Origin of the sequence: Streptomyces sp. NPDC056347 (assembly GCF_042262625.1) — a bacterium.
Lineage (GTDB): Bacteria > Actinomycetota > Actinomycetes > Streptomycetales > Streptomycetaceae > Streptomyces.
On sequence record NZ_JBHJQP010000006.1, the window covers coordinates 1 to 57,671 of the forward strand.

General features: G+C 69.6%; 41 protein-coding genes and 1 pseudogene (1 of these 42 running past the window's edge). 31 read left to right on the top strand and 11 right to left on the bottom strand.

Annotation, left to right across the window (positions count from 1 at the left end; genetic code table 11):
- Nucleotides 1–1,079 precede the first annotated feature (1,079 nt).
- From ACFCV8_RS02805 to ACFCV8_RS02880, 16 genes are all read left to right on the top strand, one after another.
- Entirely contained in the window at nt 1,080–2,774 is a 1,695-nt protein-coding gene (locus ACFCV8_RS02805) for an ABC transporter ATP-binding protein (RefSeq protein ID WP_376683447.1), read from the top strand.
- Nucleotides 2,771–4,564 carry an ABC transporter ATP-binding protein gene (locus ACFCV8_RS02810; RefSeq protein ID WP_376683448.1) on the top strand — a complete coding sequence of 598 codons (1,794 nt, stop codon included), beginning with the start codon at nt 2,771–2,773 and terminating at the stop codon, nt 4,562–4,564. Before ACFCV8_RS02805 ends, ACFCV8_RS02810 begins: the two co-directional genes overlap by 4 nt.
- A gap of 56 nt (nt 4,565–4,620) precedes the next feature.
- Nucleotides 4,621–5,655, top strand: coding sequence for a glycosyltransferase (locus ACFCV8_RS02815; protein WP_376683449.1), 1,035 nt, complete (start codon nt 4,621–4,623; stop codon nt 5,653–5,655).
- On the top strand, nt 5,652–6,923 hold the full coding sequence (locus ACFCV8_RS02820) for a glycosyltransferase (RefSeq protein WP_376683450.1): 1,272 nt from the start codon (nt 5,652–5,654) through the stop codon (nt 6,921–6,923). The genes ACFCV8_RS02815 and ACFCV8_RS02820 overlap by 4 nt, the downstream gene beginning before the upstream one ends.
- Entirely contained in the window at nt 6,916–7,647 is a 732-nt protein-coding gene (locus ACFCV8_RS02825; RefSeq protein WP_376683451.1) for an SDR family NAD(P)-dependent oxidoreductase, read from the top strand. Before ACFCV8_RS02820 ends, ACFCV8_RS02825 begins: the two co-directional genes overlap by 8 nt.
- 21 nt (nt 7,648–7,668) lie before the next feature.
- Nucleotides 7,669–8,877 carry a sedoheptulose 7-phosphate cyclase gene (locus ACFCV8_RS02830; RefSeq protein WP_376683452.1) on the top strand — a complete coding sequence of 403 codons (1,209 nt, stop codon included), beginning with the start codon at nt 7,669–7,671 and terminating at the stop codon, nt 8,875–8,877.
- Nucleotides 8,877–9,596 carry a cupin domain-containing protein gene (locus ACFCV8_RS02835; RefSeq protein ID WP_376683453.1) on the top strand — a complete coding sequence of 240 codons (720 nt, stop codon included), beginning with the start codon at nt 8,877–8,879 and terminating at the stop codon, nt 9,594–9,596. Before ACFCV8_RS02830 ends, ACFCV8_RS02835 begins: the two co-directional genes overlap by 1 nt.
- A 409-nt stretch (nt 9,597–10,005) precedes the next feature.
- A complete protein-coding gene (locus ACFCV8_RS02840) occupies nt 10,006–10,605 on the top strand; it encodes a VOC family protein (RefSeq protein ID WP_376683454.1) in 600 nt (199 codons plus the stop codon).
- Nucleotides 10,602–11,510, top strand: coding sequence for a TIGR03619 family F420-dependent LLM class oxidoreductase (locus tag ACFCV8_RS02845; RefSeq protein WP_376683455.1), 909 nt, complete (start codon nt 10,602–10,604; stop codon nt 11,508–11,510). The genes ACFCV8_RS02840 and ACFCV8_RS02845 overlap by 4 nt, the downstream gene beginning before the upstream one ends.
- Nucleotides 11,507–12,280, top strand: coding sequence for an SDR family NAD(P)-dependent oxidoreductase (locus ACFCV8_RS02850; RefSeq protein WP_376683456.1), 774 nt, complete (start codon nt 11,507–11,509; stop codon nt 12,278–12,280). Before ACFCV8_RS02845 ends, ACFCV8_RS02850 begins: the two co-directional genes overlap by 4 nt.
- Nucleotides 12,277–12,843, top strand: coding sequence for an NUDIX domain-containing protein (locus ACFCV8_RS02855; RefSeq protein WP_376683457.1), 567 nt, complete (start codon nt 12,277–12,279; stop codon nt 12,841–12,843). The genes ACFCV8_RS02850 and ACFCV8_RS02855 overlap by 4 nt, the downstream gene beginning before the upstream one ends.
- Nucleotides 12,836–13,819 (top strand): NAD-dependent epimerase/dehydratase family protein, encoded by a 984-nt coding sequence (locus tag ACFCV8_RS02860; RefSeq protein ID WP_376683458.1) that lies wholly within the window; start codon nt 12,836–12,838, stop codon nt 13,817–13,819. The genes ACFCV8_RS02855 and ACFCV8_RS02860 overlap by 8 nt, the downstream gene beginning before the upstream one ends.
- 1 nt (nt 13,820) lies before the next feature.
- Entirely contained in the window at nt 13,821–15,434 is a 1,614-nt protein-coding gene (locus ACFCV8_RS02865; protein WP_376683459.1) for an alpha-amylase family glycosyl hydrolase, read from the top strand.
- Nucleotides 15,431–16,315, top strand: a complete 885-nt coding sequence (locus ACFCV8_RS02870) for a UTP--glucose-1-phosphate uridylyltransferase (RefSeq protein WP_376683460.1) — start codon at nt 15,431–15,433, stop codon at nt 16,313–16,315. Before ACFCV8_RS02865 ends, ACFCV8_RS02870 begins: the two co-directional genes overlap by 4 nt.
- 10 nt (nt 16,316–16,325) lie before the next feature.
- Nucleotides 16,326–17,672: a UDP-glucose dehydrogenase family protein gene (locus tag ACFCV8_RS02875; protein ID WP_376683461.1), complete on the top strand. Its 1,347-nt coding sequence runs from the start codon at nt 16,326–16,328 to the stop codon at nt 17,670–17,672.
- A gap of 527 nt (nt 17,673–18,199) precedes the next feature.
- Nucleotides 18,200–20,011: a CocE/NonD family hydrolase gene (locus tag ACFCV8_RS02880; protein ID WP_376683462.1), complete on the top strand. Its 1,812-nt coding sequence runs from the start codon at nt 18,200–18,202 to the stop codon at nt 20,009–20,011.
- Between the two features lie 268 nt (nt 20,012–20,279).
- Here ACFCV8_RS02880 and ACFCV8_RS02885 read toward each other — a convergent pair whose 3' ends face one another.
- Together ACFCV8_RS02885 and ACFCV8_RS02890 are read right to left on the bottom strand one after the other, a co-directional pair.
- A complete protein-coding gene (locus ACFCV8_RS02885; protein ID WP_376683463.1) occupies nt 20,280–21,071 on the bottom strand; it encodes a hypothetical protein in 792 nt (263 codons plus the stop codon).
- Nucleotides 21,068–21,880 (bottom strand): hypothetical protein, encoded by an 813-nt coding sequence (locus ACFCV8_RS02890; protein ID WP_376683464.1) that lies wholly within the window; start codon nt 21,878–21,880, stop codon nt 21,068–21,070. The genes ACFCV8_RS02885 and ACFCV8_RS02890 overlap by 4 nt, the downstream gene beginning before the upstream one ends.
- Before the next feature lie 236 nt (nt 21,881–22,116).
- On the opposite strand from ACFCV8_RS02890, the gene ACFCV8_RS02895 reads away from it, so the two are divergent.
- Complete coding sequence (locus tag ACFCV8_RS02895; RefSeq protein WP_376683465.1) at nt 22,117–24,423, top strand: LuxR C-terminal-related transcriptional regulator; 2,307 nt, start codon at nt 22,117–22,119, stop codon at nt 24,421–24,423.
- A 399-nt stretch (nt 24,424–24,822) separates the two neighbouring features.
- Here ACFCV8_RS02895 and ACFCV8_RS02900 read toward each other — a convergent pair whose 3' ends face one another.
- Nucleotides 24,823–25,683, bottom strand: coding sequence for a universal stress protein (locus ACFCV8_RS02900; protein WP_376683466.1), 861 nt, complete (start codon nt 25,681–25,683; stop codon nt 24,823–24,825).
- Between the two features lie 265 nt (nt 25,684–25,948).
- Between ACFCV8_RS02900 and ACFCV8_RS02905 the strand changes: the two genes are divergently transcribed.
- From ACFCV8_RS02905 to ACFCV8_RS02915, 3 genes are all read left to right on the top strand, one after another.
- On the top strand, nt 25,949–26,566 hold the full coding sequence (locus ACFCV8_RS02905; protein WP_376683467.1) for a CBS domain-containing protein: 618 nt from the start codon (nt 25,949–25,951) through the stop codon (nt 26,564–26,566).
- Nucleotides 26,567–26,980: 414 nt separating this feature from the next.
- A complete protein-coding gene (locus ACFCV8_RS02910; RefSeq protein ID WP_376683468.1) occupies nt 26,981–27,631 on the top strand; it encodes a CBS domain-containing protein in 651 nt (216 codons plus the stop codon).
- 340 nt (nt 27,632–27,971) lie between these two features.
- Entirely contained in the window at nt 27,972–28,607 is a 636-nt protein-coding gene (locus ACFCV8_RS02915; RefSeq protein ID WP_376683469.1) for a CBS domain-containing protein, read from the top strand.
- 81 nt (nt 28,608–28,688) lie between these two features.
- On the opposite strand, the gene ACFCV8_RS02920 is transcribed toward ACFCV8_RS02915, so the two are convergent.
- The gene (locus tag ACFCV8_RS02920) at nt 28,689–29,717 is read right to left on the bottom strand and encodes a zinc-binding alcohol dehydrogenase family protein (protein WP_376683470.1); all 1,029 of its coding nucleotides are present in this window, start codon (nt 29,715–29,717) and stop codon (nt 28,689–28,691) included.
- 399 nt (nt 29,718–30,116) lie between these two features.
- Nucleotides 30,117–32,441 carry a heavy metal translocating P-type ATPase gene (locus tag ACFCV8_RS02925; protein ID WP_376683471.1) on the bottom strand — a complete coding sequence of 775 codons (2,325 nt, stop codon included), beginning with the start codon at nt 32,439–32,441 and terminating at the stop codon, nt 30,117–30,119.
- 973 nt (nt 32,442–33,414) lie between these two features.
- Here ACFCV8_RS02925 and ACFCV8_RS02930 point away from each other — a divergent pair.
- From ACFCV8_RS02930 to ACFCV8_RS02955, 6 genes are all read left to right on the top strand, one after another.
- Entirely contained in the window at nt 33,415–34,842 is a 1,428-nt protein-coding gene (locus ACFCV8_RS02930) for an MBL fold metallo-hydrolase RNA specificity domain-containing protein (RefSeq protein WP_376683472.1), read from the top strand.
- Nucleotides 34,843–34,931: 89 nt separating this feature from the next.
- The gene (locus ACFCV8_RS02935) at nt 34,932–35,192 is read left to right on the top strand and encodes a hypothetical protein (protein WP_376683473.1); all 261 of its coding nucleotides are present in this window, start codon (nt 34,932–34,934) and stop codon (nt 35,190–35,192) included.
- A gap of 52 nt (nt 35,193–35,244) precedes the next feature.
- Nucleotides 35,245–35,583, top strand: coding sequence for a GNAT family N-acetyltransferase (locus tag ACFCV8_RS02940; RefSeq protein ID WP_376683510.1), 339 nt, complete (start codon nt 35,245–35,247; stop codon nt 35,581–35,583).
- A gap of 50 nt (nt 35,584–35,633) precedes the next feature.
- Nucleotides 35,634–36,401, top strand: coding sequence for an N-acetyltransferase (locus ACFCV8_RS02945; RefSeq protein WP_376683474.1), 768 nt, complete (start codon nt 35,634–35,636; stop codon nt 36,399–36,401).
- A gap of 254 nt (nt 36,402–36,655) precedes the next feature.
- Complete coding sequence (locus tag ACFCV8_RS02950; protein ID WP_376683475.1) at nt 36,656–38,101, top strand: glyceraldehyde-3-phosphate dehydrogenase; 1,446 nt, start codon at nt 36,656–36,658, stop codon at nt 38,099–38,101.
- A 121-nt stretch (nt 38,102–38,222) separates the two neighbouring features.
- The gene (locus tag ACFCV8_RS02955; RefSeq protein WP_376683476.1) at nt 38,223–38,822 is read left to right on the top strand and encodes a GNAT family N-acetyltransferase; all 600 of its coding nucleotides are present in this window, start codon (nt 38,223–38,225) and stop codon (nt 38,820–38,822) included.
- A 25-nt stretch (nt 38,823–38,847) separates the two neighbouring features.
- On the opposite strand, the gene ACFCV8_RS02960 is transcribed toward ACFCV8_RS02955, so the two are convergent.
- Entirely contained in the window at nt 38,848–39,306 is a 459-nt protein-coding gene (locus ACFCV8_RS02960; protein WP_376683477.1) for an amidohydrolase family protein, read from the bottom strand.
- Here ACFCV8_RS02960 and ACFCV8_RS02965 point away from each other — a divergent pair.
- The 5 genes and pseudogenes from ACFCV8_RS02965 (at nt 39,296) to ACFCV8_RS02985 (ending at nt 43,992) form a co-directional block, all read left to right on the top strand.
- Nucleotides 39,296–39,607, top strand: coding sequence for a TetR family transcriptional regulator C-terminal domain-containing protein (locus ACFCV8_RS02965; RefSeq protein ID WP_376683478.1), 312 nt, complete (start codon nt 39,296–39,298; stop codon nt 39,605–39,607). The two genes, ACFCV8_RS02960 and ACFCV8_RS02965, sit on opposite strands and share 11 nt — an antisense overlap.
- 29 nt (nt 39,608–39,636) lie before the next feature.
- Nucleotides 39,637–41,058, top strand: coding sequence for an NAD(P)/FAD-dependent oxidoreductase (locus ACFCV8_RS02970; RefSeq protein WP_376683479.1), 1,422 nt, complete (start codon nt 39,637–39,639; stop codon nt 41,056–41,058).
- A 329-nt stretch (nt 41,059–41,387) separates the two neighbouring features.
- Nucleotides 41,388–41,756: a hypothetical protein gene (locus ACFCV8_RS02975; RefSeq protein WP_376683480.1), complete on the top strand. Its 369-nt coding sequence runs from the start codon at nt 41,388–41,390 to the stop codon at nt 41,754–41,756.
- A gap of 67 nt (nt 41,757–41,823) precedes the next feature.
- Nucleotides 41,824–43,020, top strand: a pseudogene (locus ACFCV8_RS02980) (MFS transporter); the annotation flags it as partial.
- Nucleotides 43,021–43,137: 117 nt separating this feature from the next.
- Nucleotides 43,138–43,992, top strand: coding sequence for an NmrA family NAD(P)-binding protein (locus tag ACFCV8_RS02985; protein ID WP_376683511.1), 855 nt, complete (start codon nt 43,138–43,140; stop codon nt 43,990–43,992).
- Nucleotides 43,993–44,016: 24 nt separating this feature from the next.
- On the opposite strand, the gene ACFCV8_RS02990 is transcribed toward ACFCV8_RS02985, so the two are convergent.
- From ACFCV8_RS02990 to ACFCV8_RS03010, 5 genes are all read right to left on the bottom strand, one after another.
- A complete protein-coding gene (locus tag ACFCV8_RS02990; RefSeq protein ID WP_376683512.1) occupies nt 44,017–45,168 on the bottom strand; it encodes a cytochrome P450 in 1,152 nt (383 codons plus the stop codon).
- 127 nt (nt 45,169–45,295) lie between these two features.
- Entirely contained in the window at nt 45,296–46,351 is a 1,056-nt protein-coding gene (locus tag ACFCV8_RS02995) for an MDR family NADP-dependent oxidoreductase (protein ID WP_376683481.1), read from the bottom strand.
- Nucleotides 46,348–48,096: a phytoene desaturase family protein gene (locus ACFCV8_RS03000; protein ID WP_376683482.1), complete on the bottom strand. Its 1,749-nt coding sequence runs from the start codon at nt 48,094–48,096 to the stop codon at nt 46,348–46,350. Before ACFCV8_RS03000 ends, ACFCV8_RS02995 begins: the two co-directional genes overlap by 4 nt.
- Entirely contained in the window at nt 48,093–49,775 is a 1,683-nt protein-coding gene (locus ACFCV8_RS03005; RefSeq protein ID WP_376683483.1) for a phytoene desaturase family protein, read from the bottom strand. The genes ACFCV8_RS03000 and ACFCV8_RS03005 overlap by 4 nt, the downstream gene beginning before the upstream one ends.
- Nucleotides 49,765–57,671 carry the 3' portion of an amino acid adenylation domain-containing protein gene (locus tag ACFCV8_RS03010; RefSeq protein ID WP_376683484.1) on the bottom strand. 1,507 nt of this gene lie beyond the right edge of the window, so only the last 7,907 of its 9,414 coding nucleotides appear in the window; its start codon lies beyond the right edge, outside the window; the stop codon is at nt 49,765–49,767. Before ACFCV8_RS03010 ends, ACFCV8_RS03005 begins: the two co-directional genes overlap by 11 nt.

A 57,671-nucleotide genomic window follows, 5' to 3' on the forward strand; every position in this document is an offset into this window, starting at 1 on the left:
CGATCACGATGGCCCGCCGACCTGACGGTCGGCGGGCCATCAACATGCTGGTCACTACCGCTCTTCCTGCCTCCTTGAAGATCCAGTGAGGTGGAAGGAAGAGGGGGACAGTCGAAATCATTCGGACTCATCAGCCTGCCGCAGGATCCGGGGGACAGGTACGTGGCCATACGCGCTGCCGTGGGGGTGGTGCTGACCGCCGCCGAGCGCCTGGCCCGTTCGGTCCCGGACGGACGACGCTCACGCCCAGGTACACCACGCCCAGTCCGGGAAACGGCGACTTCAGTCGCCCGCGACGGCCGCGCCCGGCATCTCGCGTTCATCCAGGTTCGACGACCCGGCGGTGGCGGCCGAGCCGCTGCGAGGACTCGACGCCTCTCCGGGGCCCGCGGAGCGCGGATGCACCCGCCGCCCTCAGCCAGCTGGGCATTCCGCGGATGAGCGGCACCACCCGCCGGAACAGCACCCACAACTCATCCGGCATCAGACGCCCCACCGGATCCGTCATGGACATCTCAACGAGTGATTACGTCACGGCGAACAACGCCTGAACCGGTCGCCCCGGAGAAGACGACGCCAGGCATCGCCCACACAGCTGCCACTACCGAGAACACATCCCAGGGCGCGAATCACCATTGGCGCGATAAGCAATAAATCACCATGAACGCGACACACCAAGATCAGACATTTTCGCTAACTAGTCAACAAAATTGAACATCGATCCCATGTCCGCCGCATCACCAACAAGCCTCACCATTTCCAGTTAATGACTCGATCCTTTCGAGCGGAATCCCGCACCGCCCGGATCTGGGCACCTCTTGACGGAGCACATCCCTTCAGGTGATGATCATGGTCGCAGAAAGCGCTTACCTACTTTTGTCGAATCACCTGGAGTACGTCTTCGGTCATCCCGAGAAGTGTCGGAATGATGGAGTGTCAGCAGGGAAAGGAATAGCCCCTTGCAGCCCACCGGTAATCTCCTGCGCCGAGGGATATCGGTCCTTCTCACATCGGTCCGTTCCGAGCCTCGAGTCTTCACAGCCGCAGCTACTGCGAGTGGCATATACGCGCTCCTCACCGTGGCAACTGCGCGGGTATTGGGAAAAGTGACGGACGATGTAGTCGTGCCCGCGCTCCACAAGGGTTCCGTTCCGGGCGCTCAGCTGACCGAAGCGTGTCTTACGCTCGCAGCTATATCCGTTGTGTCAACGTTTGCTTTTCTCGTCAGACGACTCCTTGGCGGGCAACTACAGTTTCGCCTTCAGGCCACATACCGTCGGCGTGTGGCAAGCCGCTACATAACTGCTCCGTACCCGTGGCTCCAGCGACGTCCGGTAGGCGAAATGCTGGCTGTAGCCAATTCTGACATCGAGGCCGCTTGGCTGCCGATCGCCAGGCTTCCACTATTGTTCAGCGTGGTCGTTCTGCTGGCGGCGTCCACCATTGACATGGTCCTCACCGATCTCGCCTTGGCGGGAGTCGGAATTCTCCTCTTCCCCGCGATTCTTTGGCTGAACCGCACGTACCAAAATCTCTCCGCGCAACATGCGATCACATCACAAAAATACCGCGGGGAAGTAAGTTCCATTGCCCACGAGAGCTTTGATGGATCTCTCGCAGTTAAAGTTCTCAGAATGGAGGACCGAGAAACGGAAAGGTTTCGTGAATCGGTATTCCGGCTGCGCAGTTCCAATATTGCTTTCGGACGCGCTCGATCGTTCTTCGAGCCAGCGTTGGAATTGCTTCCCAACCTCGCTGTTCTTGGCGTCATCCTGGTCGGTGCAGTGCGGATCCGGAGCGGCCATATTGCCGCCGGTGACGTCGTACATATCGCTTACCTTGTCACAGTGATCACCTTCCCTTTGCGGATTATCGGGAACGTCTTCAAGGACCTTCCGCGATCCGTCGCCGGGTTCGATCGCGTTCAAGAAATTCTTGCTCAAGAATCTCCCTCCGAACCGGATGAACAAATTTCCCGGCACACAGAGGGCACAGGTTCCAGAATGCTCGAGCTGGACTCCGTCTCATTCGTCTACCCCGGAGGCAATTCCAGGGCGGTGGATGGAATCGGGCTGGCGGTCGCCCCCGGAGAGGTCGTCGCGCTCGTGGGACCAACGGGATCCGGAAAGAGCACGGTGGCCCATCTCATGGCCGGCCTCATAAATCCAACGGGCGGAGCTGTGCGGTTGCACGGCACTGATCTGCGCTCCGTGCCCAGAGACGAGGCTTGTGACCGTATCTCTCTGGCAGCGCAGCAGAGCTTCCTCTTCGACGACACGGTGCGAGCAAATATCGCACTGCGGGGAGAGGACGATGATGAGTTGGTATGGCAGGCACTGAGAACAGCCGACGCCGAGAGCTTTGTCCGGGCATTGCCTGATGGCTTGGATACTTCGGTAGGCGAAAGAGGGTCGAGATTTTCCGGAGGGCAGAGGCAGCGTCTCAGTCTCGCTCGTGCGCTGCTCAGGAAACCGGAACTTCTGATTCTTGACGATGCGACATCTGCAGTGGACGCGGAGGCAGAAGAAACGATTCTGCGCAAACTGCAGAATTCCAGCCTCACGTCGGCAGTTCTGGTAGTCAGTTCCCGTCGTTCGGCTATTGATATAGCTGATCGCGTCGCATACATGGCCCATGGGAAAATCTTGGACCAGGCTAGTCCGTCTGAACTGTATCAGCGGTGCTCCCCCTACCGCACTCTCATCGACTCCTACAGCGTTCTCAGAACCCCAGGTTCACAGCAGACGAAAACGCACACAGCAGGTGACCTATGAGTTCCGATATGAGTTCCGACTTTTCCATTGGAGAGGCCGAGGGAAGCGGTCGGTCAATCTTGGCCCGCGGCCTCATGGCGTCACACCATTTCACTGACGGGATCATCGTCACGCTGGCCCTGGGTGCGATCGGGGCGGCCGGAAGGGTCGTCATCCCCATGGCCATCCAGATGGCAACTGATGACGGCATAGAGAGCCCGGGTGGCGTGGATGTGCCTGTCGTCGCCATGTGCGTTGCACTGGCCGGAATAGCAGCCGTCATTGGCGCGCTTAGTTCTGCGGCCATGAATTGGCGTCTTTCCCGGAGAAGCGAGGCGGGTATTGCCGAACTGCGTGTCGAGGCATTCCAGAGAGTCCATCGTTTGTCTCAGCTACGCCTTCAGGGCGATCAGCGCGGGGCTCTTGTTTCACGCGTCACCGCAGACATTGATGCAGTGACAAATTTCCTCCAGGACATGGGTCTGGCGGTGATTATCAGCGTCATGCAGATGCTGTTCGCGATCATCCTCATATCCACCTACTCCTGGGAGCTCGCCGCTCTCGTGCTCGTGGGGTTCGTTCCGCTCTTCGTCCTGGTTCAATCTTTTCAAAAATTGACGAAACAGCGATTCGATGCCGTACGGAAGAGCTTCGGGAGGATGACCTCGGTAATCTCCGAGACTCTCGCCGGCGCAAGCGTGATCCGCGCATACGGCATACAGGGGCCTGCCAGTAATCGGATCGACCACGCGGTGGAGGATTTGAAGCACCGGCAGTGGAAAGGGCAGCTCATAACGACTCGTACGCTTATCGCTGGAGAGTTGATCCCCGGTCTCACGACAGCCGGAATTATCGCGGTGGGTGTGATTCTCGGAACGCACGGGCAAATAACCGTCGGCGCATTGATCTCGGTGCTCTTCCTTATCCCGCTGTTCGTGACGCCGGTGCAGTTGGGAGTGGAGATCATCAACCAGACTCAAGACGCCATCGCCGGCTGGCGGCGCGTGCTGGGCCTTCTCGATACCCCCATCGATGTCACAGGGCCTGAGGTGTCTGCCCGTGACACCCCCCGCAAGGCCGGAGCTCTCGAGTTCCAAGGCGTCAATTTCTGCTACCCGGACGGAACTCCGGCGCTGCGGGACGTCTCGGTGGCCATCGCGGGAGCGAGCAAGGTGGCCGTCGTCGGCCACACCGGATCCGGCAAGAGCACCTTCGGAAGCCTGATCGTTCGGCTCGCGGACCCCAGCTCGGGTGTCGTGACGCTCGACGGCGAGCCGCTGGGCGCCATTCCTCTCCAGGAGCTCCGGCACCGCGTGGCCCTGGTCCCCCAAGACCCGTTCCTGTTCGACAGGACAGTCGCCGAGAACGTGCGCTGCGGAAGCCCCGGGGCGGCGGACGACGACATCCGGGAAGCATTCGCAGAGTTGGGGCTCAGCGACTGGCTCGCGGCCTTGCCGGCCGGGCTGGATACTCCGGTCGGTGAGCAGGGGGCCGGACTCTCTGCGGGAGAGCGCCAGTTGGTGTCACTCGCCCGGGCCCACATCAGTGATCCGGATGTCCTGATCCTGGACGAGGCCACGTCTTCGGTGGACCCTGCGACCGAGGAGCGCATCCAGCACGCCATGACACGACTGGTCGATGGACGTACCGCCCTTCACATCGCCCACCGTCTGTCGAGCGCGGAGAACGCCGATCGCGTCCTCGTCTTCCACTCGGGGCGCATAGTCGAGCAGGGACCGCACGACTCACTGATTCAGCAGGGTGGCATCTACCGGGGTCTGTACGACTCATGGGTCAAGAACACCGCGTAAATGCGCTTTTGTTCTCAAAAATCCTCAATCCATCCGACCATGTGAAGGTCTTCAGCATGCCCTCTCCCACCGAGCGGCCGAGTGTCGCCGTGATCATCCCTGTACGCAACGGCGCGGAATTCATCGATGCGGCGCTCGCTTCCCTCGCCACGCAGACCACACCGCCGAACGAGGTGATCGTTGTCGACGACGCCTCCGAGGACGACACCAACGCCCGGATACTCCGGTGGCAAGGCCTGCTTCCGCTGCGTCTGATCACGTTCACCGAACGGTCCGGGACCTGGCGGGCGCGGGACACGGCCATATCCGAGGCAACTTCGGAGCTGATCATCCAGCTCGACGCGGACGACATCCTGTTGCCGCAGCACGTTGCCGTGATGACCGAGGCGTACCGGCGCACCCCGGGTCTCATCGCCCCGCATCGAATGCTCCTCTCGGGCGACTCGGGGAGCGTCCCGGAAGCCATCGCCGAGCGGCTGCCCGACGCCGGCGAACAGCTCGCCCAGATGCTGATCCTGAGCTTTCTCGGTGTGGGGACGCTTTTCAGCAAGGAGCTCTACGAGACGGTGGGCGGATACCGCCCCTGCAGCTGCGCCGAGGACTGGGACCTGTGGATCAGGATGTCCGCGGCAGGCGCCGTCATCTCCAGGCCTGAACAGGCCACCTACATCTATCGGATGCACCCGGCGAACATCTCGAGCACGGTGCGCCGCAGGGAGACGGATCCCGAGATAATCCAGCGCTTCCTGGACACCTGCGAGGACCCCGCCTACCGGCAGGTCGCCCAGCTCTCCCTGCTGGTGCGCGGTGGCACGAAGCGCCTGATGGATTTCGTACGGAAGGCAGGCCCGGCCGGCGACTCCTTCTGGCACCCCGATCTGGGCACTGTGCACATCAGCGAGGAGAGCGGGAGCACTCCTCAGCTCCTGCAGATCACTTCTCCCGGGGGGCAGGACCCCTTCTTCACCGCGGAGCTGGACAGCCACGGGTACCTGACGCACTGCCGCGTCAACGGTGCCTCGCCGCTGCTGACCAGCTGGCCCGAGTTCGGAGAGCACTTCCGACGCGGCCGCTCGGCGGATGCCCGATGAAGCTGTGGCACGTCAATACGACAGCTCGTGGCGGCGGCGTGGCCGAGATACTCGACGCCCTGTGCAGGTTCCCTCAGCCGGAATCGCAACTGACGCACTGTCGCTTCGTGACCAGTCGGAACACCGATGTGTTCACTGCGACAAAGCGCATCCATCACCGCCTGCACGGGGTGGATCGGGGAGGCCTGCCCGACGAGCGCGAGCACGCTGTCTTCCTCGAGTTCGCCGAACAGAATGCGTTGCGTCTGCTCCCGCACCTCGCCGCGCAGGACACCGTACTGCTGCATGATCCGCAGACACTCCCTCTGGCACCGATCCTTGCGGAGGCAGGGGTGCCCGTGGCGTGGCGCTGCCACATCGGCACGGCTGCCATCAACAACGTCGCCGACGAGACCTGGCAGTACCTCAGCCGCTTCTGGCCCCCGGGCATCACGCTGATCTTCAGCCACCAGTCGCTTGTGCCGGCTCAGGCGGCAGAGCATCGCGTCGAGATCGTCCCTCCTTCCATAGACCCGGCATCAGCGAAGAACGAGCTGATGAGCGCCACCGAGATCGGCGATGTTCTTGCGTCGGTGGGACTGACCGGACCTCGGTCGGCACCGGTGCGGCACGATCACGAACTGGTCTCCGAGGGCCGGTTGGGCTCGGACCCGGTGATTCTGCAGGTGTCGCGCTGGGATCCGCTGAAGGACATGGAAGGGGTGCTGCGGGCCTTCGCCGGCTCCGCGTTGCACCGTTCGGCCCAACTCGTCCTGTGCGGTCCCTCTCCGCAGAGTGTCGCCGATGATCCCGAGGCCAAGACGGTCCTCGAGAATGTCGTCCGGCAGTGGAGCGGTCTTCCCACTGCCATCAGGAGCCGCGCCCACCTGGTGTGCACCGCGCTCGATGACGAAGTGGGCAATGCGCGCGTGGTCAATGCCCTGCAACGACGGGCGGCCGTGGTCGCCCAGCGCTCTGTACAGGAAGGCTTCGGCCTCACGGTGACCGAGGCGATGCTCAAGGCCCGCCCCGTCGTGGCAACCCGTGTCGGGGGGATTCCGAGTCAGATCGCCCACAACGAGACGGGGCTTCTGCTCCGCGGGTCAGCAGGGGACGACGAGTTCTCCGAGGCGGTGGACTGCCTGCTCAACGACACGGCCAGGGCATCCGGGCTCGGCCGGGCAGCCGCAGCCCATGCGGCCCAGCACTTCACCACCAGCCGCGAAGCATCCGATCACCGGCGGATCTTCGCCCCTTCCTTCCACCGAAACGAGGAGCGCATTGACTGACGCCGGCACCCCCCGATCGGGCCGCAGCGGCCCCGTCCTGGTTCTCGGAGCAAGCTCCGGGTTCGGCTTCGCGCTTGCCCAGCGCCTGCACAGCAGCGATACGCCGGTCATCGGCGCCGCTCGTTCGTCGACCCCGCCCGGCACCGCCTTCGACTACCGGCAGGTCGACGTCACCGACGACGGCCAGATGACCCGGCTCGTGGACAGCGTCGTCCAGGAATACGGCATCCCCTACGGAATGGTGTACTGCCCATCGAGTACCGCAGCCGTGGGCCATTCCTGGCAACTCGACATCGAGGATCTGTCCGCGCTGTTCGATGTCACTCTTCTGGGATTCGTCCGCGCAGTGAACCGTTGCCTTCCGCTCATGGCCCAGAACGGTGAGGGCAGCATCGTGCTGGTCGGCTCGCGGGCCGCACGGGTGCCCGTGGAGACCCTCGCCGGCTATGCCTCGGCCAAGGCCGCCGCGGAGCAGTTCGCGCGGTGCCTGGCCCAGGAGGCCGAACCCTTGGGCGTACGTGCCAATGTCATCGGGATCTCGGCCGACACCCCGCTCGCTCGCAGGCATCTCGACCTGCGAGCGGACACGCTCGGTCGCACCGAGGCGTTCCCCGACCTCCCGGCGGTGGAGGACAACCTCGCACTCGCCGAATTCCTGCTCACTCCGCAGGCCCGGTTCGTCACGGGACAGACGATCGAAGCCCGCCAGCCGCTGTGGACCTGACCCCCTTCCAAGGAGCTTTCCATGACGCATCCTCCCGCCGTCCTCACTGCCCCTCGCCCATTCGAAGAACCCGCGCTGACAGGCTCGCCCACCGGTTCCAGTTGGCGTGTCTCCTCGGCTCTTCCGGTCTCCTACAGCGTCCGCACGTGCCAGGACCTGCTCGATCCCGGCAATGACGACCTCGAGCGCGAGGCATTCGGCGGATCTTCACGCCGCCGCCTGGTCATCGTGGAACAGAAGGTCTTCGACCTGTACGGAGCACGGCTGCTGGCCTACCTGGATCACCGGAACCTTGCCGGCCACGTGGTGTCCCTCGCAGCTGATGAGTCGGTGAAGAACCAGCATCTGGCCAACCGGGTCGTCGAGGCCATCGACGGCTTCGGAATCGACCGCAAGCGCGAGCCGATCGTGGTCATCGGCGGTGGTGTCCTGCTCGACGTCGTGGGCTGGGTGGCCGGCTCCTACCGCCGCGGAACCCCCTACATCCGTATTCCGACCACCCTGATCGGGCTGGTGGACGCAGGTGTGGGCATTAAGACCGCCATCAACCACAACGGCCACAAGAACATCATCGGCTCGTACCACCCGCCCGTCAGCGCTCTGCTCGACCCGCAGTTCCTCGCCACCCTGCCCTCCCGGCATGTCAGCAACGGCATGGCGGAGATCGCGAAAATGGGATTGATGTGCGACGTGGCTCTGTGGAAACTCATCGCCGCGCAGCCCGGCGAACTCATACGTACGGGCCTCGGGTCCACGGATCTCTCGATCAGAGCCGACGCTCAGGAGATTCTCAGCCGCGCCATCCACAGCATGCTGGCCGAACTCCAGCCGAACCTGTGGGAGAAGGACCTGCAGCGCCTCGTGGACTTCGGCCACACCTTCTCCCCCGTGCTGGAGATGGCAGTGCTGCCGGAGCTCCTGCACGGCGAGGCCGTCGCTCTCGACATGGCGCTGTGCTGCGCACTGTCCAACCAGCGTGGCCTGCTCGCCGACGGCCCCCTCGAAGAGATCATGTCCACGCTGTCCCGACTGGGCCTGCCGGTGAGCCACCCTGCGACCACCCCGGAACTCCTCGTCCGTGGCCTGGCCCAGGCGACGGCTCACCGGGGCGGGATGCAGCGCATTCCAGTGCCCGTGGAGCCCGGTTCCGCGGAGTTCCTGGAAGACGTGACGAACGACGAGCTCGTCGACGCGCTGACGCGAGTCCGGCGGATCGCGAGGGATCTCTGATGTACATCGTCGAAGGCATCAACGGCACCTGGGCCACGGTGACCGGGGTCCATGGCGCGGCAGGAAAGAGCGGTTGGCGTCAGCTCGTACCGGGACGCCCTCTGCGGGGCCCTTGGGAGGGAGTGGAACTCGCTCGTCTGGCACCCGGTGGAGTCAGCGGGCTGCACCGGCACACGAGGACGAACGAGATCTATCTGGTGATCGGCGGCGAGGGTGAGCTGTCGCTTGACGGCCGTACATGCCCCATGTCTGTCGGCCATATGGCGCTGACGACCCTGTCGAGCACCCACGGCATCCGTAACACCGGACCGGGCGACTTCCACTGGCTCGTGGTCGAGGTGCCGGCAGCAGCCGCTCTCCACCCGGTTACCAATCCGAAGGAATCAACAGACGTGACTTCTCCAACCGCTCGAATGCACCCCGTCGACCTCGCGGCCCTCCAGCACATCGACCTGCGCCCCTTCGACGCGGCTCCGCTCCTCGACGCCCACTACGAGCAGTTGGACGAGGACGCCGTGGTGGACCTGCTGGCGGAGAACTGCGAGATCTTCGGCTACCTCGTCAGTGGTGAAGCCACCATCTCCGACGCCGATGGCAGCCACGCACTCGCAGCGGGTGTCGGCGTCACCCTCACGCTCGGGGAGAAGGCCGAGCTCCGCGCGTCCAGCGAAGCCACTTTCTTCTGGGTTCGCTCCCAAGTCGAAGGCGGAGAGCAGTGATCATCACACCGGCACCCCCGGCGTTCCGGGAGTCGGCAGGAACGCACTGGGCCTCCCTGGCACGCCGGGGAATGCTCTGGTCGGAGGTCCAGGTCATGGACGTCACGGCAGCCGACTCGGGAGAACCGGGTCCCTTCCTCGACCCGGACTGCCTGGAACTCGTCTACTGCAGCCGGGGAAGCGCGACGTTTCGCATCACAGGGGCCTGCGAAGTGACCCTGCTCTCGGGACAGATGATGCTCATCGCTCCCGGGGACGAACCTGCCCGTGCGACAGCTGCGGAAGGTGGCGCCGAACTGCTTCGCATACGGCTCCTCCCCCAGGCCCTCCACGCCCGGATTCCGGCCCGCTGGCCCGGACTCGAGTGGCCTTCACCACCAGTTGCCCTCGGGTCCGGCGAGGCCCCCGCATGAACATCGACGAGATCAATTCCCACAAGGGCGACGGGATCCCGTCGGCTCGCAACGTGGACCACGTCGCCTTCACCGTGCCGGACCTGGAGAGCGCCTGCAGGTTCTTCGTCTCCCATCTGGGTGCCGTCCTGCTCTATGTCGAGGGACCGATCAGCCGGGGAGAGTGGATGCGGGAGCGCTTGAACGTGCATGCCGCCGCCAGCTGCCGGGTGGCCCTCCTCCGGATGGGGCCCACCTTCAACCTCGAACTCTTCGAGTACCACAGTCCCGACCAGAACACCGGCATGCCTCGCAACAGCGACATCGGCGGGCATCATCTGGCGCTTCACGTCGATGACATCGACGCGGCTTTCGCCTACCTCCGGAAGCTGGAGGGGGTGACCTGCCAAGGCGCGCCGGAGCTCATCGAGGAGGGGCCGATCGCGGGAAGCCGATGGCTGTACTTCACCACCCCGTGGGGGCTGCAGATGGAGCTGTGCTCTCCCGCGTCCCGCCTTCCGTACGAGGATGGCGTCGCGGCGCGCCGCTACGGGCCGCATCGCGGATCGTGGTCCGGCGACGGCCTGGACGGACAGCTCCAGGAGCGGGCCGGATGACCCGCCCCGATACCGATGGGCAGCTCGAACTCGGCGTCGCCCTGCCGACCAATCGGAAGCGGCTCACCGGCAGAGAACTGCGACGCATCGTAGGGAGGCTGGAGGACGCCGGCTGCACCTCGCTGTGGGTGAACGACCACCTGGCGGCATTCCCCGTAGGGGCGGAAACCTATCCCTACTCCCCGACTGGCGAGATCACGTGGGATCCGGGCCTGCCGCAGTACGAAGCCCTCACCACCTGTGGCTACCTCGCCTGTGTCAACGATCGAATGAAGATCGGCACATCGGTGCTCGTACTGCCTCAACGGCATCCGGTCGAGGTGTCCAAGGCAGCCGCCTCACTGGCCGACCTCAGCGAGGGAAGATATCGTCTCGGCGTGGGGGCGGGCTGGTCGCGCCGGGAGATGGCACTGCTCGGCTGGGACCCGGCCACGCGCGGTCGGCGCATGGACGAAGAGCTGGACATCATCCGTGCGAGCTGGGGACAGGGACGCCGGGCGGCCCGGTGGGAGCACTACGACATTCCTGACGACGTCATTTACGAGCCCCAGCCCTCGCCCGGGACGGCGCCTCCCGTCCTGGTGGGCGGGATGTCCCCCGCAGCAACCCGGCGAGTGCTGGACTACGGCGACGGTTGGCTGGCAGTCGCCCCCGGCAATGACCCTGCCGCTGTCGCGCGGGCAGGGGCGAAGCTCGCCGAACTGCGCAGCGATGCCCCGCGCCCCCTTCAGGGCGTACTCAAGATCGCGCTCAAGCACCCTGGCGGCCAGGACGTGGCGCAGCTCGTCGAGCGGGCAGCCGACGACGGTTGGGACGAGATCTCGTTCGAATTCGACGACTGGGCGCTCGATGAGACCTGCGCCCTGCTCTCCACGTGCCGCTCCCGAGGAAGGACCGTGTCATGACCTCTCCCGATCCAGCATCGCAACGCACACCCAGATGCCTGGTCATCGGAGCAACGGGTGCTATCGGAGGGGCCGTTGCCCAGCACCTCTGCGCGACAGGCGCCCGCGTGACCGCGACCGGCCGTACGGTGCCCACCATCGCTGCTGCTGATGCCGCTGCTTACCACGGTGTCGAACTCGACGTACGCGACCCGGAGGCCATCACCCGCACGGTGGCGGAGGCCGCAGCCTGGATGGGCGGGTTGGACGCGTTGGTGTATTGCCCGGGTGTTGCTCACGTCGGCGCGCTCGAAGACCTCGCCCCCAGCCAGTGGGACGAGATCTTCGAAGTCAACGTCCGTGGCTTCGGCCTGGCCATCGCCGCGGCACTCCCCCACTGGCGGGCCGGGAAGGGCGGCGTCGCAGTGGCGATCTCCAGTCAGGCCGGGCAGCGGGGACAGTCCCTGATCGGCGCCTACTCGGCCTCCAAGGCGGCGCTGGACGGCATGGTCCGCGCCCTGGCAGTCGAACTGGGGCCGACGGTACGGGTGAATGCGGTGGCTCCGGGGATTGTCGCCAGCGACATGATCGCGGAAGATTTCCGCCGGCAGGCGGACCGTGAATCCTGCTCCGAGAGCGAGATCGAGGCGCGGACGCTCAGGCGCATTCCGGCGGGCCGGTTCCAGGAGCGCAAATCCATCGCCGCCGTGGTCGGCATGCTGGTGAACGGACCGGCGGCGGCAGACATCACCGGACAGATCTTCGCCGTCGACGGAGGGATGACGTCGTGATCGAGACGCTGGGCAGCACGGCCGTGTACGCCAACCCCTGGATGACGGTACTGGAAGACCGCGTCCTGCACGCATCGGGGCACGAAGGGATCTACGGCTACGTCGACAAGCCCGACTTCGCCCTGATCATCCCGCGTTCAGCCACCGGTTTCTGGCTGGTCGAAGAGTTCCGGTACCCCGTTCAGGCGCGCAGATGGGCCTTTCCTCAGGGTTCCTGGCCCTCCGGGACTTCCGGAAACGAAGCCGATCTGGCCCGAGCCGAACTGGTCGAGGAAACCGGCTTGCGAGCCGAACGCCTTCACTGGCTGGGGCGCCTGGACACAGCTCACGGAATGACCAACCAGGGCATGCATGTGTTCGTCGCCGAGGAACTCAGCGGTGGAACACCGCGCCGTGAGGTCACCGAGGCGGACATGCGCCACGAGCACGTCACCGAAGAGCAGCTCACCGAAATGATCAACCAGGGACGTTTCGTCGACAGCGCCAGTCTGGCCGCGTACCTCCTGTATCTGCACTGGCGGGGGAACCGCCGCACCACTTCGGAAGGACCCGAACATGACTGACGTCCGCGGATGGCCCACTCGTGATCTGCGCCGAGCTGCGGTCACGGGGGGAGCCGGCTTCGTCGGCCAGAACCTGATCCGTACGCTCCTGGCCGCTGGGCTGAGCGTCCGCAGCGTCGACAACCGTCCCGCCCCCCCGATGCCGGGCGTCGAGGCGGTCACGGCCGACTTGCAGGACCAGGCCGCGGCCCGCGAGGCTCTGGCGGATGTGGATGTTGTCTTCCACCTGGCGGGCAATCCCAGCGGGACCGTATCCGTGCAGAACCCTCTGCTCGACTTCGCGTCCAACGCAACCGTGGGCATCAACGTGCTGGAAGCCGTCCGCCACCACGCCGGTACGCGGCTGCTCTACCTCTCATCGGCCATGGTCTACGGGCGGCCCGAAACCTCGCCCTGCGAGGAGCACGACCGCTGCCAACCGTTCTATCCGTACGGCGCCAGTAAACTCTCCGTCGAGCACTGGCTCAACTCCTACGTTGCCACCTACAACATCGATGCCAGTTCGGCCCGCGCCTTCGTCGTCTACGGACCCGGTGAAGACCCTCGCCGCGCCGGAGCGGAGGTCGGCCAATTCCTGAGATGGCAGCTCAACGGCATGCAGATCCAGGTCGTCGGTGATCTGGACATCAAGGCCCGTGATTTCGTCCACGTCGACGACCTCTCCCGTGGCCTGCTCGTCGCGGCCCGCGCCGGACAGCCGGGGTCTGTCTACAACGTCGGCTCGGGCACGCGCCACTCGCTGCGTGAACTGATCGCGCTGATCGAGGCAGCCACCGGGACCGCCGCGGACGTCGCCGTGGACCGCAGCGACCTGACGGACAGCTACGCCCTCGTCGCCGACATCACCCGGCTGCGGGAACTGGGCTATGAGCCGCAGGTGTCCCTGGCGGACGGGATCAAGCAGTTGGCCGATGAACTCGGTCCCGCGCCCGCTCCGCCGCAGCTGGCCACGGTCCTGACCGCGGAAGGACGCTGACGTGGGCGTCGCCGCTGCCGCCGACTGGTGGCAGAACGCTGTGATCTACCAAGTGTATCTCCGCAGTTTCCGCGATTCCGACGGCGACGGCATCGGGGACCTACGGGGCGTGCGGAGCCAGCTCGACTATCTGGTCGATCTGGGCGTCGACGCACTGTGGATCACACCGTTCTACACGTCACCCATGGCCGATGGGGGGTACGACGTCGCGGACTACCGTGACGTGGACCCTTCGTACGGGACGCTGGCGGACTTCCAGGAGCTGCTCGCCGACGCACACCAGCGAGGGCTCCGGGTGATCGTCGACGTGGTGCCCAACCACGCCTCCTCCCAGCATCCCTGGTTCGTCGAAGCCCTGGCCGAAAGGCCCGGCGGTGAAGCCCGGGGTCGATTCCATTTCCGCGAGGGCAAGGGCGAACACGGGGAACTGCCCCCGAACAACTGGCCCTCGATCTTCGGAGGGCCGGCCTGGACACGCGTCATCGAGCAGGACGGTCAGCCCGGCCAGTGGTACCTCCACCTCTTCACGCCGCAGCAGCCCGACCTGAACTGGGAAAATCCACAGGTACGTGCGGAGTTCGAGGACATCCTGCGGTTCTGGCTCGACCTCGGGGTGGACGGCTTCCGCATCGATGTCGCGAACGGGATGGCCAAGGCTCCCGGCTACCCGGACCGCGTCGAGGGGTGTCTTCCCGAGGACCGGTCCCTCTATCTGGACCGTGACGACGTCCACGACATCCACCGCGCGTGGCGGCGTGTGCTCGACACCTACGGCGACGACCGCATCGCGGTCGCCGAGGCCTGGGTTCCCACACATCGTCTCGCCCTGTACCTGCGGCCGGACGAACTGCACCAGGCATTCAACTTCCCTTATATCAAGGCAGGTTGGTCCGAACGTGCCATACGCCAGGTCATCGAGGAGTCGCTCGGCGGCCTCGGTGCCTCATCGAGCTGGGTGCTGTCCAACCACGACGAGGTACGGCCGGTGACCCGGTTCGGCGGGGGCGCTTCGGGCCTGCGCCGCGCGCGGGCCGCAGCCCTGCTCATGCTCGCACTGCCGGGCTCCGCCTACATCTACCAAGGTGACGAGCTCGGACTTCCGGAGGTCGTGGACCTTCCGGATGACGCACTGCAGGACCCGAAGTGGGAGCGCTCGGGGCACACCGACAGAGGACGTGACGGTTGCCGCGTCCCCCTTCCCTGGTCCGGGACCACCGCTCCATACGGATTCGGGCCCGCGGGTTCCGCGGCCACCTGGCTCCCGCAGCCGGACGAGTGGGCATCGCTGGGGGCACAGCTCCAGGCCGAAGATCAGGATTCGTCCCTGATCCTGTATCGCAGGGCACTGCAGCTGCGACGCACCCTGAACCGCCACGGCGACGGGTTCGAATGGCTCGACGACAAGGACACACCACCGGGGCAGCTGAGCTTCCGCCGTGGCGGCGGGTTCGTGTGCACCGTCAACTTCGGCCCCCACGACATCACGATGGAACGCCCCGGCGAGCTCCTCCTGGCCAGTGCTCCGCTCCGACTCGGAGACAACCTCTTCGTCCTGCCGGCGGACACCGCGGCGTGGTGGCACGCAGACAACGAGAGTCGGGGGACGGAACAGTGATCCGGAAAGCCGTCATCCCAGTGGCGGGCATCGGCAGCAGAATGCTGCCGCTCACCCGCGCCCTGCCCAAGGAAATGCTCCCGGTCGGAGACCGGCCGGTGATCGAGCACACAGTCCGCGAGCTCGTGGAATGCGGGATCACCGACATCACCATCGTTGTCTCGGGACGCAAGGCTCTGGTGCAGCAGCATTTCGCGCCTGACGAGGATCTCGAAGGCCAGCTGAGAGCGACGGGCAAAGAACAGCTGGCACACGCGATCAGCCGCGTTTCCTCCCTCGCGAACATCTCCTATGTGTATCAGCAGGGCCCGTACGGCAACGGGACGCCCATCCTCAACGCAGCCCGGTATTGGCACAACGAGGCCTTTCTGGTGCTGTGGGCCGACGATGTCTTCGTCTCCGAGACGCCCCGGGCACAGCAGTTGATCGAGGCGTACCAGGCAACGAAGGCGCCCGTGATCGCTCTGACACCGATCGAACCTCAGTCCGCTCCGGACTATGGGGTCCCGGTTCTCGAGAAGCAGACGGGCGAGGGCCGATTCCTCATCTCGGGGCTGGTGGAGAAGCCCGCTGTTCACGAGGCACCCTCGTCGTTCGGAGCCATCGGCGGATACGTACTGACCCCGGGCGTAGTCGATGAGATACGCGGAGCGGTCGAAACATGGTCTCGGCACAGCGAAGGCGAGATCTATCTGACAGATGCCCTTCACCGGCATGCGGCCAAATCCCCTGTCTACGGGCAGGTCATGAATGGCACCTGGTTGGACACGGGCTCAATGCTCAGCTATTTCAAGGCCCAGCTGACTTACATGACGAGCCACCCGACCTACGGAGACGAAGTTCGCGACCTGGCGCTTCGCCTGTGCGCGTCGGAGAGCTGAGAAAGGCACCATGACCAACATAACTGTGATCGGCACCGGGTATCTCGGAGCCACGCACGCCGCCTGCATGGCCGAACTTGGATATGACGTCCTCGGGGTCGACCGGGACGCGCATAAGATCAGCGAACTCTCCCAGGGCTACGCCCCGTTCTACGAACCGGGCTTGAACGAGCTGATCGCCAAGCACACGGCAAGTGGACGACTGCGCTTCAGCACATCCTTCGCGGAAGCGGCCGACTTCGCCGATGTCCACTTCCTCTGCGTGGGTACACCTCAACTCCCGGGAAGCGATGCCGCGGACCTGCGTTATGTCGACAGCGTTGTCGACGAGCTCGTCCCGCTGATCGACGGGCGGGCACTACTGATCGGGAAGTCGACTGTTCCGGTGGGGACGTGCGAACGGCTGGGGGCGCGGATAGCTCGGCTGACGGCCGCCTCGGACGCTCGGATCGAACTCGCCTGGAACCCGGAGTTCCTCCGCGAGGGCAGCGCAATCCAGGACACCCTGGCACCCGATCGCCTTGTCGTGGGGGTGGACAGCGTCACCGCCGAGGAAACGCTCCGAGACCTGTACCGCCCCCTGACCGATTCCGGGATCCCTTTCCTGTCCACGGACTTCGCCACGGCGGAGCTGGTCAAAGTAGCGGCGAACTCCTTCCTGGCAACCAAGATCTCGTTCATCAACGCCATGGCGGAAGTCTGTGAAGTGGCGGGAGCCGATGTCACCCAGCTGGCGCAGGCGCTCTCGCACGACCCACGGATCGGCAGCAGGTTTCTGTCTCCGGGTCTCGGGTTCGGCGGGGGGTGCCTGCCCAAGGACATCCGCGGATTCGTCGCACGTGCGACCGAGTTGGGCGTAGGTGGTTCGGTCGCCTTCCTCAAGGAAGTGGACGCGATCAATCTACGCCGCCGGACCCGTACGGTTGAACTCGCCCGAGAGCTGTGCGGCGGATCGTTCGAGGACAAGCACATCACGATCTGGGGAGCCGCCTTCAAGCCGGACTCGGACGATATCCGGGACTCACCGGCACTGGCCGTGGCCGACGCGATATCGGACTTGGGAGGTCGCATAACGGTGTGCGACCCGCAGGCTACGGAGAACGCCCGTCGGCGGCACCCCGGATTTGCGTTCACCGCAGATCCCCTCGTGGCTACCAAGGGCGCGCACGTCATCCTTCATCTCACCGAATGGGCGATGTTCCAGGACGTCGATCCCGTTATGGCAGCTCGACGTGCCCAGGTCCTGTGCATTCTCGACGCCCGTAACACTCTCGACGCCGCGCGCTGGAGATCAGCCGGCTGGCAGTACACGCGCCTGGGACAGCGGACTTCGAAACCCGCCCCGGCGTTCGTCTGAGCCGCCCGGCGGCACGGGCACAGGTTGCGCACTGGATCACCAACAGAATCAGTGAGCCCGGCTCCGCGGGTTCGGCAAGACGGATATGGCTGATCGACGGCCCGAATGCCTTGATGACTGGGTGCCGGAATGGTCTGGCATTTCATCGCGACGAGGCAGGCCGGCGTCTTCGCCCGGTGCACCGTGCCCTGCTCGCCGAATCGAACGCGGCGGGGCCGGTGCATCGGCCGGGTTCCGTCAGGGGGCGTCAACCCGTCACCGTTGCGTCACGGTCCGCCCGAGGCCGCCGCGACCGGACTCCGCCGACGGCCGCGCCCCCCTGCGGGCCTGTTCGCAGTAGGCCACCGGTCAAGCCCGGACCGGCCAAGGATTGTGCCACGCCCCGGGGCCACAGGATGAGGTTCTCCATCCGATCGAGTGCGGCCGACCGTCCTTCCGTTTCGGTGTGTTCGCTTCTGTCCATGATCCGCCTGGCGCCCCCGACGGGCGTCCTGGTCGTCCAGCCACAGAAGAACGGAGCGGATCGTATGACCACAGAAGGCGGAGAGCCCACCGCGTCGGTCACCGACGCGACCCTCGAAGACATCGCTGCCAACGGCATCTGGCGCGGCGCGAGCCTCGACATCAACCCGTCGGTGCTCGCCGTCGCCCGGGCCCTGCTCGCGGCGCTCCAGGGGACGGCCCCGGCCGCGGCGCTCCCCGAGGAGCTGCGGGAACTGGTCGAGCGGGTCCTGCGGGAGGCCGGAGTCAGCTTCCCCCGCATTCCCGTGACGGAGGAGATCGGTCTCTCCGCGTTCGCCATCAAGCAGAACGCCCCGGAGCGGCGCCCGGTCGTGATCGTGCCGGCCGGGTGGAACCCGTACGGCTGGATGCCGTTCATGGTCGGCTACCTCTCCCTGGCGGCGCGCGGGTACCACGTGCTGGCGTACACGCCCCGCGGGTTCGGCGAGCCGGGCGGGCCGTTCACGTCCGACGGGTTCATCGATGTCGCCGGCCCGAAGGACTGGTCGGACGGTTCGGCCGTGATCGACCACGCGGAAGGGCTGTTCTCGCCGAACGGCGTCGGATTCATGGGCCTGTCCTACGGTTCCGGCATCAGCCAGCTGGTCGCCGCGCACGACAAGAAGAACCGGGTGGCCGCCGTGGCCGCCCTGAGCACCTGGGGCAACCTGGCCACCAGCCTCTACGACAACGGCACCCGGCACGAGAAGGCCGTGGAGCTGCTGATCGGCTTCACCGGAGCCGAGGAGGGCAAGGAGAAGGAGAAGTTCGACGAGGAGACGTGGCGCATCCTCCAGAACTTCCAGAACGGGGAGAACATGGAGGAGGTGGTGAAGTGGGGCACCGAGCGTTCCCCGGAGACCTACGTGGGCATCACCAACGAGCGGTCCATCCCGACCTTCTACTCGAACACCTGGCACGAGAGCCTGTTCCCGGTCGGCGAGGCGATCACGGCCTTCGAGAAGCTCAGCGTTCCCAAGCACCTGAATCTGTGGATCGGTGACCACGGCGCCCCGGAAGGCGTCGGCATGACCGGCATGCCTGGCGGCACACCGTTCTGGAGCTACCTGGCGCCGACGACGGAGGCCTATGCCTGGCTCGACCACCACCTGCTCGGGAAGAGCACCGAGGTACCCGACTGGCCAGTGGTCAACAGCCAGGTGATGTTCACCTACAAGACCAAACCGACCGGGTTCGGCGGTGACCGGATCGTCGAAGCGGCACGGCGCGAACCGCTGAGCTCCTGGTCCGAGGCCACCACCGACACCGAGGCCTGGTACCTGAGCGGCACCGACGGGGGCGGCGGGGCCACCCTGTCCGACAAGCCGTCCGCGGGCTGGAGCCGGGCGTTCACCGCCGGGGACGAGACCACCGCCACCGCCATGGACGACATCATGGAGACCGGGCAGAAAGAGTGGTTCGGCAACCCCAAGGCCTACGACCCGGCCGGCTTCGACCTCGGCCGACTCCTGGTCTGGTCCACCGAGGAGCTGGCGGGCGGCCGCCGCATCCGCGGCGCTGCCAGGCTCCGGCTCGCCGTCCGCGTCGAGGAAGGGGACGCCGCGACCCTGGTCGCCTACCTCTTCGACGTGGGCCCGGACGGCACCGCCCGGATCATCACCCACGAGCCGTTCACCACGGACGTGAGCGCCGGCACCGACCGGACCGTCGACTGGACGCTCCAACCCGCCGCCTACGACCTCGCCGACGGCCACCGCCTCATCCTGGTCGTCAACAGCCGGGACCGGCTCTACGCCTTCACCGGCACGAAGGGCTCCACCACGACCATCACCTCACCGACCGGGCAGGAAGCCGTCCTGGAACTGCCGCTCGGATGACCACCGCCCCGGGGTGACCGGGCGAGTGCCCATTCGGCGAACCCGCCCGGTCACCCCGGGGAACGGCCTCCGCATGTCCGGAGCCCGGCGGCGAACGCCTCTGTGATCCGTTCCACCGGATTCGGCGTCGCCGACCCGGACGGCCTGGAGCCGCGCTCGGAACCGTGCCCGGGAAGGGATCCCGGCCCTGCCGAACCGCGCCCCGGGGCGAGCGGGCAGCGCCCCGACGGCCCGCTCGGGCGACCGCGGTGACGGCGCACCGGTCGAGTCAGCGGTACGCCCTGCCGCGCACGTAGGCGATGACGAGGGTGATCGCGGTGATGGTGCACACCAGCATCCCGATGGACAGAAAGGCGTAGCCTGCCTCGCTGATGCCCGGTTCGGTCCGCACCACGGTCATGCCGGTACCGGCGGAGATCCGGTGTTCCCTGTCCGGGTGATCCACGATGTAGAAGATCATCGCGGGGACCGCAGCCACGCATGCCGCGGCCGCCACCAGCAGCCAGGAGCCCGCCCGGCCGTACCAGGGGATCCGCGGCTTCAGAGCGACGTGCGGGCACCGTGTCAGCAGTACGCGTCCCAGGTCACCGGCGTGTTCGGCGAGTCCGTCGGTCCGCAGCCGGGTGCCGTCGTCGAGGCCGATCTCGATGCGGTAGCCGTTGCCGAGCCGGGTCGCCAGGCCGTTCACGGCATCGCCGTCGACGTGGAGCGAGGTGACGCGGTTCCAGGACCAGCCTCTGGCGCCTCGCCGGGATCCATGGACCAGGCCCTCCTCGTGTGTTTCGAAGTACTCGCCCCGCTCGCCGCGCAGAGCCCGGGCGATCTGGGTCACTGCGATGATCGACGCCCCCAGGGCGAGTCCGAGGAGAAGACCGACCGCCTTGTTGCTGCCGGGCGTTCCCTCGCCGGTCGCGGACAGGCCCCATGCGCCGAGCCGGCCGGACGGGACGGCCACGAGCAGTGCGCAGCCCGCGTTCACCCATCGTCTCCGGTGGTCCACCGGATGCCGGCCGATCACCGGGCCGAGATCGGGAAGCGTGTTCTCCTCCTGCCCGGTCACTGGTCGGGGTCCTGGAGGCGCCGGTCGGTCAGGGCGGCGCCGTTGGCGAGGACGGCGGCCAGCGCCGCGTAGTCCGATCCGGGGCGGCGCAGGGGCATGAAGACCTTGAGGCGGTCGCCTTCGGTGCTGTAGCCGGCCCTGGTGGCGCGGGGCTTCAGGGCCGGAGCGCCGACGTGTCCGGCCAGGCCGCGTACGTCGAGGCGGAGGCCGGTGTCCGGGCCTCCGGACACGAAGGTGATACGGGACCACTCCAGCAGGCCGGGAAAGGGGTTGAGCGTCAGGCCCTCACGGGTGAACGTCAGTGCGCCCCAGCGGAACTCGCCGCCCGCAGCCAGTTCTTCCAGGTGCCGCACCGCGACGGCTCCGGCCACTTCCCGGGAGGCGCGCGCGGTGAACGGCCGGGCGTTGTCGACCGGGCCCCTGGTGGCCAGGCGCCAGAATCCGGATTCCTGGCGGACCTTGACGTAGTCCAGGTCCCTGAGCCGGATCGGGCCGCCCTCGTACGGGCGCAGGACGGTCCTGACCACGTCGTGGGAGTGGCTGAAGTTGATGCGGACGGACACCTTCGCCGACTCGACGGAGGCGATCTCGTCCCAGGTGCGGTGCAGCGTGCGGCGCCCCGGGCGGCGGAACTCGAAGCCGTGCTCGTGCTCGCGGAGCCGGATCCGGGTGTGCCGGACGCAGAGCGCGGCGCACCCGGCGGCAGCCACGGGAACCGCCCACATGGCGAGGCGGAAGGATTCCTCGTCGTAGTGGTCGCCGGCGATGGTGCACATCACGACGAACACGATGACGAGCGGGACGAACATGGTCAGGGGACGTCTGGATATCGCTCCCTGATAGGTCCACACGCGCTCCCCCAGCCGCCCGCGCTGCTCGCCGCCCCCCGTAGCCGCGTCCGCCGTCAACACACACCTCGCATGATCGTCCGATTCCACGCCGTCGAGTGTCGGACCGGCGTGCGTGCGGGGCTACGGGAGAACTACTCAATTGTGCCCGTCGACCGACCGGTCCCGGTCGTCGTACGTCCGTAAAATGGCCGCCCATGAGGGCGGGGGCAGGCGAGTTGACGTCGCTGATCGGGCGGCGTGCGGAGATCTCACGGATCGTGAGGCTGCTGTCCGATGCCCGTCTGGTGACACTCACCGGGGTCGGTGGTGTGGGCAAGACGCGGCTGGCGCTGCGGGTGGCCTCGGACGTGACGAGTTCGTTCCCCGACGGGGTGCATGTCGTCGAGCTGGCCGATCTACGGGATCCCGGGCTGCTCGCGCCGAGTGTCCTGGGAACCCTCGGCGCGACCCGTCCGGGGCGCCCGGGTGCCGGTACGACGGCCGCGCTGGCGGCCCGGCTGCGCGAGCGGCGCGTCCTGCTCGTCCTGGACAACTGCGAGCATCTGGTCGACGCCTGCGCCCGGCTCGCCGACACGCTGCTGCGGGCCGCCCCCGGGCTGCGTGTGCTGGCGACGAGCCGGCAGCCGCTCGGGATCGGGGGCGAGCAGGTCTTTCCGGTGGAGCCGCTGCCCGTGCCGGAGGCGGGTGATGTCGCGGGGGCGGGAATCCGGGTGCGCACTCCCAGCGGCAATCCGGCGGTCGCGCTGTTCGCCGAGCGGGCCTCCGCCGTGCTCCCCGGCTTCACGGTGACGGAGTCCGACGCCGCCGCCGTCGCCGAGCTGGTGCGCCGTCTGGACGGGCTGCCTTTCGCGATCGAGCTGGCCGCGGCGCGTGTCCGGAGCCTGACGCCGCGGGAGATCCTGGAGCGGCTCACGGACCGGTTCGCGCTGCTGACCGGGGGCAGCCGTATCGCCTCCGACCGGCAGCGCACCCTGCGCGCGCTGATCGACTGGAGCCATGAGCTGTGCACGGAGCGCGAGCGCCTGCTGTGGGCGCGCGCCTCCGTGTTCCGGGGCGGTTTCGACCTGCACGGGCTGGAGCGGGTCTGCGCGGACGCCGAGCTGCCGGCGGACGCGCTGCTCGACACTCTCGACGCGCTGGTGGCGAGATCGATCGTCACCTGCCGTCGGGAAGACGGGCGTTCCGTCTATCACATGCTGGAGACGGTACGGGAGTACGGACACGAGCGGCTGGTCGCGTCGGGCTCGCTCGGCGCGCTCCGCGGCCGTCACCGGGACCACTGCGCGGACCTCGCCACGCAGGCCGGGCAGGAGTGGTTCGGGGCCCGGCAGGCCGACTGGTTCAGCCGGCTGCGGCTGGACCATCCGAACCTGCGCGCGGCCCTGGAGTTCTGTCTGGAGCAGCCCGGGCAGGCGCGAGCCGGTCTCGCACTGGCCGTGTCGCCCCGGCACTACTGGCTCACGGCGGGGCTGCTGTCCGAGGGGCGCCGCTGGTTGTCGCTGCTGCTCGCCGCCGACCGGGCAGACGGCGGCCCAGCCACGGAAGAACGGGTCCGGGCGCTGGTCACCGACACGTATCTGGCGATTCTCCAGGGCGCCCCGGACGACGAGGTGGCCGGCGCGCTCGCCGCGTGCGACGAGGCGGCGCGGCTCGGCGGACATCGGCGGGAGCTGGCGTGGGTGTGGCATCACCACGGGATCCTCGCCGTCTGGCGCGAGGACTTCGCGGGCGCCGCAGAGCTGTTCGTACGGGCGTATGCCGAATTCCGTGCGCAGGGGTGTCTCGACGCCGCGCTCGAATGCCGGGTCAAGTTCGCCATCGCGCACGCCTACGGGGGTGATGCCGTGAAGGCCGCCGAGGCGTGCGGCGAGGTCGAGGCCGCCGCGCGGGCGAGGGGCGAGTCGTGGCTGCACGGGATGGCGCTGCTCGCCCGCGCCCTGCTGGCGCGGCGCGCCGACGCGCCCGGGGAAGCGATCGGGCACGCCCGCGCGGCCATCGGTCTGATGCGGCCCTTCGAGGACTGGTGGGACGTGGCCATGTGCGTGGAGGTGATCGCGTGGAGCACGCGGGACGCGCCGCGGCCCGCGGCCCGGCTGCTCGGTGTGCTGCATCTGCTGTGGGGTTCGCTGGGCGGGCGGCTCGGCTCCGCGCCGTTCATGCGCGGGCAGCATCTGAGCTTCGCCGCGAAGGTCCGTGAGGCGTTGCCCGGAGCGGTCTTCGAGCAGGAGTTCCAGCGCGGGGCGCGGGCGACGGTGGACGAGGCGATGGCGTACGTACTGGACGATCCGGCCGGGGCGCCGGGTCTGACGCGGCGGGAGAGCCAGGTCGCGGAACTCGTCGCCGCGGGGCTCACGAACAAGGAGATCGCGGTACGGCTGACCATCGCGCAGCGCACCGCGGAGAACCACGTCGAGCGCATCCTGGGCAAGCTGGGGTTCACCTCGCGTACGCAGCTGGCGGTGTGGATGTACGAGCAGCACGGCGCGCCCGCCAGGAGCTGACGGTGCGCGGCGTCGGCCGTCGGGAACCACGGCCGGCGGGATCGCTCCCGGCCCGGCCCGGTCCGCGGTTCCGCCCTGCGCTCCGGATGGTGACGGCGGAGTCGGCCCGGTCGGCCGTCCGGCGGGGCGTCCAGCCGGACCGGCCCGGTCCGGCGCCGACCTCGCTGACGCACCGCCTGTGCGAGGCGCTGTGATCCAGCCCCGGCCCGGTCGGCGGGCGGGCACCGGGCAGGCGGTGACCGTCTCCGTCACCCGGCCCCTGTCCGGCGGGCCCGTCCGCAGGTGCGGTCCCCGACCGCGCGACCCGCGGGGCACCGGTCGGGGACCGCCGGGTGCGGGCAACGGGCACCCGGCCGGTTCGGCCGGGCCCCAGCACGGACGTTTCGGACCGCGGCGTTCTCAGGACCCGGGAACGGTGATCACTGGACAGTGGGCGCGGTGCAGCAGTCCATGGACGACGGAGCCGAGCCGCATCCCCATGTAGCCGCCCCGTCCCCGGCGCCCGACGACAACGGCCAGGGCGTGCTCGGCGGCCTCCGCCAGCATCTCGACGGGCGACCCGACAAGCACCTCGTGGGTGATCCGGATGTCGGGGTACCGCTCCGACCAGCCCGCCGTGGTCTCCGCCAGCATGCGGCGCTCCGCCTGGAACGACGCCCCGTCCGTGTGCCGGAAGAACACGGGCGGCTGCCAGACCGCGACGGCCCGCAGCCCGCAGCGTCTGAGATCCGCCTCCTCGAAGGCCAGGGCCAGGGCGCAGCGGGACGGCTCGCTGCCGTCGACGCCGACGACGAGGTACGGCGAGTCCTGGGTACTGTGCTCCGAGTCGCCCACGACGACGACGGGGCACCGTGCCTGCGCGGTGACCGGAACGACCAGGGAGCCGGCGCTCAGGAACTCCTCGGTACGGCTGAGGTGCCGTGAACCGAGGACGATCATGGCGGCCTCCTGTGCCAGTCCTGACACGACGGTCGCCGGGGCGCCGTCGAGGAGGTCGGAGCCGATGCTCACATCCGGATGCCGGGCCCGCGCCCGGTCCGTCGCGATGCGCAGCGCCTCCGTTCCGGCGCGTGTCTGCGCCCGGTGCCTGGGAGTGTCGTCGACGAGCTGTGCTTCCCGTAGGGGCGGCACGGCGACGACGAGACGGAGCGGCAGTCGGCGCCGATGGGCCTCGTCCGTTGCCCAGGCCAGGGCGAGCTGCCCGTCGCGGAGAGGGTCGATCCCGACGACGAGGTCTCCGCGTTGTCCGGCTGCGGTCATGGTGTGCTCCCCTCTCGGGTTCCCGTGCCGGTACTCCCCCCGGGGCACGGGGCTACGTCCCAGCCTCGTGGTCCCCGTCCGGGAGGAGGAGAGCCATTGGGGGCACAGATGGGACCGATAGCCCCATTCGGGGTGGTCCGGAGCAGGAGTGGGTCGAGGCCGACCGGGCCCGACGGGGGCCGGTCGGCCCCTCGCAGGGGAAGGGCGGGCGGTGGACGGTGGTGTGGTGGGGGACCGCTGCCGAGGCGCGAACGGGAGGCCCGTGATGAGGCGCATGAAGGTCGGTCGGCTGATGACCGACGACGTGGTCTCCGCTCTGCCGGAGACATCGTTCAGGGAAGTGGCGAAACTCCTCGCCGAGCACGACGTGACCGGTCTGCCCGTCGTGGACGAGGACGATCACGTCGTGGGGGTCGTCTCCGAGAGCGATCTGCTGGCACGCCGGGCGCTCACCACCCGGGAGCTGATGAGCACACCGGCCGTTACGGTGCACGCCGAGGAGGCGGTGCCGGATGCCGCCCGTCTCATGGTGCGGTGCGGTGTGGAACGGCTTCCGGTGGTCGACGAGGAGGAACGGCTGGTGGGTATCGTGACCCGCCGCGATCTGCTCAGCGTCTTCCTCCGCCCCGATGCGGAGATCCGGGACCGTATCCGGGACGAGGTCATCGACGACGTCCCGGATCTCCCCGACGATGCGGTGGACGTGCGGGTTCTGGACGGTGTCGTGACCCTGGTCGGCCATGTCCGCCGGCCCGGCCAGGCCGAGATGATCGTACGTCTCGCCGAACGTGTGGAGGGGGTCGTGGCCGTCAGGGACCGGTTGTCCACCGGCGCCGACGCGGCGCATTCCCCGCCCCGGGCGGTGCACGACGCCCTCGGGTGAACGCCCCCTCCATCGCGGCACGACCCGTTCCGGCCCGTTCCTCACACCCTTTCGGCACGTGGTGACTCACGGGGCGCCGGTTCGTATCCGGGCCCCCTCCCCTGTCACGGCAGCGCACCACCGTCCGCCGGGCGACCCGGTCACCGTACCCGCGTGTACCCGGGCGCCCCGGCAGCCTCCGCAGACGTGTCCCGCAGTGCCCGTCACCGCCGGGCGCCGGGCGCCGGGGCGAACCGAAGGAAACCCGCAGGCCACTGGCGTGCCTCGGCCGTCCGGCCCCGTCCCCGGGCCGGAGACCGCGCAGGGGCCGACCGGCCCCCCGGAACGGCCCTCTCGGACCCGTGTCCCGCCGCCCCGGAGGTGCGAGGGTGGACAGGGGCCGGCACGGGACCGGACCCGCCGAAGGAGACCGCCATGTCCCGCCCGCCGTCCACCGTGGCCGACGTGATGTCCCGGAAGGTCATCGCCGTCCGGCCCGGTGCGGAGTTCAAGGAGATCGTCGCCGCCATGGCCCGGTGGAAGGTGACCGCACTGCCCGTGCTCGAAGGAGAAGGCCGTGTCATAGGCATCGTTTCCGAGGCCGACCTGCTCCTCAAGGAGGAGTTCCGCGATCACCGCCCCGGCCTCGTCGGGCAACTGCGCAGGCCCGGTGCCGCCGCGAAGGCGGGCTCCGAACGGGCCGAAACCCTGATGACCTCACCGGCCGTCACCATCGCCCCCGGTGCCTCGCTCCCGCAGGCCGCGCGGCTGATGGCCGCACATCACGTCAAACGGCTGCCGGTCGTCGACCCGCACGGCATGATCCAGGGCGTCGTGAGCCGGTCCGACCTGCTCAAGGTCTTTCTCCGCCCGGACGAGAGTCTCGCCGACGACATCCGCCGCGATGTCATCGACCGGCTCTTCCCCCTGTCCCACCACCAGGTACACGTACGCGTCGAATCGGGCGTCGTCACTCTGAGCGGCGACGTGAGCGACGGTGCGCTCGCCCCGGTCGCGGAGCGGCTGGCGCGGGCCGTCGAAGGCGTGGTGAACGTACGGTGCGAACTCACCGCGGAAGAAACATAGCCAGGACGCCGTTCCCGAGCGCGCAACCGGCCGACGGCGGGTGCCCAAGGGATCTCCGAGGCCGCCTCCACCGCACTGCCCGGCCGGAGTACCGACGCAGCAGGGTGGAATGCGCAGGATTTCCGCACCCCGGGAGGAGGACCGGCATGCAGTACCGAACAGATTCCGAAGTCATGACGCACGACGTCGCCACCAAGACGCCTTCGGCCCGTTCAAGGACATCGCCCGACTTTTCGCCGACGGCGATGTCTCGCCCTCGACGTGGAGCCGGCGCGCTGAACGCCCGGTGTCCGGCGCCTTCGTACCGCCGGGCCGGGATCACGCCCGGAAGGAGGACCCCATGGCCCCGTCCCCGTACACCGTCAGCGATGTCATGACCCACACGGCCGTGGCTGTCGGACGCGACGCCTCGTACAAGGAGATCGTCGAGCTCATGCAGCAGTGGAAGGTCAGCGCCGTGCCGGTCCTCGAGGGCGAGGGGCGCGTCATCGGGGTCGTGTCGGAGGCCGACCTTCTATGGAAGGAGGAGTTCCGGCAGGACGGCCCGCCGCTTCGCGGTCAGGCGGAGGATGCGTCCAAGGCCGACGCCGTGCTGGCCGCGGACCTGATGTCGAGTCCGGCGGTCACCGTCCATCCCGATGCCACGCTCGCCGAAGCCGCCCGCATCATGGCGCGCAAGCGGGTGAAACGACTGCCCGTCGTGAACGGTCTCGGCATGCTGGAGGGCGTCGTGAGCCGTGGCGACCTGTTGAAGGTGTTCCTGCGGCCGGACAGCGAGATCGGCGAGGAGATCCGGTCCGTCGTGCTCGCCGAGCTGTCGCTCGCCGGCCGGGTGGAGTTCACCGTGCTGGACGGTGTCGTCACTGTTCTGGGGCCGCTCGGGAACCGTTCTCAAGTACCGCTCCTGGCACAGGCGATCCGGGCGGTCGAGGGCGTCGTGGACGTCCGCATGGATCTGGTACCGGAGAATCCGTGATCGTCGCGGTCGTCCATCAGGGATGACAACACACTGTGACCTGGTCGGGGCGGCGTCCGAGTTCGGGGCGCGGTCCGGCCGTCATCCCGGGACGAGGACGGCGGCTCCGTTGACGCGGTCGGCGGAGAGGTCGCTCAGCGCCTGGTCGGCGCGGCTCAGCGGATACGGGCTGACCGTGACCCGCATGCCGATGCGTGCTGCCGTGTCGAGGAAGTCACGGCCGTCCTGCCGGGTGTTGGAAGTGACGCTGCGCAGGTTCCGTTCCTCGAAGAGGTGGCGCCGGTAATCGAGAACGGGGATGTCGGTGAGGTGGATGCCCGCGACGGCGAGCGTGCCCGAACGGTCCAGTGCCTCCAGCGCCACGGGCACCAGGTCACCGACCGGCGCGAAGAGGATCGCCGAATCCAGCGGTTCCGGCGGGCGGTCGTAGGCGCCGCCCGCGGAAGCGGTGCCCAGCTCGAGGGCGAGTTCACGGGCTCGCGCCGAACGGGTGAGCACGTGCACCGTCGCTCCTTCGGCCAGGGCGACCTGCGCCGCCAGGTGGGCCGAGGCACCGAAGCCGTAGATTCCGAGTCGGCCACCGGGCGGCAGGGCGCTGCGGCGCAGGGCGCGGAAGCCGATGATCCCGGCGCACAGCAACGGCGCCAGCAGCACCGCCTCCTGGTCGTCCGGCAACCGGTAGGCGTAGTCGGCCGGTACGACGGCAGTGTCGGCGAAACCACCGTCCGCGTCCCAGCCGGTGTACAGGGAGTCGGGGCACAGGTTCTCGCGGCCCGCCCGGCAGTATCGGCAATGACCGCAGGTGCTGCGCAGCCAGGCCCCACCGGCGCGGTCACCGACCCGGAAGTCCGTGACTGCATCACCGACGGCGGTCACCCGGCCGACGATCTCATGGCCGGGAACGGTCGATGCCCGATGCGGGGGAAGGTCGCCCTCGGCGAGGTGCAGGTCGGTCCGGCACACGCCGCACGCCTCGACCGTGAGCAACAGTTCGCCGGGCCCCGGCCGGGGCATCGCCCGCCGTACCCGCAGCAGCGGGCCGGCTTCGATCGGTCCGGGCTTCCCCACGGCCCACCCGGTCAGCGTCTGCGAATCCGGCGCGCGCACCATGGTGTCAGCCTCGCACCGGCCGACAGCACCGGCAAACGCTCACCTCGGACCGGGCGGCCACGGCGCCACCGGTGCTCACGTAGCAGCGTGACGCGGCGCCCGTACTCGTCCTCGCCGCTCTCTCCACGTGCGAATCGCCCCGCGGTCAGTTCCTCCGCGCGCCGCCCATCCCTGCCGGGGGCCCCGAGTCCAAGAGGGTTCCGGGACCGGCCCGCACGCGGTCCCGGACAGTGTCTGCCGGGCGGCCTGAACGCACCCGCAAGTGGTGCCCCGGACGCGCTTCCTGGTCGTCGGGCCGAAGGACGACCGGACGGTCCGTCGGCTGTCCCGCCGAGCGAGGTGGCCGCTCGGCGGGACAGCCCCGCTCACGCACCATTCCGGCGGCCCGGTGCCCGCGTGCTACGGGGCGAGGGAGAAGTAGTTCTCCTCCTCCTGGGTGAAGTGCAGACGCAGTACGGTGTTCAGGCCGTAGAGGCAGGAGCGCAGGTCGTCGAGTTGCTCCGGAGCCATGCCACCGCCGCTGCGGGCCAGTTGCAGGTGTGTGGCTATGCGGCGGGACAGGCGCTCGATCTCGGTGTGGGCCCGGCTCATGGTCGCGGTGGCCTCGGGTCCGCCCAGGACGGGAGCGAGGGCGGGATAGAGCTGGCTCTCCTCGGCGTGTTCGTGGGGCAGAAGCCGTTCGGTGAGCAGGCGATGGGTCTGCTCGACGGCATCGAGAGCCTCCGGGCCGGTGGTGTCGGAGAGGCGGTCGGCGGCGGTGCGTACGGCGTCGAGGACGTCCTGGAGGTCGTCGTGTTCGGCGGCGAAGCGGCGGATGAGTGCCTCGGCGGCGGGAGTGAGGGCCGGCCGTACGGCCTGATCGACGCGCAGGGCGCGCAGGGCGTTGAGGATGACGGCCACGTCGATGCCTTCCTGCAGCAGCGCGCCGACGGCCGGCGGGAGCAGGCCGACAGCGGCTGCGGCCATGGCGGCCATGGACATCAGCATGCCGCCGAGGGCGCTCTGGACGGCGATGTGCCGGGCGCGCTGGGCGATGGCGACGGCGTCGGCGAGGCGGTCGAGACGGTCGGTGGTCAGGACGATGTCGGCGGCCTCGGAGGAGGCGGTGGCGCCGCGCGCCCCCATGGCGACCCCGACGTCGGCGGCGGCCAGGGCGGGGGCGTCGTTGACGCCGTCGCCGACCATCACGGTGACCGCGTGCTCCCGTTCCGCGTGTACGGCGGCGACCTTGTCGGCCGGGCCGAGTTCTGCGCGTACCTCGTCGAGGCCGAGCACGGCAGCGACTTCGCGGGCGGGGGCGGCGCGGTCACCGGTCAGCATCACCAGCCGCTCGATACCGGCCGTGCGCAGGTGGCGCAGGGTTCGCGGAGCGTCATGGCGCACGGGGTCGCGCAGCAGGACGGCACCGGTCGGCCGCCCGTCGAGGGTGAGCCAGGCGATGGCCGCGCCGTCCAGGAGCGCACGGTTCTCGACCGCCTTGGCCCAGGCGGGAAGCGCCTGCGAGTTTCTGGGGCGGCCGATGGCGACCCGGTGTCCGTCCACGGTGCCCGCGGCGCCCCGGCCGGGCTCCTCGACGACATTCATCGCGGTCGACAGCTCCATCTTGCGCTCCCGGGCGGTGTCGACGATGGCCTGGGCCAGTACGTGTGGTGAGTACTGGTCGACCGAGGCTGCCAGGCGCAGCACTTCCGCGGGCTTCGATCCGGGAGCGGCGACGACATCGAGTACCCGTGGGCGTCCGCCGGTGAGGGTGCCGGTCTTGTCGAGCAGGAGGGTGCGGGCGCGACCGAGGTTCTCCAGTGCGCCGCCGTCGCGGATGACCACGCCGAGGCGGGAGGCCCGGGACAGCCCGGAGACGATGGCGACCGGAGCGGCCAGCAGCAGCGGGCAGGGGGTGGCCACCACCAGGACGGCGACCGCGCGTACCGCGGAGCCGCTGATCAGCCAGGCCAGCCCCGCCACCAGGAGGGTCAGGGGGAGGAACCAGGCGGCGTACCGGTCGGCCAGTCGTACGAGCGGCGCGGACTCGGCCCCGGCCTGCTCGGCCAGCCGCACGATGCCCGCGTAGGTGCTGTCCCGCTCGGTGGCGGTGGCACGCAGTTCGAAGGCCCCGCCCGCGTTGACCACGCCGCTGCGTACGCCTTCGCCGTGGGGGCGCTCGACCTGGAGGGGTTCACCGGTCAGCACCGACTCGTCGAGGACGGCGACGGCGCTTTCCACCCAGCCGTCGACGGGCACCACCTCGCCGGGGCGCACCACGAGCAGGTCGCCGACGGCGGCTTCGCTCAACGGCACCGTGACCACTCCGGTGTCCGTGCGGCGATGCGCCGAGCGCGGCGCGTGTTCGAGCAGGGCGCGAAGGTCGTGGGAGGCCCGCCGCTGGGCGGCGGCCTCCAGGGCGCGGCCGGTGGCGAGCATCAGCGCGATCAGGGCGCCGGCCAGGTACTCGGCCACGGCCAGGGTGCCGCCGAGCGCGAGTACGGCGATGAGATCCACCCCGGCGTGCCCGCGACGGAGAGCCGCGACCACCCACCCGACCGCGGGGGCGAAGGCGGCTGCGGTGCCCAGCGCCCAGAACAGGTTCGCGAGAGCGTGTGCGTCGGCCAGCCAGGCGATGCCTCCCCCGGTCAGTGCCGCTGTGGTCACTGCCAGGAGAACCGGCTCGAGCCATCGGGACACGGCGGTGGCGGTCCGGCGGCGCAATCGTGCCGCGTTGTGATTCATGGCGTACCTCGGTCCTGCGGTGTGGCAGCCGTTGGGCATTGCTCGTCCATCGCATCACGGCATCCGGTCCGGCGCAGGGGCCGTCCGGCCCTGCCCGGGGTCCGGGCGGCGGTGACATGTGCTTCTCGCGGTAGTCGGTCGGCGGCGAGGCGGAAGAGCAGAGGGAAGCGGCCTCCCTGCTCGGCGAGCGCGGGTGGCGGCGAGGGTTCGAACTCTCCGCCCGGCCCCGTCGGCGGACCGGCGGCATGTCCTGAACGGCATCCGTCGCTGTCGGCTGTTCCCATCAGTGGAACGCGGCCTGTGCCGTGACCAGGGCTTGACGACACACCGGACGCCCCCCCTACCCACCGTGTGCGCTCCCCGGCATTCCGTCGACAGTGGCCGAAGCCCTCGTTCCGCGGAAGGCGGGAGAGAGGATCGCGCGAAGAGGCCTGATCGCGGTCGGGGCCGTCGGCCGAGCGGTTCCGGCCCTTCCGGGAGCCGCTGGGGCCGCGGCGGTCCCGAAGGGGAACACGGCGGCCCGAGGTCCGCGTCCACCGGCGAATTCCCAGTCCCCACCCTGGACCCCACGACCATCCCGAGGTACGTCACCGGCGTGGTGACCCCGCCGGTGATGCCCAAGGCCCGTCACTCGCAGCGGCACGGCGTCGACACGTATGTCATCGGCCTCCGGCGGTTCAGCCGACAGGCGCTGCCACCCGCCCTGTCTCCCACCACCGTCCGGGGCTGCGGCTCGCTCGGAGACGACGAAACCTTCCACCGCCCGTCGTTCACCATCGAGGCCGCGGCCGGTCGTCCCGTCCGGGTCACCTGGGTGGATGGCCCTCCCGGGTGGTCCGTCCGCTGCCGGGCCGATTCGGCCCCGCCGCGGATGGGCCGGTCGGTCCCCGGCGGGGGCCGATTCGGCCCATCCCGCCCCCGGCGGGTGGTGTGAAGGTGGAGAGGCTGCCGCCCGCGGAAGAAGGGGTCGGCGATGTCCGAGGCAGAGACCCAGGTGCCGGTATCCGGGCCGAGGCCCGCGCTGCTGCGATTCCTCGGCGGTGTGCGGACCGTCACCGGCAGCAAGTTCCTCGTCGAGAGCGACCACGTCCGGATCCTTCTCGACTGCGGCCTCTTCCAGGGGCTCGCGGACCTGCGTCGGCGCAATTGGGCGAAGCTGCCCTGTGATGCCTCGTCCATTCACGCCGTGATCATCACCCATGCCCACCTGGACCACTGCGGCTACCTTCCCCGGCTGGTCCGCCACGGCTTCCGGGGACCGATCCTGGCCAGCCCCCACACCGTCGGGCTCGCCGGGATCGTGCTCCGGGACAGCGCGCGCCTCCAGATGGAGGCGGCCCGGCACGCCAACGAGCACGGCTGGTCGAAGCACCGGCCCGCGAAGCCCCTCTACGACGATTCCGACGTCGAGACCACCCTCAAGTACTTCGATCCGGTCGCGATCGGCGACGGGATCGAAATCATGAAGGACACGTGGCTCACCCTGCATCACGGCGGGCACATCCTCGGCTCCGCCTGGGTCCATCTGACCCTCGAGGACGGCCACACCCTCGCCGCCAGCGGGGACCTCGGCCGCCCCGGCCATCCCCTCCTGCTGCCTCCGGAGCCGTTCTCGGGCGCGGACGTACTGCTCATGGAATCGACGTACGGCAACCGCACGCACGAGCCCGAAAGAGCGCGGACGGAATTCGCGGCCGTACTTGCCCGTACGTTCGCCCGAGGCGGCACCGCGGTCATTCCCGCTTTCGCGATCGACCGTACCGAGGTCGTCCTCCACGAGCTCGCCGAACTGCGCCGCAGCGGGATCCTGCCGCCATCCGTTCCGGTCTTCGTGGACAGCCCCATGGCCCTGGCCGCGCTCGATGTCTACCGTGAGGCGCTGCGCGCCCGCTCCTCGGAGATCAGGCCCGAGATCCTCGCCCGGGGCGAGGAAGCGATCAGTCCGGCCCCGTTCCTCAGCGCCCGGACCGTCCAGGAGTCCGTGGCCATCAACAGCGTGACCCGGCCCGCGGTCATCGTCTCCTCGGCCGGCATGGCCACCGGCGGCCGGGTGCTGCACCATCTCCACCGCCTTCTGCCCGATCCACGCAATACCGTCGTCGTCGTCGGCTTCGCGGCGGCCGGTACCAGGGCCCGCGACCTCGTCGACGGTGCCCGCACGCTGAAGATGTTCGGCGAGTACGTACCCGTGCGTGCGGAAGTGGCCGACCTCCCGCACTTCTCGGCGCATGCCGACGCCGGCCAGATCATGGGATGGCTGCGCGGCGCCCCCGCGCCGAGCACCACCTATGTCGTGCACGGCGAGGAGTCCTCGTCCGATGCCCTGCGGGACCGGATCGACCGCGAGCTGGGCTGGACAGCAGTCGTACCCAGGCCGGGCGAGGCCGTGCTGGTCCGCTGAGCGGTACGGGACTTCTCGGCCGGTCCCGCGACATCCGGTAGCGGCTCCCCCACGGCGGCGTCGGTCCCGCGCCCTTCGAGAAATCCGTCATGGTGCCCACCCGGTACACCGTCGGCGACGTCATGACACGGAATGCCATCGCGGTCACGCCCGACGCGGCGTTCAGGGAGATCGCCGACACCATGCGGCGGTACGAGGGCCCGTGTCCCGGTCGGTCCGGGCGGGACTGCTTCTCGCTGTTCTCCGACGCCTCGGTCCCGGAGGGCGGAACCAGCGGCAGCGGCGGCAACGACACCCCGGGTGACCGCGGCACTCCGCCCGGAAGCACACCCGCGGACGGCCGGGGATAGCCTGGTGATCGTCTTCCGTGCCCGCCTCTTCCCGTACCAGGATCGGACCACCATGAGCCAGGACTCCCCCGCCCCCGTCGTCGAGCGCGTCGACGCGCGGCACCGCTACACCATCCAGGTCGACGGCGAGCCCGCGGGCTTCACCGTCTACCGCGACCGGGACGGGCAGCGGGTCTTCTACCACACCGAGATCGACGACGCCTTCGCCGGTCGCGGCCTGGCGTCGATCCTCGTGACAGCGGCCCTCAACGACGTACGCGACAGCGGGATGCGCATCGTCCCCGTCTGCCCGTACGTGGCCAAGTACCTGAAGAAGCACGACGAGTTCTCCGACATCACCGACCCGGTGACCCCGGAGGTCCTCCAGTGGCTCCAGGGCGACCGCGCCTGACCCGGATATTCCCTTGGCCCCGGGCGCGGACCGTGCCAGGGTCCTGCGTCGTGACAGACAACGACAGCATCCGCATCACCCCGCTGGCCGAGCGCCCCGCGCTGATCCCGCGGCTCTACGAGATCAACGACTCATGGCCCGCGTTCACCCATCACGAACCGGCCGCGAACGCCCTGCTGAGCCGGGTGCCCGCGGAGTTCCCGCAGTACTGCGTGGTGGCCACCGACGGGGACCGGGTCGTGGCACGCGGGTTCGGCGTGCCGTTCTCCACCGGGTTCGACGACCGTGAGGAGCTGCCCGACCAGGGCTGGGACCGGGTGCTGGTCTGGGCGTTCCAGGACCAAGGGGCCGGGCGTACGCCGACGGCGGCCAGCGCGCTCGAGATCACGCTGGACGTCGACTACCTCGGCCGGGGCCTGTCCTACCGGATGCTGGCAGCGCTGCGGGAGGCGGCCGGACGGCAGGGCCACGACTCCCTGCTGGCACCGGTCCGCCCGACGGCCAAGCACTTGGAGCCGCGCGTCCCCATGGCCGACTACCTCCGTCGGCACCGGGACGACGGGCTGCCGGCCGACCCGTGGGTACGGGTGCACGTCAAGGCGGGCGGCACCGTCGAGAAGATCGCGCCCGCCTCGATGACCGTGGCCGGTTCGCTGGCCGACTGGCGGCGGTGGACCGGGCTGCCGTTCGACGGGGACGGCGCCGTCGACGTACCCGGCGCGCTGACCCCGGTCCACTGCGACACCGCGCACGACCACGCCGTCTACGTGGAGCCGAACGTCTGGATCCGGCACCCCGCCGGGCCCCGTACCGCCTGAGCCGCATCGTCGAGCACCCCGGGCCCCCGGCCCGGCGCGACCACCCGTTCGTCGCGCCGGGCGTCGGCCCCGTCCCGCTCCGGCACGGGCCAGGGAGGCGAGGGTGCGGCGAGCGAACGGGAGGCCCCGCACCCCGTCACATCGAACAGGCCATGGGCCTGCGTCCGGATTCCTCCTTGCGACGCAGCCCGCTTGGATGACCAAAGAAGCATGGGGTTACCATATGAGCGCCGCCTAGCTCGAAAGATAAACCTGTGACTGTCAATGACGACTCGTTCACCAGTTGGAAGCACCGCGAGGAGATCGCGGAGTCGATGATCCCGGTCATCGGGAAACTGCACCGCGAGCGGGACGTAACGGTTCTGCTCCACAGCCGGTCCTTGGTCAACAAGTCGGTGGTCAGCATCCTGAAGACCCACCGATTCGCCCGCCAGATCGCCGGCGAGGAGCTGTCGGTCACCGACACGCTGCCGTTCCTCCAGGCCCTCACCACGCTCGACCTCGGTCCTTCCCAGATCGACATCGGCATGCTGGCCGCGACCTACGCCGCCGACGAGCGCGGTCTCTCGGTGGAGGAGTTCACCGCCGAGGCCGTCGCGGGAGCCACGGGCACCAACAAGCTGGCGCGCGGGGAGGGACGCGATGTCGTCCTGTACGGTTTCGGCCGCATCGGCCGCCTCGTCGCCCGGCTGCTCATCGAGAAGTCCGGATCCGGCAACGGTCTGCGGCTGCGCGCCATCGTCGTCCGCGGTGGTGGCGACCAGGACATCGTGAAGCGTGCCTCGCTGCTGCGCCGCGACTCGATCCACGGCCAGTTCCAGGGCACGATCACCGTTGACGAGGCGAAGAACACCATCGTCGCCAACGGCAACGAGATCAAGGTGATCTACGCCAACGACCCCAGCGAGATCGACTACACGGCGTACGGCATCAAGGACGCCATCCTCATCGACAACACCGGCAAGTGGCGCGACCGCGAGGGGCTCTCCGAGCACCTGCGCCCCGGTATCGACAAGGTCGTCCTGACCGCTCCGGGCAAGGGCGACGTGCCCAACATCGTGCACGGCGTCAACCACGACACGATCAAGCCGGACGAGCGGATCCTGTCCTGCGCGTCCTGCACCACCAACGCGATCGTGCCGCCGCTGAAGGCGATGGCGGACGAGTACGGTGTGCTCCGCGGCCACGTGGAGACCGTCCACTCGTTCACCAACGACCAGAACCTGCTGGACAACTACCACAAGGCCGACCGGCGGGGGCGTTCCGCGCCGCTGAACATGGTCATCACCGAGACCGGTGCCGCCTCCGCGGTCGCCAAGGCGCTGCCCGAGCTCGACGCACCCATCACCGGCAGCTCGATCCGGGTCCCGGTGCCGGACGTCTCGATCGCGATCCTCAGCCTGCGGCTCGGCCGCGAGACGAGCCGCGAGGAGGTTCTCGACTACCTCCGCAATGTGTCGCTGACCTCGCCGCTCAGGCGTCAGATCGACTTCATCACCGCCCCCGACGCCGTGTCGAGCGACTTCATCGGCTCGCGCCACGCCTCGATCGTCGACGCCGGTGCCACCAAGGTCGACGGCGACAACGCGATCCTCTACCTCTGGTACGACAACGAGTTCGGCTACTCGTGCCAGGTGATCCGGGTCGTCCAGCACGTCTCCGGCGTGGAGTACCCGACCTTCCCGGCCCCGGCGGTCTGACCCCGGGCCCCGCGCCAGGAAGGGCGCCCTGCGAGCAGCGGCTCGCGGGGCGCCCTTCGCGCGTGTCCGGACGGCCGCCCACGGATGCCGCGGGCCCGGAACGCTGTGGCACGATGCCCGGATGATCAACGACACGCCCATACCCCCGGTCGTTCCCGCGGGCCGGATGGGCCGCGACGACCAGCCCGTACTCGGCCTTCCCGACGGCTTCGCGCTGCGTCCCTGGTGTCCGGAAGATGCCGAGGCCCTGATGGCCGCGGGCCGGGACCCGGCGATCCACCGCTGGAACCTCTTCGGCGTGGCGTCGGTGCGGGAGGCCCGCGACCGGATCACGCGGATGCACGACCGCTGGCGCGCGGAGACGGGCGCGGTCTGGGCCCTGGCCCGGCCGGACGGCGGGGCCACGGGCCTCGTCGGACTGAACGACGTCGACCTCGAAGGCGGCAGCGCCGAGATCATCTACTGGCTGCTCCCGGCGGCCCGCGGCCGGGGTGCCGCGGTCGGGGCGGTGGAGCGGGTCAGCCGGTGGGCCCTGGACGAACTGGGGCTGCACCGTCTTCGGCTGTCCCACTCGACGGCCAATCCGGCCTCGTGCCGGGTGGCGCTCAAGGCCGGATTCGCCCCGGAGGGCGTCATGCGCGGCGCCCTGCTGCACGCGGACGGGTGGCACGACCAGCATCTGCACGCCCGCCTCGCCGGTGACGCCCCGGGCCCGCTGTGAGCGCTCCCGGGGCATCGCCGACCGGTCACACGATGCGCTCGACGACCCCGCCGACGACGGTCTCCGCCACCGTGCCGGGAACGCCCTCGGGGGCGGCGCGCAGGATGCCGCGGGAGCGGACCACGAAGTCGGCGGCCTTGCCGACAGTCGGTGAACCGCGCTCCGCCTCCAGGAAGTCGGCGCACGCCGAACCCATGGTGTAGCCGCGCACGGCGGTCTCCACGCTGATCGTCTCCTGCCGCATCCGGGGCTCGCCCCCGTCGAGCGGGCGCCGGGTGACGGCGGTGCGGACGCCGGCCATCGGGTCCGTCTCGGTGACGTTCCAGTCGCTGGAGGGGGCGGGCACCGCACCGGCACGGTGCGGGCTGCGCATCGGCCACGCCTTGTGCCGACGCTCGGCGCCGACGTTCTCCGCCCAGTCCTTGCCGGGCCCGGCCACCTCCGGGGCACTGTCGGCACTGTGGATCGAACTCTTGGCGCGCACCGTATCGAACGAGCCGCTGCGGCAGGCCCGGGCCGAGACCGACCGGGGCCGGCAGGAGGACCTCGAATCGCTCCTCGCCCAGGGCGTGCGGCGGGGCCGCTTCACCGCCGGCCTCGACACGGCGGCACGCGCCGGCGAACTCCTCGCACTGCTCGACGGGTTGAGCACTCGTATGGTGCTCGGCCGGCGGGGCTCGGACCCGGATTCGGGCTCTGTGCATGGCACGATCGGCGGCCGGACGGCTGGTCGAAGAGGCCTGATGCACCTTCGATTTCACGCCGCGCTCCCCGGGATAGGGTGAGTTCGCAACACGGCGTGGAGAGGATCACATTGACGCGGGTTGCCATAGTCGGCGGCGGCATGGGCGGCCTGGCCGCAGCGTTGTTCCTGGGCCGCCGGGGCCACCGGGTGACGCTGTTCGAGCAGGACGGCCACCGGCCGGGACGCGACCTCGACGAGGACTTCTTCCACTGGAACCGTCCGGGCGTTCCCCATGCGGTCCAACCGCACGGACTCCTGGCGCCGGTGCGGACGGTACTGCGTGCGGAGGCCCCGGACGTGTATCGCGCGACGCTGCGGCGGGGGGCACGCGAACGCAATGAGCTGGACTGGTTCGACGAGCGTCCGCCCGCCCGCCCCGGCGACGACGACCTGGTGACACTGCAGTCCCGGCGGATCGTTCTGGAGGCGGCGCTGCACGACGCGGTGGACCGCGAGCCGGGCGTGGACGTGAGGCGCGGGGAGGCCGCCGAAGGGCTGCTGTTCGACCGGAAGGACGAGATACCGCAGGTCACGGGGGTGCGGTTCGGGGCGCGGGAGCACCCGGCCGATCTGGTGCTCGACGCGGCCGGACGGCGGTCGCCGGTGCCGGGATGGCTCGCCGGGGCGGGCTGCCGGGACGCCGTGGTGGAGAACCACCGCGTGGGCATCGCGTATTTCTGCCGCTGGTACCGGCTGCGCCCCGACGGGCCGCGCGATCCCGGGCGGGTCAGGGGCGGGTCGGTCTCCCCCTTCGCGAGCGGCGGGGTGTTCCCCTCGGACAACGGTGTTCTCGCCGCCTCGCTGATGGTCTCCACCGCCGATCCGACCCGTGCGGCGCTGCGTGATCCCGGGGTGTTCGAGCGGGCAGCCCGGATGTTCCCAGCCATCGCGGCATGGCTGGCCCTGGAGCCCGAGGCGGTCTCCGGGGTGCTGGCGATGGGTGGCCTGCACAATCGCTGGATCTCACTGGCCGACGCCGACGGCCCCGTGGTCACCGGCCTGGTCGGCGTCGGGGACTCGGTCGCGTACACCAACCCCACGACGGGTCAGGGCATTTCCATGGCGCTGTGGGCGGCACAGTGGGTTTCCCAGCACGCTGACGAGGCCGAGGACCCGGCATCGTTCACCGCCGCGTACCACCGCTGGACACGGCGGACACTGCGCCCCTGGTTCGACCGCCAGGTCACCGCGGACCGGGCCCAGGCCGACCAACTCGCCAACCCCGCACGGGTGTCGACGGTTCCCGCCTCCCCGGCCGCCCGCGAACGGGCCGCCCTCGCCGCCTGTGCGCTGGAGGACCCGCTGGTCATGCGGGCCCGCGCGAAGGTCCGCCATCTCGTCCTGACCGCCGATCAGGCCTATGGCACCGAAGAGGTGCGCGCCCGCCTCGCGCACTGGCTCGACCGTCACCCGGATTTCACGCCCTCGTTCGACGGCCCGACCCGCGCCGAATGGGAGGCGGCCACGGCCCACCCGGACCACACCGTCTGACCATCGTCGGCTCACCGCCCGGCACAGGACGACGAGCCGACGAGCGGCGGGCGACAGCTCGAATACCTTTCGCACCATTTTTACACTGTTATCACCCGTACGGGTGGTGTATCACTGGGTGTGGCCATATTGTCGATGCAGGAACAACGGCTGGAAGAAGGGCGCCGCGCCCGGCGACCGCCTCGAGCGGTGTCGGCCCGACGCCAGGCAGCCGAGGAGCCGACATGCAAAAGCACCAGCTCAGGACCGTGTTCACGCTGTGCGCCACCACAGCACTCGCCGCAGCGATTTCCCTTCCGGCATCCGCTTCCACCTCCGCTCCCCCATCCATGACGGCCTCCGCACCCTCGCACTCGGCGACCCGTGTAGTGGCCATCGACTGCTTCTCGAACGCGCAGGTACGCCCGGGAGAGTTCCTGCTCGCCTGCGGGGACGGCAACAACCGCCTCACCGACATCCACTGGTCGCACTGGGGCCCGTCCTCCGCCATGGGAACGGCGCTCGACAACGTGAACGACTGTCAGCCGTACTGTGCGGCCGGCAAGTTCCACTCGTACCCCGTCATCGTGCGGCTGGACCGTCCGGAGGCCTCCCGGTCCCACGCCGATGTGCAGCGGTTCACCCGGATCCAGCTCGTCTACACCGACGGCATGCCCGCGCTCACCGGACGCGTCATGACACAGCAGCTCTGGGACTGATCCCCCGGACTCCGGGGCTTTAAAGCCCCTGGCCGCCCGTCCCGGACCCGGCCGCGAGGTGAGATGTGTGAACGTCCGCACCCCCGCATCCACCACCCGCGGCCGGTGGCGGCCCGGCTATTTGTCCGCGGCCGCGGTGTTCGCCATCGGGATGGCCGGGACCACCCTCCCCACCCCGCTCTACGGGCTTTACCAGCAGCGGATCGGGTTCTCCGAACTGATGGTGACCGTGGTGTTCGCCGTGTACGCCATCGCGGTCATCGGCGTGCTCCTGCTGGCGGGAAACCGCTCCGACGATGTCGGGCGGCGACCCGTACTGCTGTGCGCCATGGGGCTGTCGGCGGCGAGCGCGGGATGCTTCCTTCTGGAGCGGGGTCTGCCGTTGCTCTTCGCGGGACGGCTGCTGTCCGGCTGCGCGGCCGGGCTGCTCAGCGGCGCGGCGACGGCGGCCGTCATCGAACTGGCCGCTCCCGCGCACCGGGCCCGCGCCGGCTTCGCCGCCACCGCGGCCAACATGGGCGGTCTGGGCTGCGGCCCACTGCTCTCCGGGATCCTCGCGCAGTACACGCCCTGGCCGCTGACCCTGCCCTTCTGGGTCCACCTCGGGCTGGTTGGGCTCGCCTGCGGGATCACCTGGCAGCTGCCGGAGACCGTGCGGCGGACCGGGCCCCGCCCGCCCCTGAGACCGCGGAGGCTGTCCGTTCCGCCCGAGGTCAGGGGAGTCTTCCTGCCCGCCTCACTGGCGGCGTTCGCGGGCTTCGCCCTGCTCGGCCTGTTCACCGCGGTAACACCGAGTTTCGTCGCGAAGACCCTGGAGGTGCACAACCTCGCCGTGGCGGGGGCCGTGGTCTTCTCCGTGTTCCTGGCCTCGACCGCCGGGCAGTCCCTGACCCGGCGGATCGGCTCACGACGCGCACTGCCGGTCGGCTGCGGCATCCTGTTCACCGGGCTGCTGCTGGTGGCGTCGTCGCTGCTCACGGCCTCGCTGACGTTGCTCGTCCTGGGCGCCCTGCTCGGCGGCACCGGCCAGGGACTGGCCTTCCGGGCCGCCCTCTCCCTGATCGGTGACGCCGCCCCGGCCCGGCACCGTGGCGGCACCATCTCGGCGTTCTTCGTCGTCGCCTACGCCGGGATCTCCCTACCGATGGTCGGGGTCGGCGTCCTGGCCGTCCGGCTCGGGCTGCGACCGGCCGGGCTGGTCTTCGCGGGGTGCGTGATGCTGCTGGCGGCGGGTGCGGGCACATTCGCCGCATTCCGCCTGCCCGGACCGCGTGAGCTCCGGTCGCCGCACGACACGCCGCCGACCGGGCCCCGCGCCACAGTGGCGCCCGCGGCCGGTTGCGGTCAGCATGGACGCATGCCACTCGATCAAGGAGACCTCATGCCCATCGCGGTGCTCGGTGCGACCGGCGGCCAGGGCGGTGCGGTCGCCGCCGCTCTGCTGGAGGCGGGGCTGACGGTACGCGCCGTGGTACGCGATCCCTCCGGCGGGCGGGCCCGCGCCCTGGCCTCGGCCGGGGCAGAGCTCGTACCGGGGGATCTGGCCGACGCGGATTCGCTGGCCGCCGCGTTCCGGGGCGCTTCGGCCGCGTTCGCCGTCACCACCCCGTTCCAGAACGGACTGGATGCCGAGGTCGCCCAGGGCAAGGCCATCGTACGGGCGGCGGCGGACTCCGCCCTGCCGCACCTGGTGATGGCGTCCGTCGCGAGTGCGGACCGCGACACCGGCGTACCCCACTTCGAGACCAAGGCGCGCACCGAGAAGCTGCTCGCCTCCTCCGGCCTGCCCGCGACGGTGGTGGCCCCCGCCTACTTCTACGACAACGCGCTGGGCGGCAGGGACCAGGTGGCCGCCGGCCTGCTCACCATGCCGATCTCCGGGGACACCCCGCTCCAGCAGGTGGCCCGGCAGGATCTGGGCCGTGTCGTGGCCGCGGTCGTCGCCGATCCCGGGCGCTGGATCGGACAGCGGATCGAAGTGGCCGGAGACGATCCGACCCCGGTCCGGATGGCCGAGGAGATCGGGCGGGCGGCGGGCGGCACGGTCACCTTCCTCCAGTCACCGCTGGAGGATCTCCGGGACGTCAACCCTGACATGTTCGCCATGTACCGCTTCTTCGCGAACGGCGGTTATCAGGTGGACCTCGCGGCCCTGCGGAAGCAGTTCCCGAACGTGCCCTGGACCTCCTACGCCGCGTGGGCGAGCGCCCAGGAGTGGCCGAAGCCCCGAGCCTGACGCCCGCCCCGCGGGTACGTGCTCCTACCAGGTGACCTCGATCCGCCGGGGACTGCGGGAGGTGGAGCCGAGGTGCCATTCGACGGTGTCGCCGGGCTGTGCCAGACGCAGCCCGGGGATCCGGCCGGCCAGCCGGTGCAGGGCCAGCTGGAGCTCCAGCCTGGCCAGCCAGGCGCCCATGCAGTAGTGCACACCGGCCCCGAACGACAGGGTGGGCGCCGGAAGGGGCGCGAAGAGGTCGCCCAGAGGCCGGGGGGCGAACACCTCGGGGTCGCGGTTGGCCGCCTGGCAGTCGGCGAGGACCACCGAACCGGCCGGGATCACCACCCCGCCCACCTCCGTGTCGACGGCCGCGTGCCGCGGTGACCCCTGGTCGTCACCGAGCGGAATCAGATGCAGCAGGCGCTCCGCCACGGCCCCGGCGGCCTCCTCGTCCGCCGCGATCTTGGGCCAGACCTCCTGGCGTTCGCCGAGCAGATAGAGCAGCGAGTTGCTCAGCATCGTCATGGTGCTGTCATGGCCGCCCACCACCAGCCCACAGACCAGATCGATGAGCTGCCCCTCCGGAACGCCTCCCTCCTCGTCGGCGGCCGTGACCAGCACACTGGTCAGGTCCTCGCCGGGCTCCTTCCGCCGCTGCGCCAGCATTTCCGCTCCGAAGGCGGCGAACTCGGCCAGCGCGGAGGCCATTTCCTCCTCGGGATGGGAGCCGTCCGAGAAGGCGTACTGGCTCCAGTGCCGCAGGCGGTCCCGGGCCTCGGTGTCGAGGCCCATCAGTTTGCTGATCACCGCGACGGGCAGCGGCAGGGTGAAACCGGCCACCAGGTCGGCGGGGCACCCGCCGGCCTCCAGATCGTCCAGGCACTGCTCGACGATCGTCTCGATCCAGGGCCGCCAGCGGGCCACGGCACGCGGTGTGAAAGCGCGGCGCATGGTGCGGCGGAGCCGTAGGTGATCCTCCCCGTCCTGATTGAAGATCAGGTCGAGACTGCTCACCAGGCCGGTTTCACCGGAGCGGGACGGGGCGTCCTGTGCGTGCAGCGCGGCCCGGCCGAACCGGCTGTCGGTCAGGACCTTGCGGACGTCGGCGTAGCGGGTCACCAGCCATGCCTCGCCGCCGTCCGGCAGCGCGACGGTCCGGGGCGGTCCGGCCGGTTCGAACGTCAGCCGGTGCATCGGTGGTACGGACGGGCCGGGGCGGACGCGGGCGTCGGCGGGGCAGGACACGGGACCTCCTGGTCTGCACAAATACGACGGACTGCGGAACGGTTGGCACGTCGGGCGCGACGGCGCCGAAGCGGGCTCAGAGCTCGACCAGGACCTTGCCCCGGCCGCCCCCCGTGCCCTGGTAGAGGCTCCGGTAGGCCTCCGGGATGTTGTCGAAGCCCTGATGAATGGTGTGCCGGCAGCGCACCTCTCCTCGCCTGATCAGGCCACCGAGCTCCTCGTGGAGCGCGTGCCAGTTCTCCTCGGTGAACCATTCCAGCGAGAAGATCCCCCGGACGTGGGCGCGCGGGAACATGATGTACGGCAGGAGGCGGGGTCCGGTGGCCTCGCGGCCCACCTGGGTGGCCCACTGCCAGCACACGGCGACCTGGCTGTCCACGTTGAGCATGGAGAACACCGCATCGGTGACGGTGCCGCCCAGGTTGTCGAAGTACTTGTCGACGCCGTCCGGGGCGGCCCACTGCAAGGCGTCCCGGACGGCATCGGGGTTGTCGCCGTGCCGGTAGAGGACGACCGCGTCGAATCCCAGCTCGTCGAGGTAGTCCGCCTTCTCCGTCGACGAGGTCGTGCCGACCACCCGGGCGCCCGCGCGCTTGGCCAGCTGGCCCACGAGCGAGCCGACCGAGCCGGAGGCGCCGCTGATCACGAGGGTGTCCCCCGGGCGGACCGACATGAACTTGGTCAGGGTGCCCCAGGCGGTCATGCCCGGGCCGCCCATGGCGCCGAGCGCGGTCGGCAGCGGCAGCAGGTCGTCGTACCAGCCCGGGTCCAGGCGACGGAAGGCCGGGAAGACCATCGGGAACGTCCCGGTCTGCCAGGGGGTGGCCGCCCCGTTGCTGACGAGGTGGGTGCGCCAGCCGCCGAATCCCTGGACCAGGTCCCCGGGCCGATGGGGCGCCTCCGGGCCCGCATCCAGCACTTCCATGATCGAGTCGGCCCCCATGTGCGCGCCCAGCGGGGTGTCCAGGGCGATGCCCTGGAGGTAGGGGTCCACCGATACGTAGCGGGTCCGCAGGAGCATCTCGTCGGGTGCCAGTGCGGTGTCCAGCTCCTCCTCGACCTGTCCGTAGATCCTGCCGACGTCGGGTACGCCCTCCACGTGCTCGCGGACCACCCATTTCCTGGCCTTCATCCCGTTCCCCTTCGCTCGACGAGGGCCGGCCGGCCCTCCGTGACGGGCCGTGACACCGGCCGGGGTCCCACCTCGATGACGCGGTGGGTCGGCGGCGGGCCGCTGTCGTCGACGGACGCCGTGAAGGCGCGGCCGTCGTCGCGGCAGACGAACTGCATGACATGGCGGCCGGCCGCCGCCGCGCGGATCAGCCCGCCGGTGGTCGCCCAGACGCCGGACTGGTAGAAATTGCGCAGTCCTGGCAGGCCCGGGCCGTGCTTCTTGATGAGTGTCTCCAGGGTTTCCCCGCTCTCCACGAAGGGCTGCCAGCCGAGCACCGTGCCGTCGTAGTTGCCGGTGTAGCGGACCTGGGTGAGGGGACTGGACACGTCCCGTACGGCAATCGCGTCCGAGATCCCCGGGTGCTGTCGCTCCAGGAAGGCCACGAGCGTCTCGCGGGCCCGGCGTTTGGCCGCGTAGTAGCCCTTGCCGTGGCGTACCGGAAGGGTGTGCAGCTCCTGGCCGCCCCGTTTACGGGTCACCTGCTCGGGGCCTTCGTCCAGGGCGCGCCAGGGGGCGATGTCGCAGAAGTACGTGACGTAGGCGACGCTCGTCCCGGCCGGGGAGAGCTCGGGGTAGTGCCGGTTACGGAACTGGACGTTGATACTGGGGTGCCGGATGCCGGTGAGCTGTGCCGCCTCCTTCTCGTCGAGCAGATAGGTGGTGCAGGGATCTGCGTCGGGGAACTCCCGGCGCAGGCCGAGGAAGAGCGTGACGTAGCCGGGGAAGACCATGCCGGGCTGCTCGATGGTGTGGGTGTAGAGGCGCTGGTAGTCCTCGTTGAGGTAGCGGCCCTTCAGCAGATCCATCATCGTGGTGCGTCCGTCGCAGGCCGAGACGATGATGTCGGCCCGCAGTTCGCGTCCGTCGCTGAGCCGCACCCCGACCGCACGGTCGTCCTCGACCAGCACCTCCTCGACCTTGGCGTTGTACGTCACCTCGCCGCCGAGCCGCCGGTAGCGCCGCTCGATCGACTCGGCCAGCCCCAGCGATCCCCCTTCGGGAACGCCCGCCGAGAGATTGGCGTGCGAGGCGAGCTGGAAGTGGAACGGCAGGACGGGGAAGGCCGGATGCTTCTCGTACAGGATGAAGTTGAACGCCTCGCGCAACAGGGGGTCCTTGAACCGCGCCGAGTAGTCGGTCATCAGGACGCTGATGGATTTGCGCACGACGTTGAAGTACGGGATGAAGGAGGCCAGCATGCGCCAGCGCTCCATCGTCGGCATCAGGCCGACCGGCCTGAGGAACGGATAGACGGCGAGGCAGCGCCGGAAGGCGCGCAGCTGCTTGCAGAAGTTCTTGATCAGAGGCGCGTCGGCGGGTGAGAGCTCGGTGAGGTGGGCCTGGAGCCGGTCCGGGTCGGAGTAGAAGTACACCGCCCGGCCGCACGTGCCGCGTACGACGTTGAACACGTCGAAGTGCCGGATCTCCTTGCCCTGGAGCGCGCCGAGCTCCAGCCAGATCTGGTGCATCTCGTTACCGGGGCCGCTGCCCAGCAGCCAGCTGACACAGGGGTCCAGCCGGAAGTCACCGCGGTCCCAGGCCGTGCAGCAGCCGCCGGGCAGCTCGTGCATCTCCAGGACATGGGTCCGGTAGCCGTTCATCCGGGCGTAGCAGCCGGTGGAAAGACCGCCCAGCCCAGCGCCGATGATGATCATCGACTGTCGTTCGGAACGCGGCACGATCCTGTTCTCCTCGGTCTTCATGTCCGGGTGTCACCACGCATGGACCATTTGTCGAGCTGGGGCAGTCGGCCCAGCTTTCCGGGGTGCCAGGGCTCGGTGCCCCCGCTCTCGGATGCGGTGAACCCGACTCCCAGTTCGTCGCAGAGGTACTGGACGACGAAGCGTCCGGTGGAAGCGGCGCGGATCAGTCCGCCCATGCCGACCCACTGCCCGGCCATCGAGAATCCGCTCAGGCCGGGCAGGCGCATGCGGTCCTTGCCGACCAGCTTGGCCGAGATGTCGTCGGCCTCGGAGAACGCCTTCCAGGCCAGGATGGATCCGTCGTGGTTGCCGGTGTAGCGGCGGGTCGTGGCCGGCGAGGCGACGTCGACCAACTCGATGCGCCCGCCCATTCCCGGCATCGTGCGCTCCAGGAACTCCTCGACGAACCGCGCCACCTGCTGCTTCTTCGCGCGGTACGCCTTGCGGTCCGCGGCCCGCAGCGCCTTCCAGTACGCGAAGTCGCTGAAGTAGGTGCAGTGGATCACCGACTTTCCGGGCGGGGCGAAGCCGTCGGAGTAGTCGGAGCGCAGCTGGACGACGACGCTGTTCTGCAGGGCGCCGGGCAGTCGCTCGGCGTCCTCGGGGCGGAGCAGGTAGGTGGTGCTGTGGGCCCGGTCGCCGTCCAGCTCGCCCTTGACGCCGACGAAGGCGGAGACCACCGCGGGGAACAGCGTTCCCGGGCGGTCCAGCAGTTCGTCGTAGAGCTTGTCGATCCGGGGGCCGGTGAACCGGCCCTCCAGCAGCCCGTGGATCGTGGTGTGGCCGTCGCAGGCGGAGACGATGTGGTCGGCGTAGTAGCGCTGTCCGCTGCGCAGCTCGATCCCGATGGCCCGGCCGTCCTCGACGAGGATGCGCTCGGCACGGGCCCGGTAGCCGATCTGTCCGCCGAGCGAGGTGTACCGCTCCTCGATGGACCGGGCGAGGCCCAGTGAACCTCCTTGCGGGAAACCGGCGTTCTGGTGGTGGGCACCCGCCATGTTGAACAGGTACGGCAGGAGCGGGAAGCCTTCCGGGTCCTGGAAGAAGATGTTGCGGAACGCCCGGCGCAGCAGTGGGTCCTGGAACCGGTCGGCGAAGGTGTGCATCGGTGTCGCCGCCGTGCGCCAGAACAGCCGGAACGCGGGCAGGACGGTGCGCAGCATCGCCGCCCGCTCCCGTACGGTGCGCAGCGCGGGGGCGGTGAGGAAGGGGTACAGCTCGATGCGGGTGAACCGGCGCAGGTCCCGGCAGAAGGTACGGATCAGCCGGGCGTCGGCGGGTGAGAGGTCCAGCAGGTGGCGCTCCAGCCGGTCCGGGTCGTTGTAGAACGTCACGGAGCGGCCGGTCTCGTCGACGACCCGGTTGAACATCTCGAAGTTGGTGATCGTCTTGCCGTCGAGCGCCCCCAGCTCGCGCCACACCTGATTGGCTTCGTTACCCTCGGCCGTGCCGATCAGCCACTCGATGCAGTAGTCGAAGATGTAGCCCTCTCGCGACCAGGCGGTGCAGCAGCCGCCGGGCAGTACGTGCTTCTCGAAGATGCGGGAGTTCATCCCGTTCATCTGCGCGTAGCACCCGGTGGACATGCCCGCGACGCCCGCGCCGATCACGATGACCCGGGGCCTTCCGTCCGCCGCCCGGTCCCGGGTGCTCCACTCGTCCTCCGCCTCAGCGGGCATCGGGGCCGCCCTCCCGCAGGATGTCGCGCACCAGCTCGGCGTTGCGGGCCACGTGCTTGGGGTCGAGCATGTCGGCGTGGACGCCTGAGCCGCGCAGCACGGCCGTTGCCGTGGTGGAGCTGCCGTGCCAGGTGCCGCTCGCGTCCGCGGCGTAGAGTGCCGTCTTCTCCTGGTCCGTGATCACGCTGACTGTCGCGGACACCGTTCCCAGGTTCGGGGTACGCCCGCAGAAGGCCAGGTATTCAGCTGCTTGGTCCATGGTCTCGCGGGCCACCGCGTCCGATCCGGTGTGCTTGCGCAGGTGCTCGGTGAGTTCCGCCTCGAAGAACTCGATGTGCTCTGGTCCGGGTACGTACGCTTCGACGATGCGGTGCGAGTCCAGCACGACCACATGGGCGACCTCGCGTCCTCTGTCTTCGAGCTCCTTGGCCACCTCGAACGCGAGGTTGCCGCCGAGGGAGTAGCCGAGGAGGTGGCAGCGTCCCCGCGGCTGGTCGGCCTCGACCAGGTCCGCGTAGCGGGCGACCTTGTCCGCTCCGGGGACGTAGTTGAACGCGATCAGCCGGTGTTCCGGCATTCTGACGGAGAACTCCCGGTAGACGAGCCCGTGGCCACCGGCCGGCGGGAAGCAGAACACGGTCCGCTCCTGGTCGGTGTTGAAGCCGAGATAGGGCAGGTCGTCGAAGACCGAGCCGGTGGCAAGGCGTTCCAGTGACGCGGCCATCCCGTGCAGGGTGGTCACCCGGTAGAGCAGGCTGACGGGGATGCCGACGCCGTACTCCTTGCGCAGCCGGTGGATCAGCTCGATGAGCTTGATGGAGCTGCCGCCGACCTCGAAGAACTCGTGGGTGAGGCCGACCTGTTCCAGTCCGAGCAGTTCCTTCCAGTGCCGGGCCATGCTCACCTCGAAGGGTGTGCGGGGCTTTTCCTCGGGCTCGTCCTCCAGGTCGAACCGGGGCATGGGCAGAGCGGCCGGGTCGACCTTTCCGTTGGCGGTCAGCGGCAGCTGCGACACGATGACGAAGTGCGCCGGAACCATGTAGCCCGGGAGCTGGTCCGCGAGGTGCCGCCGCAGCGCGCGCCGGTCCGGGGTCGCCCCGTCGACCGGGACGCAGTAGGCGCAGAGCACGTCGTCCCCCCGGGCGTCGGGGCGTACGGTGACGACCGCGCGGGCCAGTTCGGGGCGTTGCGCGAGGTGTGCCTCGATCTCGCCGAGTTCGATGCGGTGCCCCCGGAGCTTGATCTGGCCGTCGGCCCGGCCGAGCAGGTGGATCCGGCCGTCCGCGTCCCAGCGCGCCGCGTCACCGCTGCGGTAGAGGCGCACGGGGCCCGCCCCAGGCTCCCGGCTCAGGGTCCGGGTGACGAAGCGGCTGTCGGTCAGCCCGGGGTCGCCCGCGTAGCCGAGGGCCACCCCCTCGCCGCCGATCCACAGCTCGCCGGGGACGCCGGGTGGCACCGGCTCGCCGTGCCGGTCGAGCACATGGAGCGTGCTGTTGCTCAGCGGGCGCCCGATCGGCACCATCCGCCCGGGCTCCAGGTCGTCGACCGGCCCCTCGAAGCAGGCGCTGTCGATGGTCGCCTCGGTGACACCGTAGGAGTTGATCAGGCGGGTGCCCGGACCGCACAGTTCCTGGAGCCTGCGGTACTCCCCCACCTTCCACACGTCGGAGCCGACGACCAGCAGGCGCATGAAGTCCAGGCGCAGCGAGCGGCGTTCGCAGTGCTCCATGAGGCCGCGTACGACGGCGGGCACGAACTCCGCGCAGTCGACGCGCTCCTCGCGCATCGTGGCGTACAGGCGCTCGGTGTCGAAGAGCAGGTCGCGGTCGACGAGCACCAGGTTGCCGCCGGAGCACAGTGCGCGCACCACGTCACCGGTGAAGACGTCGAACGACGGGGCGGCCATCTGGAGGTGGACACGGACGTCACGGTCCAGCCGGTACTCCTGGAGCCAGGCCCCGTACGCCGAGGCGAGGTTGCGGTGGCTGACCCGCACGGCCTTGGGGAGGCCGGTCGAGCCTGAGGTGTGGATGACGTACGCGGGTGATTCCGGGTCCACCGCGGCGTCGGGGCCGAGCGGCTCACCGACCGGGGCGCTCTCGTGCAGCTCCCGCAGGGTCAGTGTCCGGGCCGCCGGCTGCGCCAGGCGGTCGCGGCCCGCGTCGTCCGCGGTGAGCACCAGGGCCGCGTCCGCGGTCCGCACCGCATGGGCGACCCGGTCGGCCGGGTGGTCCGCCGGGACCGGGAGATAGGCACCGCCGGCCTTGAGGACGGCGAGGATCGCCACCAGGAGCTCGGGCGACTTGTCCAGGCAGAGCGCCACGACCGATCCCGCACCGACTCCGAGCCCGCGCAGCCGCCGGGCGGACTCCTCGGACCTGCGGTCCAGCTCCGCGTACGTCACCCGGTGGGCCGCCCCACGGGGTGCCGGGACCGTGATCGCCACGGCGTCGGGGCAGCGGGCGGCGGTCTCGCCGATCAGCTGGTGCACGGGGCGGAAGCTGTCCGTCTCCTCCGCCGCGGGCAGGGCGAGGTGCGCGGCGCCGCTCCACTCGCCGATCAGCCGTTCGCGCTCATCGGCGCCCAGCATCTCCAGCCGGGAGGTCGGCCGGTCCGCCGGAGACGCGGTCATGCTGCTGACCAGCGCGGTGTAGTGCCGCGCCATCCGCCGCATGGTCTCGGGTACGAAGAGGTCGGTGTTGTACTTCAGGACGCAGTGGAAGCGGTGGTCCGCCTCGTCCTCGTACACGGACAGGGTCACATCGAACTGGCCCTCTTCTTCGGGGAGTTCGATGTACTCGAGCCGGTAACCGTACTTCTCGGTGGCGACCTTGTGGGTGAGCAGGATGAACATGGCCTGGAACACCGCGGAGCGGCTGGGGTCGTGCTGGAGCCCCAGCTTGTCGACCAGCAGGACGAACGGGTACTCCTGGTTGTCCAGGCCGCCGAGCACGGTCGTCCTGGCCTGCTGCAGCAGCCGGCCGACGGAGGGGTCCCCGGACAGGTCGGCGTGGAGCGGCAGCGGGTTGACGAAGTAGCCGTAGACGGAGGCGAACTCCTGCTCGGTACGGCCCGTCACCGGGCTTCCGACGATCACCTGATCCTGGCCCGAGTAGCGCTGGAGCAGCACGTAATAGGCGCTGAGCAGCACCATGAAGGGGGTCACGTCGTGCTCACGGGCCAGGGTGTGCACCCGGGCGGTGAGCTCTGCGTCCAGGACGAAGAACTCCGAGGCGCCGTTGTGTGTCTGCACGGCGGGACGGGGCTTGTCGACGGGGAGTTCCAGGGTGGGGACTTCGGCCGGCAGATGCGTGCGCCAGTAGTCGAACATGCGCGGTGCGGCGGGTCCTGCCAGGAAGCGGTTCTGCGCGTTGAGGAAGTCCAGGTAGCGGGCGGTGACCGGGGGAAGCGAAGGTGCCTGGCCCTGGCGCAGCCCTTCGTACACCGCGAGGAGTTCCTCGATGAAGGTGAAGGTGGAGATCGCGTCGGAGACGATGTGGTGCACCGCCTTCATGATCACCCAGCGGTCATCGCCACGCTTGAAGAGCCGGAAGCGGAAGAGCGGGTCGTGTTCCAGGTCGTACGGTTTGCGGTACTCGGCGACGATGACGCGGTGGATGTCCTCCCATTCCTGGCCCTGCACGTCGAAGAGGGCGACGTCGGCGTTCGCCTCCCGCGAGACCTGCTGGAGCGGGACGCCGTCGACCGTGAGGAAGTTGGTCCGCAGCGCGGGGTGCCTGGCCACCATGCAGCGCACGGCTTCGAACATGAGATCGGGTTCGAGGGCGACCCGGACCTCGACGGCACCGCCGATGTTGTAGGCGTAGCCCTCGGGGTTGAGCTGCCTGAGGAACCACAGGGCCTTCTGGTTCTGCGTCAGCGGGTGACGGAACTCGTCCTCGAACACCTCGACGGCGTCCTGGTCGGTTCCCCCGGCCTGATGGGCGACCAGCTCGGCCAGCGCGTCGTGGAGCTGGGTGATCAGCTCGGCGACCGGCGTGCCGCTCAGCAGGGCCACCACGGGCGGTGCGACACCGAGCTCGGAGCTGAGCCGGGCGCGCAGTTCCATCGCCAGGAGCGAGTCCAGTCCCAGTGCGTTGAGTCCGGCCAGCGGATCGATCCGTTCGGGCCCGGTCCGCAGCACGGACGCGGTCAGCTCGATGAACCGTCCGGTCACCAGGGTCACGCGCCCGGCCGGGTCGGCGTGGCGGAAGGCGTCGAGGATGCCCTCGCCGGGCCCGCCGGGCGACCCTGCGGGGGCCGCGGCGGCAAGCTCGGAGACCAGCGCGGGCGGTGTCGCGTACCAGGCGAGGAAGACCGGCCAGTCGACGACGGTGGCCACCAGCAGCTGGGCGCGGTCCTGGCCGATGACGCGTTCCAGTACGGCCATGCCGACGTCCGGCGCCAGGGAGCTCATCCCGCGGTTGTGGAGGTAGTGGTCGACGAGCCCCAGCTCCTCGATCATGCCGGTGGCCCAGGGGCCCCAGTCCACGCTCAGCCCCGGCAGTCCGAGAGTGCGCCGGTGCTCGGCCAGCGCGTCCAGGAACGCGTTGCCCGCGGCGTAGTTGGTCTGGCCGGCCGTGGTGAGCAGTGAGGCGATGGAGGCGAACAGGACGAAGTGGTCCAGGGGTTCGTCCCGCAGATGGCGGTGGAGCAGGTACGCACCGACTGCCTTGGGGTCGTGGGCCGAGGCGAACGTCCGGCGGTCCATGTCCTCGACAAGGGTGTCGCGGACCTGTCCGGCGAGGTGGAACACCCCGCGCACGGGGAGCGGGTCGGTGCGGCGGTGGGCGGTGAGCCAGGTGGTGAACGAGGTCTCGTCGGTGATGTCGAGCGGGGCCAGGACGACCCGGGCCCCGAGTGCCTCCAGCTCCTTGACGAAGGCGGTGGCGCGGCCCGCGGCGCTTTCCGGGTCCAGGCCCCGCCAGGCGGAGCGCTCGGGCAGTACGGTCCGCCCGATCAGGATCAGGCTGCGGGCCCCGCGCCGTACCAGCGTGCGGCAGAGCAGCCGGCCGAGGGCGCCGAAGGCGCCGGTTACCAGGTAGTTCCCATCGGTGCGCAGGCTCAGGGGCAGGGGGTGGGTGAGCTGCTCCGCCTGCCGGATGCGGCTGGTGAGACGTGTCTCGCCACGCAGGGCGATTTCTTCCTCGTCGGCGGTGAGGAATTCCCGGAGCAGCGCATCGGCCTCGGCCCGACGGCCCGCTTCGCTCCGCGGGGCGGATCCCAGGTCGATCAGCTTGCCGGGGTGGGAGAGCAGTTCCTGGTGCCGGAGCACCCGGCCCACGCCCCAGGCGGGTGCTCCCAGCGGCTCGACGGTGTCGCCGGGGCCGGTGTGCTGCGTGCCACGGGTCACGATGTGCAGTCGGCCGGTCGCTTCGCGGCGCAGCAGGGTGCGGGCGAGGGCGATCAGCGAGTAGGCCCCGTTGTCGTCGTGGCGTACGAGGTCCTGCGGGGTGGCCTCGGCGAACCGCGGCAGGTCGAGGCTCCACAGGTGCACGAGGGTGCCGACGGGCCCGTTCGCACGGCCCGTGCCGTCCGTACCGTCACCGGCTCCGTCGAGTTCGGCGAAGAGCCGTTCCAGGTCCGCTTCGGCCCCGGGGTCGATGGTGAACTCCGTACCGTCGTCGCTTCTTCTGTAGGTGTCTCCCGGGCGCACCAGGTGGCACCGCTCGCCACGGGCGGTGAGCAGGTCCTTCAGAGCGTCCGCGACGCCCTGGCGGTCGGCGAACAGCAGCCAGGGGCCGCCGGTCGGCAGAGTGTCGGCTTCCCCGGCGGAGGGGCTGTCGGTCCATACGGTCTCGGCCAGCCAGGCGTCGATCGTGCCGAGACCGACCGTCGTGGACGCCTTCTCCACGTCGGCTGCCCGGAAGCCGTGGATGCCGCCGAGGGGCTCGCCGTCGTCGGCGTAGAGCTCCATGTCGCCGACCAGCTCGTCCCCGCTGTCGCGGGTCACCTGTGCGTGCACCCAGATCGGCCGGTCCCCGACCGGGGCGAGGCGCAGTTCTTCGATGGACAGGGGGAGACGGATGCCGGTGCTCTCCCGCTCCGGTCCGGTCGCGCTCTGCGTTTCGGGGAGCTGGGTGGCCAGCAGGGACTGGAAGCAGGCGTCGAGGAGTACCGGGTGGATGTGGTGTCCGGCCGCGTCGTCGCCGATCGCGGCGGGCGGCCGGAGCCGGGCGAGGACCTCCCCGTTCCCGATCCACACTTCTTCGATGGCCCGGAACGCCGGACCGTAGTGGTAGCCCAGCTCGGCGAGGGCCGCGTAGCAGTCCGCACCGTCGAGCCGTCGCCGGGTGCCGGCCCGGAGCGCCGCGGTGTCGACGCGGGGTCCGGCCGGGCGCGGCTGGCCGGAGCGGACGACGCCGCGGGCGTGTACCGCGCGGCCGTTCTCGTCCTCTGCGGCGGACGCGATGGTGAAGGCCGCGTTCTGCGAGGAGAGGCTCAGTCGTACGTCCCGGTCCTCGCCCTCGGGGAGGAACAGCGCCTTGCGGAACTCGATGTCCGTCAGCACGGCGTGGGTGCCGCCGGTCAGGGAGCGGACCGCCTGTGTGGCCATCTCCAGATAGCCCGCCGCCGGGAAGACCACGGTGGACTGGATGCGGTGGTCGTCGAGGTACGGCAGCCGCTCCGTGTCCAGGGTGGCGTGCCAGGTCGGCTCGATGTCCGTGGTGCGACGGCCCAGCAGCGGGTGGTCGATGCGGCCGAGGCGGACCTGGGCGACGGATGCGGGCTCCGTCCAGTAGCGGTCGCGCCGCCAGGGGTAGCGGGGCAGGACGACGGGGCTGCCTGCGGGGTGCAGGGTGTGCCAGTCGATGGGGACGCCGAGGTTGTGGAGCTCCGCGAGCGAGGTGGCGAAGCGCTCGGCCTCGTCCTCCTGCCGGCGGATCGACGGGATGGTCCGTGCGGCGGTGGCCCGGTCCTCGAGGCATTCGCGGATGGAATGGCCGAGCACCGGGTGCGGGCCGATCTCCAGGAAGAGCCCGAATCCTTCGTCGGCGAGCCGGTCGACGGCCGAGCGGAAGCGGACGCGGTCACGCACGTTCTTCCACCAGTAGTGCCCGTCCAGCTCGGTGCCGCGTGCCGTTCCCTCCTGCCCGGTCAGGTACAGCGGGACCGTCGCCGGCCGGGGGTCGAGCCCCTCCAGCGAGGCCAGCAGCTCGTCCTTGATCGCCTCCATGCCGGCGCTGTGGTACGGAACCTGCACCGTGAGGAACTTGGCGAAGACCTGCTCGGCCTGCAGCTGGTCCGCCAGTTCCGCGAGCGCGTCCCGGTCCCCGGCCAGGGTGACCGCCGAAGGGCTGTTGACGGCGGCCACCGACACCCGGTCCCCGAAGGGGGCGACCCGGGCCTGGGCCTCCTCCTCGGGCAGGCTCACGGCGAGCATGGTTCCGGTGCCGGTCAGTTTCTGCTGGAGCCGGCTGCGGTGGATCACCACCTTCACCGCGTCCTCCAGGGTGTACACGCCCGCTTCGTAGAAGGCGGCGACCTCCCCGGTGCTGTGGCCGACGACGGCGTCGGGACGCACCCCGTAGTGGCGCCACATCGCCGCGAGGCCGACCTGCACGGCGAAGTTGGCGGTCTGTGCGAGCCAGGTCTCGGCCATCCGCGATTGCGCTTCGCCGGCCCGCATCTCCTCGATCAGGGACCAGCCCGCGATCGCCCTGATGGCCCGGTCGCAACGGGTGATGGCCTCCCGGAAGACGGGGTCACCGTCGAGCAGTTGGCGGCCCATTCCCCACCACTGCGGTCCCATCCCGGTGAAGACCCAGACCAGGCCGCGCTGTTCGGTCTCCAGCTGCTTGCCCAGGACGGTTCCGGGGTGCGGTTCGCCCTGGATGTGGGCGGCGAGCGCCTCGTCGAGTCCGGCTCGCGAGGAGTACACGACCGAGAGGCGTG

Excerpts from the sequence above, each read along its gene's own strand:
- ACFCV8_RS02810 (WP_376683448.1), top strand. The coding sequence starts at position 2,771 with ATGAGTTCCGATATGAGTTCCGACTTTTCCATTGGAGAGGCCGAGGGA.
- ACFCV8_RS02815 (WP_376683449.1), top strand. The coding sequence starts at position 4,621 with ATGCCCTCTCCCACCGAGCGGCCGAGTGTCGCCGTGATCATCCCTGTA.
- ACFCV8_RS02820 (WP_376683450.1), top strand. The coding sequence starts at position 5,652 with ATGAAGCTGTGGCACGTCAATACGACAGCTCGTGGCGGCGGCGTGGCC.
- ACFCV8_RS02830 (WP_376683452.1), top strand. The coding sequence starts at position 7,669 with ATGACGCATCCTCCCGCCGTCCTCACTGCCCCTCGCCCATTCGAAGAA.
- ACFCV8_RS02835 (WP_376683453.1), top strand. The coding sequence starts at position 8,877 with ATGTACATCGTCGAAGGCATCAACGGCACCTGGGCCACGGTGACCGGG.
- ACFCV8_RS02840 (WP_376683454.1), top strand. The coding sequence starts at position 10,006 with ATGAACATCGACGAGATCAATTCCCACAAGGGCGACGGGATCCCGTCG.
- ACFCV8_RS02845 (WP_376683455.1), top strand. The coding sequence starts at position 10,602 with ATGACCCGCCCCGATACCGATGGGCAGCTCGAACTCGGCGTCGCCCTG.
- ACFCV8_RS02850 (WP_376683456.1), top strand. The coding sequence starts at position 11,507 with ATGACCTCTCCCGATCCAGCATCGCAACGCACACCCAGATGCCTGGTC.
- ACFCV8_RS02860 (WP_376683458.1), top strand. The coding sequence starts at position 12,836 with ATGACTGACGTCCGCGGATGGCCCACTCGTGATCTGCGCCGAGCTGCG.
- ACFCV8_RS02875 (WP_376683461.1), top strand. The coding sequence starts at position 16,326 with ATGACCAACATAACTGTGATCGGCACCGGGTATCTCGGAGCCACGCAC.
- ACFCV8_RS02880 (WP_376683462.1), top strand. The coding sequence starts at position 18,200 with ATGACCACAGAAGGCGGAGAGCCCACCGCGTCGGTCACCGACGCGACC.
- ACFCV8_RS02890 (WP_376683464.1), bottom strand. The coding sequence starts at position 21,880 with ATGTTCGTCCCGCTCGTCATCGTGTTCGTCGTGATGTGCACCATCGCC.
- ACFCV8_RS02895 (WP_376683465.1), top strand. The coding sequence starts at position 22,117 with ATGAGGGCGGGGGCAGGCGAGTTGACGTCGCTGATCGGGCGGCGTGCG.
- ACFCV8_RS02900 (WP_376683466.1), bottom strand. The coding sequence starts at position 25,683 with ATGACCGCAGCCGGACAACGCGGAGACCTCGTCGTCGGGATCGACCCT.
- ACFCV8_RS02905 (WP_376683467.1), top strand. The coding sequence starts at position 25,949 with ATGAGGCGCATGAAGGTCGGTCGGCTGATGACCGACGACGTGGTCTCC.
- ACFCV8_RS02910 (WP_376683468.1), top strand. The coding sequence starts at position 26,981 with ATGTCCCGCCCGCCGTCCACCGTGGCCGACGTGATGTCCCGGAAGGTC.
- ACFCV8_RS02915 (WP_376683469.1), top strand. The coding sequence starts at position 27,972 with ATGGCCCCGTCCCCGTACACCGTCAGCGATGTCATGACCCACACGGCC.
- ACFCV8_RS02920 (WP_376683470.1), bottom strand. The coding sequence starts at position 29,717 with ATGGTGCGCGCGCCGGATTCGCAGACGCTGACCGGGTGGGCCGTGGGG.
- ACFCV8_RS02925 (WP_376683471.1), bottom strand. The coding sequence starts at position 32,441 with ATGAATCACAACGCGGCACGATTGCGCCGCCGGACCGCCACCGCCGTG.
- ACFCV8_RS02930 (WP_376683472.1), top strand. The coding sequence starts at position 33,415 with ATGTCCGAGGCAGAGACCCAGGTGCCGGTATCCGGGCCGAGGCCCGCG.
- ACFCV8_RS02935 (WP_376683473.1), top strand. The coding sequence starts at position 34,932 with ATGGTGCCCACCCGGTACACCGTCGGCGACGTCATGACACGGAATGCC.
- ACFCV8_RS02940 (WP_376683510.1), top strand. The coding sequence starts at position 35,245 with ATGAGCCAGGACTCCCCCGCCCCCGTCGTCGAGCGCGTCGACGCGCGG.
- ACFCV8_RS02955 (WP_376683476.1), top strand. The coding sequence starts at position 38,223 with ATGATCAACGACACGCCCATACCCCCGGTCGTTCCCGCGGGCCGGATG.
- ACFCV8_RS02975 (WP_376683480.1), top strand. The coding sequence starts at position 41,388 with ATGACGGCCTCCGCACCCTCGCACTCGGCGACCCGTGTAGTGGCCATC.
- ACFCV8_RS02985 (WP_376683511.1), top strand. The coding sequence starts at position 43,138 with ATGCCCATCGCGGTGCTCGGTGCGACCGGCGGCCAGGGCGGTGCGGTC.
- ACFCV8_RS02990 (WP_376683512.1), bottom strand. The coding sequence starts at position 45,168 with ATGCACCGGCTGACGTTCGAACCGGCCGGACCGCCCCGGACCGTCGCG.
- ACFCV8_RS02995 (WP_376683481.1), bottom strand. The coding sequence starts at position 46,351 with ATGAAGGCCAGGAAATGGGTGGTCCGCGAGCACGTGGAGGGCGTACCC.
- ACFCV8_RS03000 (WP_376683482.1), bottom strand. The coding sequence starts at position 48,096 with ATGAAGACCGAGGAGAACAGGATCGTGCCGCGTTCCGAACGACAGTCG.
- ACFCV8_RS03005 (WP_376683483.1), bottom strand. The coding sequence starts at position 49,775 with ATGCCCGCTGAGGCGGAGGACGAGTGGAGCACCCGGGACCGGGCGGCG.